This is a genomic window from Gemmatimonas sp. (assembly GCF_046594945.1).
In the GTDB taxonomy this organism is placed as follows: Bacteria; Gemmatimonadota; Gemmatimonadetes; order Gemmatimonadales; family Gemmatimonadaceae; genus Gemmatimonas.
Genome location: NZ_JBKJRB010000173.1, coordinates 1 through 57,671 on the forward strand (window position 1 = coordinate 1; position 57,671 = coordinate 57,671).

The 57,671-nt window shown below is 64.8% G+C and carries 49 protein-coding genes (1 of these 49 running past the window's edge); 29 read left to right on the top strand and 20 right to left on the bottom strand.

The window, feature by feature from the left end; translation table 11 throughout:
* The first annotated feature begins 284 nt into the window (after positions 1–284).
* Genes murQ through ACLL97_RS21020 form a run of 3 tightly spaced genes read left to right on the top strand, consistent with a single transcriptional unit; the run spans position 285 to position 3,875 of the window.
* On the top strand, positions 285–1,208 hold the full coding sequence (gene murQ / locus ACLL97_RS21010; RefSeq protein WP_411282439.1) for an N-acetylmuramic acid 6-phosphate etherase: 924 nt from the start codon (positions 285–287) through the stop codon (positions 1,206–1,208).
* 3 nt (positions 1,209–1,211) lie between these two features.
* Entirely contained in the window at positions 1,212–2,387 is a 1,176-nt protein-coding gene (locus ACLL97_RS21015; RefSeq protein WP_411282440.1) for an anhydro-N-acetylmuramic acid kinase, read from the top strand.
* Positions 2,388–2,393: 6 nt separating this feature from the next.
* Positions 2,394–3,875, top strand: a complete 1,482-nt coding sequence (locus tag ACLL97_RS21020; RefSeq protein ID WP_411282441.1) for a glycoside hydrolase family 3 protein — start codon at positions 2,394–2,396, stop codon at positions 3,873–3,875.
* Between the two features lie 10 nt (positions 3,876–3,885).
* Here the strand turns inward: ACLL97_RS21020 and ACLL97_RS21025 are convergent, their stop codons facing one another.
* Complete coding sequence (locus tag ACLL97_RS21025) at positions 3,886–5,070, bottom strand: PP2C family protein-serine/threonine phosphatase (protein WP_411282442.1); 1,185 nt, start codon at positions 5,068–5,070, stop codon at positions 3,886–3,888.
* Between the two features lie 255 nt (positions 5,071–5,325).
* Between ACLL97_RS21025 and ACLL97_RS21030 the strand changes: the two genes are divergently transcribed.
* The 5 genes from ACLL97_RS21030 (at position 5,326) to ACLL97_RS21050 (ending at position 15,267) form a co-directional block, all read left to right on the top strand.
* Complete coding sequence (locus tag ACLL97_RS21030; RefSeq protein WP_411282443.1) at positions 5,326–7,302, top strand: N-acetylmuramoyl-L-alanine amidase; 1,977 nt, start codon at positions 5,326–5,328, stop codon at positions 7,300–7,302.
* Complete coding sequence (locus ACLL97_RS21035; RefSeq protein ID WP_411282444.1) at positions 7,299–10,337, top strand: hypothetical protein; 3,039 nt, start codon at positions 7,299–7,301, stop codon at positions 10,335–10,337. Before ACLL97_RS21030 ends, ACLL97_RS21035 begins: the two co-directional genes overlap by 4 nt.
* A 227-nt stretch (positions 10,338–10,564) precedes the next feature.
* Positions 10,565–11,056 carry a gamma carbonic anhydrase family protein gene (locus tag ACLL97_RS21040; protein ID WP_411282445.1) on the top strand — a complete coding sequence of 164 codons (492 nt, stop codon included), beginning with the start codon at positions 10,565–10,567 and terminating at the stop codon, positions 11,054–11,056.
* Between the two features lie 470 nt (positions 11,057–11,526).
* Complete coding sequence (locus ACLL97_RS21045) at positions 11,527–14,118, top strand: vitamin B12-dependent ribonucleotide reductase (protein WP_411282446.1); 2,592 nt, start codon at positions 11,527–11,529, stop codon at positions 14,116–14,118.
* A 561-nt stretch (positions 14,119–14,679) separates the two neighbouring features.
* Entirely contained in the window at positions 14,680–15,267 is a 588-nt protein-coding gene (locus ACLL97_RS21050) for a hypothetical protein (protein ID WP_411282447.1), read from the top strand.
* 46 nt (positions 15,268–15,313) lie between these two features.
* Here the strand turns inward: ACLL97_RS21050 and ACLL97_RS21055 are convergent, their stop codons facing one another.
* Positions 15,314–17,611, bottom strand: a complete 2,298-nt coding sequence (locus tag ACLL97_RS21055) for a protein-disulfide reductase DsbD family protein (RefSeq protein ID WP_411282448.1) — start codon at positions 17,609–17,611, stop codon at positions 15,314–15,316.
* A 266-nt stretch (positions 17,612–17,877) separates the two neighbouring features.
* On the opposite strand from ACLL97_RS21055, the gene ACLL97_RS21060 reads away from it, so the two are divergent.
* Genes ACLL97_RS21060 through ACLL97_RS21070 form a run of 3 tightly spaced genes read left to right on the top strand, consistent with a single transcriptional unit; the run spans position 17,878 to position 19,561 of the window.
* Positions 17,878–18,516 carry a peroxiredoxin family protein gene (locus ACLL97_RS21060; protein ID WP_411282449.1) on the top strand — a complete coding sequence of 213 codons (639 nt, stop codon included), beginning with the start codon at positions 17,878–17,880 and terminating at the stop codon, positions 18,514–18,516.
* A 30-nt stretch (positions 18,517–18,546) separates the two neighbouring features.
* The gene (locus ACLL97_RS21065; RefSeq protein ID WP_411282450.1) at positions 18,547–19,068 is read left to right on the top strand and encodes a redoxin domain-containing protein; all 522 of its coding nucleotides are present in this window, start codon (positions 18,547–18,549) and stop codon (positions 19,066–19,068) included.
* A 40-nt stretch (positions 19,069–19,108) separates the two neighbouring features.
* A complete protein-coding gene (locus ACLL97_RS21070; protein WP_411282451.1) occupies positions 19,109–19,561 on the top strand; it encodes a DM13 domain-containing protein in 453 nt (150 codons plus the stop codon).
* Positions 19,562–19,577: 16 nt separating this feature from the next.
* Here ACLL97_RS21070 and ACLL97_RS21075 read toward each other — a convergent pair whose 3' ends face one another.
* The gene (locus tag ACLL97_RS21075; RefSeq protein ID WP_411282452.1) at positions 19,578–20,039 is read right to left on the bottom strand and encodes a hypothetical protein; all 462 of its coding nucleotides are present in this window, start codon (positions 20,037–20,039) and stop codon (positions 19,578–19,580) included.
* Positions 20,040–20,045: 6 nt separating this feature from the next.
* Positions 20,046–20,438 (bottom strand): VF530 family DNA-binding protein, encoded by a 393-nt coding sequence (locus tag ACLL97_RS21080; protein WP_411282453.1) that lies wholly within the window; start codon positions 20,436–20,438, stop codon positions 20,046–20,048.
* A gap of 67 nt (positions 20,439–20,505) precedes the next feature.
* Between ACLL97_RS21080 and ACLL97_RS21085 the strand changes: the two genes are divergently transcribed.
* Positions 20,506–20,754 carry a hypothetical protein gene (locus ACLL97_RS21085; protein WP_411282454.1) on the top strand — a complete coding sequence of 83 codons (249 nt, stop codon included), beginning with the start codon at positions 20,506–20,508 and terminating at the stop codon, positions 20,752–20,754.
* A gap of 48 nt (positions 20,755–20,802) precedes the next feature.
* Here the strand turns inward: ACLL97_RS21085 and ACLL97_RS21090 are convergent, their stop codons facing one another.
* Positions 20,803–21,468, bottom strand: a complete 666-nt coding sequence (locus ACLL97_RS21090) for a DUF3047 domain-containing protein (RefSeq protein ID WP_411282455.1) — start codon at positions 21,466–21,468, stop codon at positions 20,803–20,805.
* Positions 21,469–21,617: 149 nt separating this feature from the next.
* Here ACLL97_RS21090 and ACLL97_RS21095 point away from each other — a divergent pair, with 149 nt between their 5' ends.
* The 6 genes from ACLL97_RS21095 (at position 21,618) to ACLL97_RS21120 (ending at position 27,455) form a co-directional block, all read left to right on the top strand.
* The gene (locus ACLL97_RS21095) at positions 21,618–22,937 is read left to right on the top strand and encodes a hypothetical protein (protein WP_411282456.1); all 1,320 of its coding nucleotides are present in this window, start codon (positions 21,618–21,620) and stop codon (positions 22,935–22,937) included.
* A 102-nt stretch (positions 22,938–23,039) separates the two neighbouring features.
* Positions 23,040–23,588, top strand: a complete 549-nt coding sequence (locus tag ACLL97_RS21100; RefSeq protein ID WP_411282457.1) for a VOC family protein — start codon at positions 23,040–23,042, stop codon at positions 23,586–23,588.
* A 135-nt stretch (positions 23,589–23,723) separates the two neighbouring features.
* Positions 23,724–25,682: an LVIVD repeat-containing protein gene (locus tag ACLL97_RS21105; RefSeq protein WP_411282458.1), complete on the top strand. Its 1,959-nt coding sequence runs from the start codon at positions 23,724–23,726 to the stop codon at positions 25,680–25,682.
* 72 nt (positions 25,683–25,754) lie between these two features.
* A complete protein-coding gene (locus tag ACLL97_RS21110) occupies positions 25,755–26,765 on the top strand; it encodes a proline iminopeptidase-family hydrolase (protein ID WP_411282459.1) in 1,011 nt (336 codons plus the stop codon).
* Between the two features lie 64 nt (positions 26,766–26,829).
* The gene (locus tag ACLL97_RS21115) at positions 26,830–27,126 is read left to right on the top strand and encodes a hypothetical protein (RefSeq protein WP_411282460.1); all 297 of its coding nucleotides are present in this window, start codon (positions 26,830–26,832) and stop codon (positions 27,124–27,126) included.
* A gap of 5 nt (positions 27,127–27,131) precedes the next feature.
* Complete coding sequence (locus ACLL97_RS21120; protein ID WP_411282461.1) at positions 27,132–27,455, top strand: hypothetical protein; 324 nt, start codon at positions 27,132–27,134, stop codon at positions 27,453–27,455.
* A 30-nt stretch (positions 27,456–27,485) separates the two neighbouring features.
* Here the strand turns inward: ACLL97_RS21120 and ACLL97_RS21125 are convergent, their stop codons facing one another.
* Positions 27,486–27,794, bottom strand: a complete 309-nt coding sequence (locus ACLL97_RS21125) for a hypothetical protein (protein ID WP_411282462.1) — start codon at positions 27,792–27,794, stop codon at positions 27,486–27,488.
* A 585-nt stretch (positions 27,795–28,379) separates the two neighbouring features.
* Here ACLL97_RS21125 and ACLL97_RS21130 point away from each other — a divergent pair.
* Together ACLL97_RS21130 and ACLL97_RS21135 are read left to right on the top strand one after the other, a co-directional pair.
* Positions 28,380–29,327 carry an alpha/beta fold hydrolase gene (locus ACLL97_RS21130; protein ID WP_411282463.1) on the top strand — a complete coding sequence of 316 codons (948 nt, stop codon included), beginning with the start codon at positions 28,380–28,382 and terminating at the stop codon, positions 29,325–29,327.
* A gap of 33 nt (positions 29,328–29,360) precedes the next feature.
* On the top strand, positions 29,361–32,363 hold the full coding sequence (locus ACLL97_RS21135; protein WP_411282464.1) for a WD40/YVTN/BNR-like repeat-containing protein: 3,003 nt from the start codon (positions 29,361–29,363) through the stop codon (positions 32,361–32,363).
* On the opposite strand, the gene ACLL97_RS21140 is transcribed toward ACLL97_RS21135, so the two are convergent.
* From ACLL97_RS21140 to ACLL97_RS21165, 6 genes are read right to left on the bottom strand one after another with little or no spacing between them, the layout of a single operon-like run.
* Positions 32,338–32,910: a hypothetical protein gene (locus ACLL97_RS21140; RefSeq protein ID WP_411282465.1), complete on the bottom strand. Its 573-nt coding sequence runs from the start codon at positions 32,908–32,910 to the stop codon at positions 32,338–32,340. The genes ACLL97_RS21135 and ACLL97_RS21140 overlap by 26 nt on opposite strands.
* Positions 32,911–32,932: 22 nt before the next feature.
* Complete coding sequence (locus ACLL97_RS21145) at positions 32,933–33,415, bottom strand: hypothetical protein (RefSeq protein ID WP_411282466.1); 483 nt, start codon at positions 33,413–33,415, stop codon at positions 32,933–32,935.
* A complete protein-coding gene (locus ACLL97_RS21150) occupies positions 33,412–34,995 on the bottom strand; it encodes an amidase (protein ID WP_411282467.1) in 1,584 nt (527 codons plus the stop codon). Before ACLL97_RS21150 ends, ACLL97_RS21145 begins: the two co-directional genes overlap by 4 nt.
* Before the next feature lie 8 nt (positions 34,996–35,003).
* Positions 35,004–35,393 carry a YccF domain-containing protein gene (locus ACLL97_RS21155; RefSeq protein ID WP_411282468.1) on the bottom strand — a complete coding sequence of 130 codons (390 nt, stop codon included), beginning with the start codon at positions 35,391–35,393 and terminating at the stop codon, positions 35,004–35,006.
* Positions 35,390–37,525, bottom strand: coding sequence for a PAS domain-containing protein (locus ACLL97_RS21160; protein WP_411282469.1), 2,136 nt, complete (start codon positions 37,523–37,525; stop codon positions 35,390–35,392). The genes ACLL97_RS21155 and ACLL97_RS21160 overlap by 4 nt, the downstream gene beginning before the upstream one ends.
* On the bottom strand, positions 37,522–38,460 hold the full coding sequence (locus tag ACLL97_RS21165) for an NAD(P)H-binding protein (RefSeq protein ID WP_411282502.1): 939 nt from the start codon (positions 38,458–38,460) through the stop codon (positions 37,522–37,524). The genes ACLL97_RS21160 and ACLL97_RS21165 overlap by 4 nt, the downstream gene beginning before the upstream one ends.
* A gap of 188 nt (positions 38,461–38,648) precedes the next feature.
* Between ACLL97_RS21165 and ACLL97_RS21170 the strand changes: the two genes are divergently transcribed.
* Positions 38,649–39,191 (top strand): DUF2911 domain-containing protein, encoded by a 543-nt coding sequence (locus tag ACLL97_RS21170; protein ID WP_411282470.1) that lies wholly within the window; start codon positions 38,649–38,651, stop codon positions 39,189–39,191.
* Positions 39,192–39,196: 5 nt separating this feature from the next.
* Here ACLL97_RS21170 and ACLL97_RS21175 read toward each other — a convergent pair whose 3' ends face one another.
* Genes ACLL97_RS21175 through ACLL97_RS21190 form a run of 4 tightly spaced genes read right to left on the bottom strand, consistent with a single transcriptional unit; the run spans position 39,197 to position 43,932 of the window.
* A complete protein-coding gene (locus ACLL97_RS21175) occupies positions 39,197–39,682 on the bottom strand; it encodes a c-type cytochrome (RefSeq protein WP_411282471.1) in 486 nt (161 codons plus the stop codon).
* A complete protein-coding gene (locus tag ACLL97_RS21180) occupies positions 39,679–41,673 on the bottom strand; it encodes a PQQ-binding-like beta-propeller repeat protein (protein WP_411282472.1) in 1,995 nt (664 codons plus the stop codon). Before ACLL97_RS21180 ends, ACLL97_RS21175 begins: the two co-directional genes overlap by 4 nt.
* 4 nt (positions 41,674–41,677) lie before the next feature.
* Entirely contained in the window at positions 41,678–43,087 is a 1,410-nt protein-coding gene (locus ACLL97_RS21185; RefSeq protein WP_411282473.1) for a c-type cytochrome, read from the bottom strand.
* On the bottom strand, positions 43,084–43,932 hold the full coding sequence (locus ACLL97_RS21190) for a hypothetical protein (RefSeq protein WP_411282474.1): 849 nt from the start codon (positions 43,930–43,932) through the stop codon (positions 43,084–43,086). Before ACLL97_RS21190 ends, ACLL97_RS21185 begins: the two co-directional genes overlap by 4 nt.
* A gap of 87 nt (positions 43,933–44,019) precedes the next feature.
* Between ACLL97_RS21190 and ACLL97_RS21195 the strand changes: the two genes are divergently transcribed.
* Complete coding sequence (locus tag ACLL97_RS21195) at positions 44,020–44,178, top strand: hypothetical protein (protein ID WP_411282475.1); 159 nt, start codon at positions 44,020–44,022, stop codon at positions 44,176–44,178.
* 22 nt (positions 44,179–44,200) lie between these two features.
* A complete protein-coding gene (locus ACLL97_RS21200) occupies positions 44,201–44,812 on the top strand; it encodes a PH domain-containing protein (protein WP_411282476.1) in 612 nt (203 codons plus the stop codon).
* Positions 44,813–44,833: 21 nt separating this feature from the next.
* Here ACLL97_RS21200 and ACLL97_RS21205 read toward each other — a convergent pair whose 3' ends face one another.
* The 3 genes from ACLL97_RS21205 to ACLL97_RS21215 all read right to left on the bottom strand — a co-directional run bounded on the left by ACLL97_RS21205 (position 44,834) and on the right by ACLL97_RS21215 (position 47,922).
* Entirely contained in the window at positions 44,834–46,435 is a 1,602-nt protein-coding gene (locus ACLL97_RS21205; RefSeq protein ID WP_411282477.1) for an amidase family protein, read from the bottom strand.
* A 13-nt stretch (positions 46,436–46,448) separates the two neighbouring features.
* Positions 46,449–46,877 carry a CBS domain-containing protein gene (locus ACLL97_RS21210; protein ID WP_411282478.1) on the bottom strand — a complete coding sequence of 143 codons (429 nt, stop codon included), beginning with the start codon at positions 46,875–46,877 and terminating at the stop codon, positions 46,449–46,451.
* A gap of 85 nt (positions 46,878–46,962) precedes the next feature.
* Positions 46,963–47,922: an MBL fold metallo-hydrolase gene (locus ACLL97_RS21215; RefSeq protein WP_411282479.1), complete on the bottom strand. Its 960-nt coding sequence runs from the start codon at positions 47,920–47,922 to the stop codon at positions 46,963–46,965.
* 102 nt (positions 47,923–48,024) lie between these two features.
* Between ACLL97_RS21215 and ACLL97_RS21220 the strand changes: the two genes are divergently transcribed.
* Positions 48,025–50,043, top strand: coding sequence for an FG-GAP-like repeat-containing protein (locus ACLL97_RS21220; protein WP_411282480.1), 2,019 nt, complete (start codon positions 48,025–48,027; stop codon positions 50,041–50,043).
* Here ACLL97_RS21220 and ACLL97_RS21225 read toward each other — a convergent pair.
* Complete coding sequence (locus tag ACLL97_RS21225) at positions 50,033–50,461, bottom strand: hypothetical protein (protein WP_411282481.1); 429 nt, start codon at positions 50,459–50,461, stop codon at positions 50,033–50,035. The two genes, ACLL97_RS21220 and ACLL97_RS21225, sit on opposite strands and share 11 nt — an antisense overlap.
* 131 nt (positions 50,462–50,592) lie before the next feature.
* On the opposite strand from ACLL97_RS21225, the gene ACLL97_RS21230 reads away from it, so the two are divergent.
* The 5 genes from ACLL97_RS21230 to ACLL97_RS21250 all read left to right on the top strand — a co-directional run.
* On the top strand, positions 50,593–51,060 hold the full coding sequence (locus ACLL97_RS21230; RefSeq protein WP_411282482.1) for a (2Fe-2S)-binding protein: 468 nt from the start codon (positions 50,593–50,595) through the stop codon (positions 51,058–51,060).
* Positions 51,057–53,429, top strand: coding sequence for a molybdopterin cofactor-binding domain-containing protein (locus tag ACLL97_RS21235; protein ID WP_411282483.1), 2,373 nt, complete (start codon positions 51,057–51,059; stop codon positions 53,427–53,429). The genes ACLL97_RS21230 and ACLL97_RS21235 overlap by 4 nt, the downstream gene beginning before the upstream one ends.
* A gap of 17 nt (positions 53,430–53,446) precedes the next feature.
* A complete protein-coding gene (locus tag ACLL97_RS21240) occupies positions 53,447–55,024 on the top strand; it encodes a M28 family peptidase (protein ID WP_411282484.1) in 1,578 nt (525 codons plus the stop codon).
* A 764-nt stretch (positions 55,025–55,788) separates the two neighbouring features.
* Positions 55,789–57,120: a M20 metallopeptidase family protein gene (locus ACLL97_RS21245; RefSeq protein ID WP_411282485.1), complete on the top strand. Its 1,332-nt coding sequence runs from the start codon at positions 55,789–55,791 to the stop codon at positions 57,118–57,120.
* Positions 57,117–57,671, top strand: the 5' portion of a protein-coding gene (locus ACLL97_RS21250; RefSeq protein WP_411282486.1) for a cytochrome P450. 435 nt of this gene lie beyond the right edge of the window; only the first 555 of its 990 coding nucleotides appear in the window; it begins with the start codon at positions 57,117–57,119; its stop codon lies off the right edge, out of view. The genes ACLL97_RS21245 and ACLL97_RS21250 overlap by 4 nt, the downstream gene beginning before the upstream one ends.

Below are 57,671 nucleotides of genomic sequence, written 5' to 3' on the forward strand. Positions count from 1 at the left end.
CCATCGTGCCGTGCACCATCGTGCCGTGCACCATCGTGCCGTGCACCATCGTGCCGTGCACCATCGTGCCGTGCACCGGCTCGGGCGTCGGGATAAAGCGCCGCATGACTCGGCGACCCGGGTTGCGATTCGCGCATGGCGACTCCTAAGTTTGACAAGCGCGACGCAGGCGAGGTCTCGCCGTCGCTCGTGCTGCCAACCCCCTCGGCAGCATTTACTGGAACATAACCCCGCGCAGCGAGCACAAGACAGCCGCGCGCGTGGTGTCCCCTGAACCCGCTCCCGTGCCCGCACCGACACACGATTCACGTGTCACGGAACGTCGCAACCCGCGCACCGTCGACATCGACCTCGCGTCGCCGCTCGCCATTGTAGATCTCCTCAACGCGGACGATCAGGGAGTGGCCGATGCGGTGGCCACCCAGCGGGAGCCGATCGCCGAGTCGATCGCGCTGATCGAAGCGGCGTTTCGCATCGGCCGCCGCCTGTTGTACGTGGGAGCCGGTACGTCGGGACGGTTGGGCGTGCTCGATGCCAGCGAGTGTCCGCCCACGTTCGGGACCGACCCGGCGATGGTGGTCGGAATCATCGCCGGTGGTGATCGCGCCCTGCGCAATCCGATCGAGGGTGCGGAAGACGATCCCGCTGCTGGTGCTGCGGTTATGGACGCGCACACCGTACAGGTCGGCGATGTGGTCTGCGGAATCGCCGCCTCGGGTACGACGCCGTTCGTGCGTGGTGCGCTCACGCGTGCCCGCGAACTCGGCGCCCGTACGTTGCTCATTGCGTGTACCGAGCCGCCCGCGGCCATGCGCGCGGTGGTCGATATCTGCCTACTGCCTGTCGTGGGGCCAGAAGTGCTCACTGGCTCCACGCGACTCAAGGCCGGCACCGCCACCAAGCTCGTGTGCAACATGCTCACCACTGGCGCGATGATTCGCATCGGCAAGAGCTACGGCAACCTGATGGTCGATCTGCGTGCGACGAATGTGAAGCTGCAGGATCGCGCCGAACGGATCGTCATGGAGGTCACCGAACTTTCACGTGACGCCGCGCGCGCGCTGCTCGTGCGCGCCGATGGTCGTGTGAAACTGGCGCTGGTGATGCACGCGCTGAACGTCGATCCGGAGACCGCGCGGCGGCGTCTCGAAGAGGGGCAGGGCGTTGTGCGCCGCGTGGTGCCGAACGCGCCGCCACCGGTCGTTTAGCCAATGCCCGACAGCATGAACGCACAGGGACGTGTTCTGGTCGGGCTGATGTCGGGCACGTCGCTCGACGGCATCAGCGCGGCCGTGGCACGGTTTCGCGACGGACTGAACGGTGGTGTGCACTGTGAGTTGCTGGGATTCACCCATCGGGCCTATCGCGACGATGAGCGCGCGCGGCTCGAACGAGCGATGCAGCAGGGCACGGCGCGCGAATACTGTCTGGTGCAGGCCGATGTCGGCGATTGGATGGCCGATGCCGCGATTTCCGCGATGGCCGACGCCGGCGTGATCGCGCGTGACGTCGCCGCCGTTGCATCACACGGACAGACGCTGTGGCACGAGCCGGGCCATAGCACATGGCAGGTCGGTGATGCGGCGCGTCTCGCTGAACGCACCGGGTGTGACGTCGTGTCGGATTTTCGCTCGCGTGATGTGGCCGCAGGCGGCCAGGGCGCACCATTGGTTACAATCGCTGACTATCTGCTCTTTGCGCACGACACCCAGTGGCGCGCACTGCAGAATATCGGCGGCATCGGCAACGTGAGCGTGGTGCCACCCGCCAGTACCCACGATCGCGGCGGTATGCAGGCAGTCCGTGCCTTCGATACCGGTCCCGGCGTCGTGATCATCGACGGCGTCGTGCGGGCGCTGTACGACGGCCTACCATACGACCGCGATGGGCTGATCGCGGCGGGCGGTCGCGTCGTCGAATCGGTCGTGTCAGAGGCCTTGCGGCATCCGTATTTCGGCGAGGCGCCGCCCAAGAGCACCGGGCGCGAGCTTTTTTCGCGAGCCTATGTGGCGGACTTCATTCGCGCGTGTCAGGACGTAGGGGCGGCACCAGCTGACATCGTCGCGACCGCGACGGCACTCACGGCGCGGTCGCTGGCTGACCAGTATCGCCGGTTTATCCCCGAGCCCGTTCGGGATGTGGTGCTTTCTGGTGGTGGCGCCCACAATCCGACGCTCGTCCGTATGATCGAAGCGGCGGTGGACGATGGAAAAGGGCCGCAGGTGTGTATGTTTGACCAATTGTACTTCGATGGAGAAGCGAAAGAAGCGGTGGCATTCGCACTGCTGGGCTATCTCCACATTTCGGGCCGCGCCGGCAATGTGCCCAGCGCAACGGGAGCGCGAGGTCCGCGTCCCCTCGGTTCGCTCACTCCAGCCGTCCGTTAGTCGCTCATGAGCGAACAGTCCCGTCGTGAACTTGCGCAGTTGCTCATCCCTGTGCTCCGCTGGTCTCCGTCCGGCGGCTTTGCCGATACGCGTCCGCTCATCGAGCAGTCGCTCGCCCTCGGTGTGGGCGGCTTTCAGCTGGTCGGTGGGGAGCAGGACGGCGTGCGGGCGCTCGCGAAAGAGTTGCAGCTCAAGTCGCGTCATCCGCTGCTGATCGCGGCCGATCTGGAACGTGGAGCCGGACAGCAATTCGCGGGCGCTACCGGTTTGCCGCCACTCGCCGCGATCACCTCGCTCGACGACATCGAAGCGCTGCGTCGGGCAGCGCGACTGACCGCTCGTGAAGCGCGCACGATGGGCGTGAACTGGAATCTCTCGCCGGTGTGCGATCTCGATCTCTTGCTGGAGAATCCGATCGTCGGAACGCGCGCGATGGGCACGGATGCGCGCAAAGTGGCGCAACTGGTGACCGCGTGGATCGAGGCCTGTCAGGCGGAAGGGGTGCTCGCGTGCGCGAAGCATTTCCCCGGCATGGGGCGCGTGACGCGCGATCCGAATCTTGAACTGCCGGTGGTAGAAACGCCCGCCGATCAGCTCAAAGAGCAGGATCTGCAGCCGTTCCGCGCCGCGATCGCCGGAGGGGTTGCCAGTGTGATGACGTCGCATGTGGTATATCCGGCGCTCGACTCGAGCCGTGTGCCCGCCACGCTGTCGCGCGAAATTCTGCAGTGGTTGCTCCGTCAGCAGCTCAAGTTCGACAATCTCATTGTCGCCGATACGATGACGATGGCTGCCGCGGTCGAGGGACGCACGGCGGCAGAAGCGGCGGTGCTCGCGGTGCGTGGTGGCTGCGATGTACTCATGGCGCCCGGCGATCTTGACGAGGCGCTCAGCGCGCTTGAACGCGCGTACGATGACGGAACGCTCGAGCCGGAGCGCGTGAAGCATTCCGTGCGTCGTCGTCTCAAGTGGGCGCAGTGGGCGTCACCGCCGAACGATTGGCGTCGGCCCAGTGGTGCCGACACGGCGTGGGGCGCACTGCTCGCCGATAAAGTAATCCGCGTGGAGCACAGTCCGCTGCCGCCGGTCGGTACGATCACAGAAATGGCGATCGTGGACGACGACCATCATGCCGATGGACCGGCGGTCGAGCGCACTGGTATTGCTGAGGCCATGCGTCTTGGTGGCAACGACGCGCGTCTAGTCGATGCGCCCACGCCGGCCAGTGGCGGCCCCTTCGTGATTGCGTTGTTCGCGGACTACGTGGCCGGCAAGGGACGTACGACCCTGCTGCCGGAAACCATCGCGCAGGTACACGCTTTGGTGGCGCAGGCCGAGGCGCTGCAGCGCTCGGTGATTCTGATCGGACTGGGCGATCCCCGCTGGGTTGCGCAGCTGGGCATGACGCACCCCACCGTACTGGCGTGGGGTGGAGATCGCGTGATGCAGCAAGCGGCCGGACGCGGCCTGTTGCGCAACAAGAAGTAGCGGTCGGCGCCTAGCCGAACAGTTCGAACAGGAACCAGATGATGGCGATCAACGCGATGACGCCGAGCACCAGAAACACCGGCTGCACGGCCCGTCGTCGTTCTTCAACCACCGGCTCGGGGGCACCGAGTACGGCGTGATCCTCACTCGCCCGCGCGCGCTCGAACTCTTCCTCGAGAATCGCGCGTGACGGCACCGGCGTTCCGAACCTGGGCGTCGGATCACTTTTGAGTGTCGACCGCGTTTCGCGCGTCGTCGGCAGTGGTTCGCGCGCGTCATCATTCAACGTGCCCGCGAGTGGGAACGTGTTGTATCCGAACGAATCGCCGTTCCCCGAAGCCCGCAGCGCGTCGCCGTCGAACCGGGCCGCGATCACGGTAATGTTGTCCGGGCCACCCAGCTGATTCGCACGATCTACCAAGCGCGTGCAGATCGAACGCACGTCCTGCTCCTCGTTCGCCGTGCGGGCAATTTCCGGCGCGCGCACCAAACCGGACAATCCGTCGCTGCAGAGAATCAACGTGTCACCGCGGCGGACCTGCTGATGCGTGAGATCGATCGTCACGTGCGCTTCAGGGCCGAGCGCCTGCAGAATGATATTGCGACGCTCGCTGACTTCAGCTTCCTCGGCGGTGAGCTCACCGGCTTCCACGAGCCGTTGCATAAGCGACTGATCTTTGGTGAGCTGCTGCACGTCGCCCGCGCGTACCATGTAGGCTCGGCTGTCGCCCACCTGCACCATGAACAGGCGATCGCCCAGAAGACCGGCGATGGTGGCGGTGGTGCCCATGCCGCGGTGCTCAGGGTTTTCGCGGGCGTGCTGATGAATGCGGGCGTTGGCTAGCACCGTGGCGTCGCGGAGCGCTTCGGCGAACGCCTCGGGTGACGGGTCGGCGGTCTTCCAAGTGTGACGCAGCGCCTCGAGCACCAGTGCGCCGGCCATGCTGCTGGCGAGCTCGCCTGAGGCGGCGCCGCCCATCCCGTCGGCCACCAGGAACAGCAGCCCATGAGGGTCGGCCGTGATCTCGTGGTATCCGTAGGTGAAATCGAGCGGGGTGCCGGATTCGAGATCGGCCACGAGGAACGTATCCTCGTTGTGCTCCCGAGTACGTCCCACGTCGGTGAGCGCGAAGACACGCGTGACCACACGAGGGTCACCGGGCAGTCGTTCAGTATGTGAGGCGGGAGCGGTCACAGCATCATTGAGCAGGCCGGTGCGCACAGGGGGACAGGTGTTCGTACGGACGGGAACGCCGGGAGTTGCAGCCCGACGTGCCCTTCCAGTATTTCAGCGCCAGGGTCGGCATCGACCATGTTTCCGGACGCTGATCCGTAGACGGTAATAAAATGGGGTTCGTTTCACCGGTGGGTCAAATCTTTCTGGGAAGTCCGTTCGGTCCGCCCCATTTTCAGAGCCTTCGGTCCCAGTTTACATAAAAATGTCCGCAGCATGCGACCGTTCGACGGCTGGACGCCTGTCCCCCCTCCCGTCAGCTTCGACAAGATGATGAATTTCCCCGGACTGAAGAAAAGGCTGAGCTCGCTCTCGCTGGTCGGCGCCGGGCTCGTCGTGAGTGCCTGCACTCAGCCGTCGCCGGCCGTATCGCCGCCGAGGCCGATGGTGGCGCCGCCCGTGAGCGAGACGGGCCTGCCGACTGTTCCGTCGGTGCGTGATGCGCCGATCGACGTACGGGTACGCTATCCGGCCGAGAACCAGTTGCTGTCAAGCCGCGACTCCAACTTTGTACTCGGGAGCCTTGGTTCGGGCGACGTGTCATTGGCGATCAATGGGCAGTCGGTGCCAGTTGCTCCGAACGGGGCGTTTCTGGCGTGGCTGCCCAATCCCGCCGCCAGCGCTCTGCGTTATGACCTTGTGGTGGCGCGGGGCGCGGACACCCTGCGTCGCACCGTGCGCGTGCGCGTGCCGGTGCGTACGCCGCTGGCCGGCACGGCCACGCTTCGGGTGGACAGCGGGTCGGTGCTGCCCGCGCGTGGCATGTGGGCCAAGCGCGATGACTATGTGCGGGTGAGCCTCCGCGCGCCGGCCAACGCGACGGTAATGGTGCAGGGCAGCGACAGCGTGATGCGGCCACTGACGCCCCCGCTATCGCGCGGGAATGGCGTGGTTGCGGCCACGACCGACGCCAAGGGCGACGACGTCACATCGGTGTTCGCGATCGACATGGCGGCGCACCTGTTGGCCGACAGCGCCCGCGCGCCGCGGCTGATGGCGATTCGCGGCAGTGACACGGTGCGGTTGAACGTGCCGCTCGTGCGTGTGTTGCCGGTGGACACGCGCATGCTGGCGATGCTGCGGAGTCGGTCGACGGTCGGTAGTGACACCGACCGGGTGGTGAACGCGCGCCCGATCGTGGATGGCACCTATAAGTGGATGTTGTTGAACGGCACGATCGTAGAGGTCACTGGACGAAGCCAAGGCTACACGCGCATCCGTCTCGATGGCACGCTCGATGTGTGGGTAGACAGCGACGACCTCGTGGTGCTTCCCGAAGGCACCGCGATGCCGCGCCGTGTGACCGGCGGATTTCGCGTGACGCCTGGTGCGGAGTGGGTCGATGTGGCGATCTCCACCGGCGATCGCCCAGCCCACCAGGTCGAGCCCGACGGACGCACGCTGGTGCTCACGCTGTACGGAGTGCAGGCGAATCCTGAGATCTCGCCGATCTTCGGCAATGACACGTTGGTGCGCCGCATCAGCTGGGAACAGGTCACGAGCGATCGCGTGCGCGTCACGCTCACGCTCTCGCAGCCGGTGTTCGGATGGCAGTCCATCTGGGACGAGAGTCGTCGATTGTTCGTGCTGCGCGTGCGTCGCCCTCCGCTGGTCGATGCGGCGAATCCGCTTCGTGGGCTCACGATCGCCGTCGATCCCGGACATCCGCCAGCCGGTGCGACGGGACCCACCGGGCTCTACGAAGGCGACGCCGTCTTTCCAGTCGGTGAGCAAGTGGCGGCGCTGTTGCGCGCGCGCGGCGCGACCGTGGTCATGACGCGGACGTCGCTGGCGCCGGTGGGACTTGCCGAGCGCGGTGTCACGGCACGTCGCGCGAATGCCCATGCGTTTATCTCCATCCACCTGAACGCACTGCCCGATGGGGTGAATCCGTTCACCGCCAATGGCACCAGTACGCTGTTCTACCATCAGCACAGTGAGCCGCTCGCCCGTGTGGTGCAGGAAGAGCTCGTGAAGCGCTTCGGGTTGCGCGATCTCGGCGTGCACTATCAGAACCTCGCGGTGGCGCGGCCCACGTGGTATCCGTCGGCGCTGGCCGAGGGGCTGTTCCTCATGCTGCCGGAGCAGGAGTCGGCGATGCGTGACCCGGCCTTTCAGCGGAAGTACGCGGAGGGCCTCGTGGTGGGGCTCGAGCGATACTTCCGCCTGTTGGCGCCCGTGCTAGCGCCGTGATGCTGAACCCGCTGTCGTGTATGAAGGCGTTGGTGCGTGCCGGCCTTCTGATGGCGGCGGCGCTGTGCCTGCTGCCCGCCGTCGCGCCATCGGCGTCGGCACAGGTGGACCCGCGTGGCGCGATGCGGACGATTGCGTTGCCGCATTTTCGTGTACACTTCCGTCCCGATCAGGAAGTGCTGGCCCGTCGCGCGGCGTTCCTTGCGGAATCGGCATACGCGCAGCTGTCGCGAGAGCTGGCACCGCCCGCCGGACCGGTGGATTTGCTTATTGCCGACAACGTGGACGCCAGCAACGGCTACGCACAGGTGTTCCCTACCAATCGCGTCGTGATCTACGCGGTGCCGCCGATTGCGCTGCGCGAGTTGCGCTTTCATGACGAGTGGCTGCGCCTGGTGATCACGCATGAGATGGCGCACATCTTTCACCTCGATCGCGCGCGCGGTGCGTGGGCCGTTGGGCGCGCGCTGTTCGGTCGGAATCCGTTGTTCTTTCCGAATGCGTTCACGCCGAGCTGGGTGAAAGAAGGGCTGGCGGTTCACTACGAATCGACGCTCACCGGCAGCGGGCGTGGCGTCAGTACGGAGTTTCCGATGGTTGCGCGTACTGCCGTGCGCGATGCGTTCGTGCCGGGACCGCAGCGGTGGAGCTTGTCGACGTCGCAGTTTCCCGGCGGACAAACGGCGTACGCGTGGGGCTCGTTGCTGATGCAGCAGGCGGCCACGCAGCGGGCGGGAAGTATGGGGCGCTATGTAGACATCACGGCGGCCAACGTGGTACCGTTTCTGTTGAGTCGCAACAGCCGCCGGGCGTTCGGTGTGTCCTTCGACCGTCTGTTTGCGCGCCTGACCGATTCGCTCACACGCGTGATCACGGCGCTTCCCGGCGACAGCACATGGCGTATCGTGAGCGCGAATGGATGGTATGCCTCGTCGCCGCGATGGGTGGGCAACGATTCGATCGCGTGGAGCGCCAGTAACGGCCGCGACGTGACCGGCCTGTACATTGCACCGGCCGCCGTGACTCCCGCGACCGCGCCACGACGGCTCGCGTGGCGCAACACGCTCGATGTGAACGCGCCGATACCGGGCGACAGCACCGGTGCAATGGTGTTCGCGCAATTGGAGCGTCTCGACCCGTATGTCGTGCGCTCAGATCTGTATCGTTCGCGCGGCGCTGATCGCGACCTCGAAACACGCCTCACCACCGGCGCCCGCTTGACGCAGCCAGATGTGCGCGCCGACGGCGGCATTGTGGCGGTCCAACTCGGCGCCGACCGCACGCGTCTGGTGCGCGTGAGCACAACAGGCGAGAGTGTGGTGCCGATCACCCCGGACATTGCGTGGGAACGATGGGCCGAACCTCGCTGGTCTCCCGACGGACAACGCATTGCCGCCGTGCAGCTGCTCCCCACCGGCGAGCAGCGGGTCGTGGTCATGGATGTGAGTGGCGACCTCCAGCTTGCGGTAGCCGGTGCCCGCGGAGTGTTCGCCAGTCCAAGTTTCACGCCAGACGGCAAGCGACTGGTGTGGGTGAGCGATCGGAGTGGACGCTCGCAGTTGGAGACCGCGCCCATCGTGGCGCTCGGCGCACCGGTAGATACGACGCGGTGGCGTGAGGAACGCGACGACGTGCGCGTGGTGTCATCAGTCAGCAGCGGGCTGTTCGATCCTACCGTGTCACCCGATGGCACGCGGGTGGTTGCTCTGTTCTACCGCGCCGATGGCTACCACGTGTCGTGGGCACCGTTGGATACCGCCGGGGCGGTTGCACGGTCTGCGTGGTATCCTCCGAAAAATGGCATCGACCTGTCGGTGCCTAACGTCGCGGACTTGGGCGGCCGCGCCGAGTCTACGCCGGCCACGCGCTATGCGCCGCTGCGTCAACTGATACCGCGCTACTGGATGCCGCTGATCGGCGAGGGGCGCAATGGTGGCGCGACGTACGGCGCAACCACCAGCGCGATCGACATTCTCGGGCGGCACTCGTGGAGCGCCAGCGCGCTGATTCAGCCGCAGCTCCGCGAAACGGATGCCTATGCGTCGTATCGCTACGCGGGTCTCGGCGTGCAGCTGCTGGATCTGTCGGCGTGGCAGGAGTGGGACGGCACGTTCCGCTCAGTGAGTGACTCGGGCGCTACCCTGGGCTTCATCGCGCGGCGTCGACGTTTCGTGACCGGTTCCAGCACGTGGCGCGTGCCGCGCGTGCGTCGTTCCGTGAGCGCCACGCTTGGAGCGCAGTACGAACTGCGCGATTTCGCCAGTGACGTGGACTCGGCCCTCGGGGCGCCGAACTCGCTGTTACGCACGGGCACGCGCTACGGTTCATTCTTTGCCAGCAGTAGTGTGAGCACGGCGCGACTGGGTGCGCGCGGTGTGTCGGTGGAAGAAGGCTTCACGCTCAGTGGCAGCACCGCCTATCGCTGGCGCGAGGACGACGCGGTCGGCTCGGGCACGTGGCGTGCGATTGCGGGCGGGCGACACTATCGGCCGCTCAATCTGCCGGGTTTCTCGCGGCATGTGATTGCCACGCGCGCCACGCTTGGGGTGGCGCAGGTGAAGTCGACGACCGAGTTCAGTGTGGGTGGTACGAGTGGGCAGTCGGCCGAACTGCTGCCGGGTGTAGTGGTGGGCGATCCGTCACGCACCTTCTCATTGCGTGGTGTGGCGCCGGGCACCCAGCGTGGCATTCGTGCGTTGGCGGGTGGTGTGGAGTATCGCGCACCGCTGGTGCTGTTCCGTCGGTTGCCAAGTCCGTTCACGCTGTTCGTGGATCGCCTGTCGGTCACGGTGTTCAGCGATGCGGCACGGGCGTGGTGCCCTAGTGCGTTGGCCCGCACGGCGAACGTGGTGTGCGAGCGGCCTGGTGAGCGAGACGGTTGGCTGGCGTCGGCAGGTGCCGAATTGGTGGTGGATCTGGCGGTGCAATACGACGTGCCGTATCGCGTGCGGATCGGCGCGGCGGCTCCGTATGTGGCGCCGCGGGATGTGGCGCGCGGCGGTGCATTCTACGTGACGCTGGGTGGGTATTTCTGACGTGCGCTGGTGGCTGGTGTGCGGGTGGCTGGCTGCTGGGCGGGTGGGCTTACGGCGAGTGGGATGCCGGCGGACGGTCCGTTGGTTCACGCGAAGCTCGCGGAGGGCGCGGAGGGCGCGAAGAGACGCCAAGGGCGCGAACTGCTACGATTTTGAAACAGCGAACAGCGATTACTCGGTACCCCTTACCCCTTACTCCTTACTCCTTACTCCGTACTGTTTGTCCTATGGCGAGCTTTTGGATTCATGAGTCGGCCATCGTGATCGGTCGAGTGGAGCTGGGCGATGACGTGAGTGTGTGGCCGACGGCAGTGATTCGCGGCGACGTGGAGCGCATCGTGATCGGGGCGCGCAGCAACGTACAGGATGGGGCGGTGATTCACGCCGATCCGGGGATGCCGACCATCGTGGGGGAGGATTGTGTGATCGGGCATCGGGCGGTGGTGCATGGTACCATCCTCGAAGACGGCGTGCTGGTGGGGATGGGGGCGATTCTCCTGAACAATGTGCGGGTTGGCCGTGGGAGCATCATCGCGGCTGGCGCGGTGGTCACGGCGGGCACACAGGTGCCACCGGGGTCGCTGGTGGTGGGGGTGCCGGGGAAGGTGGTGCGGCAGCTAAGCGCCGAGCAGCAGGCTGGCACGCTGGACAATGCAGCGCGGTATGTGGCGCTCAAGGAAGTGCACCGAAGCGGGTCAATAGGCCAGCACACTTCGTGAGAGCGGGCAATTGCCTGCTTTCGGTGTGAGTGCAAGCAAGCGCGCTCTTGCGGGCGGTGAATGAATGTGATCGGAACGCGGGCAAACTGTCCGCGTGCTGTGTTGATGCTGCCGCGGCCGGTTTGAGCCGCACTTGGTCAACCGACTGGTGTACAACGTGTTGCGCGATGCTGCTCGCACTGTCGAGACAGCTGGGACAACGCGAAACGGCTGTGTTCGCTCTGCCGAGACGGCCGCCATACTGACAATGGCTGGCCTCGGTGGACAACTTCAGTCGCCGCGCACATCCGTGATGTGTCTTGTACAACGCGTTCACCGGGAACGACTTACAACGCTACTTGTGCGGCCTCACGAACGGAGGCACCATACCCGCCCACTCGGCCCCTCCGCCAAGTTCTCGAGGACGCGCTTGAGAACGTCGAGTTTCGGTCATTATGCACCGCCCCACGCCAACTGCAGGAGCCCCACGAATGCCCTTCTCCGCCACGCCACCGGAAGGACTGGTAACGCTGTCCGCGAACGCGCGCACCGTGCTCGACAAGCGATACCTGGTGAAGGACAAGTCCGGTAAGTCGGTTGAGAAGACGGAAGACATGTTCTGGCGGGTGGCGACGGTGGTGGCGGAGGCCGACCGCCGATACGGGGCGAGCGATGGGGCGGTGCAGGCGGTGGCCGAGGAGTTCTACTTCCTGATGACGCAGCGTCGGTTCGAGCCGAACTCGCCGACGCTCATGAATGCCGGACGTCCGCTGGGTCAGCTGTCCGCCTGCTTTGTGCTGCCGGTGGAAGACGCGCTCAGCAACGGCCAGAACGGCATCTACGACACGCTGCGCAGCATGGCGCTGATCCATCAGTCGGGCGGCGGCACGGGCTTTTCGTTCTCGCGTTTGCGCGGCAAGGGCAGCATGGTGCGGAGCACCACCGGCGTGGCCTCGGGGCCGATTTCGTTCATGGAGTTGTACGACGCGAGCACGGACGCGGTGAAGCAGGGCGGCACCCGTCGCGGCGCGAACATGGGCATCCTGCGCGTCGATCATCCCGACGTGCTCGATTTCATCGCGAGCAAGGAAGACCTCACCAAGATCACGAACTTCAATATCTCGGTGGGCATCACGACCAAGTTCATGAATGCCGTGAAGGCGGACGGCAGCTACGACCTGCTGGATCCGTCCACCGGTCAGGTCACCGGTCAGGTGCGCGCGCGCGACGTGTGGGACAAGATGATCTTGGGTGCGTGGCGCACCGGCGAGCCGGGGGTGTTCTTCATCGACGAGGCGAACCGCTATAACCCGGTGCCGCACCTCGGCGCGTACGAGGCCACGAATCCATGTGGCGAGCAGCCGCTTTTGGCGTACGATGTGTGCAACCTTGGTTCGGTGAACGTCGGCCACTACGTCAAGCACGGCGACGTCGACTGGGAAGCGATGCGTCGCGATATCGCGCTCAGCACGCACTTCCTCGACAACATCATCGACGTCAACAAGTACCCACTGCCGGAAATCGATTCACTCTCGAAGCGCATCCGTCGTATCGGCCTCGGCGTGATGGGCTTTGCCGACATGCTTGTGCGTCTGGGCATTCCGTATGACAGTGCGGAAGGCGTGGAGATGGGCCGCAGGGTCATGGAGTTCCTCGACGTCGAAGGCAAGAAGGAGAGCGAGCGACTGGCGAAGGATCGTGGGGCGTTCCCCGAGTGGGCACGGTCCATCTGGGGCCCCGACGAAACGTGCGCGCGCGACGAGCAGGGTGAGCGTATCCGCCCCATGCAGCTGCTGCGCAATTGCAACGTGACCACCGTGGCGCCCACCGGCACGATCTCCATCATCGCCGGTTGCTCGAGCGGACTGGAGCCGTTGTTCGCGGTGGCGTTCATGCGCAATCAGGCCGGTGTGATGATGCCCGACGTGAACGAAGACTTCGTGGCCATCGCCAAGACCGAAGGATGGTACAGCGATGAGCTCATGGAGCGCATCGCCAAGACGGGCACCGTGAAGCACGCTGATGTGCCGGCCAAGTGGCAGGCGGTGTTCAACACGGCGAACAACATCGCGCCCGTATTTCACATTCAGATGCAGGCGGCGTTTCAGCAGCACTGTGACTCGGCGATCTCGAAGACCACCAACTTCGGCTACGCGGCCACGCAGGACGATGTGCGCGCGATCTACGAGATGGCGTATGACATGAAGTGCAAGGGCGTCACGGTGTACCGCGACGGCTCACGCGACAATCAGGTGTTGAGCACCGGTGCCACGCACGCCGCCGCGGCTAAGCGCGACGATGCGAAGGCCGCGGGAACTCCTGATGGCGCGAAGAGCGAGAAGGGCGCGCCCGACGCAACGGTGGCGCTCAAGCGGGAGATCGGTGAACTGCAAGGCACGATGGCCGAGTTGCAGAACGAACTCGATCGTACCAAGAAGGCGCTGTTCAGCGCGGAAGCGGAGAGTGCGAGCCGTCGAGGCAAGCGCTCGCGTCCGGAGGTCATGCGCGGCACGACGATTCGCAAGGAGACACCGCTGGGCGTGATGTTCGTGAACATCACGGAAGACGAGAAGGGACAGCCGTTCGAAGTGTTCCTGAATCTCGGGAAGGCTGGTGGGTCGGCGATGGCCGACGCGGAAGCGATCGGTCGCTTGATCTCGCTGGCGCTACGCAGCGGGATCTCGCTACAGGAAATCCATCGTCAGCTGCGCGGTATTTCGAGCGACCGCGCGGTGGGCCTCGGCCCCAACAAGGTGTTGTCGCTGCCCGATGCGGTGGGTATCGCGCTGGAACAATGGTGGCGAGAAAAGCAGGGCGTGCAGACGGACCTGCTGGCTGGCGGCGCGATGGCTGGTGCGCCGAGTCCGGTGAGCGCTATGATGCCGCCGATGCTCACGCCAGCCGCGGGTGTGCCGATCACGCGTCCGCCAATTTCGAACGGGGCGGAGCAGCTGCAGCCGATCGAATTCGGATCAGGTCACGGCGAAGTGTTCATGGGCACGTGCCCGGACTGCGGGAGTCAGTTGGAGTTCGCAGAAGGGTGTGTGAAGTGCCATGTGTGCGGGTTTAGTGAGTGCGGGTGAGGGGGCCTAGCTGTGTGTCGGGACGGAGAAGTTTCTTGACAGACGGATCAACGGGTATCGGCATGGCGCCGATACCCGTTCGTCGGTGATGATCCTGTTGGTGCGTGCTCGCCTGCGCGCGCATCACTCGGGCGCCGAATGTACGGCGGTACACTCGGCTATATCCGTGGGTGCCGTCTATCGTTTGGCTCGCGATTGAACGAGCACGTGGCACGGTGACGATTGGCATTTCGCGTGCTCCCTACAGCCTAACGCGGAGTTGGCATCCAGCGATGGCATCCAGCGATGGCGGTCCAGCCTATCCTTGTGCGTTAATGGCTTGAAGCTGCAATTTAGCCCTCGGCGAACAATCCGTGAACAATCGGCGGTCGAGCGCATCCGGCCCCAACACCCCGCGCCGTCATCTTCGGAGATCGCTCCACCGGCATGTGGTCAGTGATATCAGTAACGTGCGATCATTCCCGGCTCGATACGCCGAAAGAGTTTGGAACGAATTGGTATGTCACTTTCACCATCAAGTACACGACGGCCTTGATCGGCGGCTTCTCCGAGCCACCGAACATGGAATGGAACGAAGTCATCATGAACGTCGACTTCGAGAAGAAAGAGTATTGGGACTTGTCGGGAGATTTCTACACGCAGAAGCCCGAGAGTCCAACCATGGCCGTGTGGGCGCAGCGGTACTTCCGCGCCTCTCTGCACGCGCACAATCTGCCGTTTCGTAACTCGTTCGGCACACAAAAAGGCCATTCGAAGCTCTTCGACAAAAAGGGCGCGCCGGTCACCGCGAAAATGCTCGGTACCCACGTGGGCGAGCCGGCGCAGAACAAAGCCGTTCAAGACTATCTAAAAAAGCACGATGGGATTCTGGAGATTCAGGTGCACGACATCCCGAACATTCTGAAGGCTGGGCCTGGCAAGCAGAAAAACCTCGAGCGCGTGCTGATTTTTGACTGTGGTGTGACGGGTATTGGTCCACGCGTCAAGGCATTTCAGCACATCAAGATGGACTCGACGAAGCCGCCGCAGACGTGGACTTATACGTTTCAGACGACGGGACTCGCGCCCGGCGTGAAGACGTCGGGGATGAAGAAGGTGGCGGATCCCACGCCGAAGGGTGACTTGCTGCCGACCGGCGGTATCTGGTAGTCTGTGGCGGTCGATGCGACGCCATGAGGTCTTGGAGGCCGTCGCGTTATCTCGGTGATGCCGCCACGGCAACCGTCGCTCCACTCGCCGCTCGCGTGACCGCGTCGATGACCATACCTGGCGTCAGTACGGCAGGCAGAATCTCCGGCGCGCGCGTGTTGCCCGACGGATACACCACGTACAGCGGCACGCCACTGCGACCCAACGAGGCAAGCACCGCGGTGATCTCGGCGTCGCGTGAGGTCCAGTCTGCGCGCAGCAGCACCGCGTTTGCATCTACGAAGGCACGCTCCACCGCGTCGGTGTGCAGCGCCACGCGTTCGTTGATCTGACAGCTCAGACACCACGCCGCCGTAAAGTCCACGAACACCACGCGACCCGAATCCCGTGCCGACGCCACGCGGGCAGCAGACCACGTCTCCCACCCCGCTGGCGCCGCCGCGGCGCCTACCGGTGTCGAGGGTTGCGATGCAATCGCCACGCCTCCGGCGGCGATCGTGCCGACCAGCAACACCAATCCCATCAGACTGCCGCGAGCACGACCGGCATACTGCGCACGTCCAGCCATCCAACCGGTGAGTGACACGCCAACGGCAAACAGCAGCGCCAACGCCACCTGGTCGGAGCCGGCCTGACGGCCCAACACCCACAACAACCAGACCACGGTTGCATAGAGCGGAAACGCCAGCAGCTGCTTCAGTGTCTCGAGCCACGGACCGGGACGCGGCAGCTTGCGCAGCAGCGCCGGGCTGCTGGCAAACAGGATGTACGGTGCGGCGAGGCCGAGTCCGAGAGACGTGAACACCGCCATCCCGATGGCGGCGTGTTGTGTGAGTGCGTAACCCAGTGCGGCACCCATGAACGGCGCCGTGCAGGGCGTTGCCACCACCACGGCCAACAGACCGGTCAGGAATGAATCGCTGTATCGCTCGCCCGCGCCTACCGCACCCAGTCGCGTGAGGCTCATTCCCATCGTGAAAACACCGCTCAGATTCAGCGCAAGGGCGAACACGACCAGCGCCATCACGGTGACAACAGCCGGCGACTGCAGTTGAAAGCCCCAGCCAAGCTGTGCGCCGCCAGCGCGCAGCGCCAACAGCACGCCCGCGAGTGCCCAGAACGTGGTCAGCACGCCGGCGGTGAACACCATGGCGTGACGACGTCCAATCGCGCCACCGTCGTTGTCACCGCCGCGTTCCACGAACGCGAGAATCTTGATCGACAGTACGGGAAACACACACGGCATCAGGTTGAGGACCAACCCGCCCACAAACGCGAGCAACAGCGCAAGCGCCACACCCATATCGGCCCCGGCAGCTACGTCGGTCTGTGTTGCGGCGCTGGTGCGCGCCCGTGTCGACGCTGCCATGATGGCACCGCCACTCGTTATGGCACCGGATGCATCGACCAGCGCCAGCAGGCGCGACGCGATCGCCGGTGGCTTTCGCTGTAGTGGTAGTGTGAGTTGCACACCACTGGTCGGCGCGTTTACATCATTCAGCAGCACACCGGTGAATGCGGTCACCGAGTCACTCAAGTGTTTATCGGCTGTGAGCGACAGCACCACGGTGTCGCCTATCCACGCAACGCGTTGCACCGCTTCGTGCGCGAGCACCCCCGTGGAGTCGGGGATCAGGTACGGCTTGGGCAGCCCGCGCTTGGCACTCGCGATGGTACTGATTGCCCCGCCACTCACGGAAGCCGTTGGCCCGGTGGCCGAACCCGGCGCGTAGGCCCACACGACGATGCGTGCACCATCGCGCCACGCCGACGTAGTCCACCCACGTCCATCCTGAACCAGCCGCGCGCGTGTGTTCGCGATCGCCGACGCAAACGTGGACGGCACCGGCTGTGCCAGCGATTGCGCTTTCCATTCAACGTGTCCGCTGGCCGGAAGACACACATCTGCACACACCAGAAAGTCGACGTCGGCCGCCACCGTCAGTGCCGTCCCAACCGGAACGGCGGCGGAGACGGAGACATCGGCCAGTACGTACAGTTCCCCTTCGTAGCCGTAGCTCATGAGCGGCGGCTGCGGCAGCACGTGGGGGGCGGGGAACCGTAGCGCCGATACCGTTACACCCGCCGGCAACGTCCACTGGGCGGCGAGCGGCAAGCCCGCGTCGCCCGGATTGGTCCAGTACGTGTGCCATCCCTTCTCCATCGTGATACGCAGCGCGACCGTGGTCGTGGCACCGGGACGAAGCCCGGTCGACTCGGCCAGCAGGCTCAGCTCGCTGTTGGGAGTCAGGTCCTGTTTCTGCACTGACTGGGAGCGCAGCGATGCGGGTCGCGACAGCGCCACGAGCGACAGCACGCCAAGTACGAGAGAGCGACGGAGCATAGGATTCCAGTAACCTGGGACGGTAGGGCGATGTGGTGCGAGGCGCGGCAATAGACCCGCCAGTCTTGCCACATGTAGTCTACTCAGTGCTCCACAGTTCCCGGCCACGCCAGCTCCAGAAGCGCGCGTCATACCACCTCCGCCTCACGCCCTCCGACTGGTGGAACTAACGCGGAGCGTCGTGTCTATCTCGACAAGTTGGGGAGCGGTCATTCATGACGATGCCGCCCTCGCTGGCAACTCGTCACCTTCTACTCCCTCCGTTCATGATCCGCAGCTCGTGGTCCACCCGTGCCCTGCGTTGGACCGTCGTCCCGCTCGCGATAGCCGTCGCTACTCCAGTCGTGTCAACCGTCGCGCACGCCCAGTCACCGTCTGTGCTCGGCCCCGTCGACGGCAAAGCGATGGAGCCCACCGACATCGAGCGCGTCGCCGTCGGGGGTATGGCACCAGACTTCACGCTCGCCAAGTTCGGCGGCGGCACCACCACGCTTTCATCGATGCGCAGCAAAAAGAACGTCGTGTTGGTGTTCTACCGTGGCTATTGGTGTCCGTACTGCATCACGCAGCTCAAGGAAATGCGTGCGCTGTTGTCCGACGAATTGAAGAAGGACACCGAGATGTTGGTCGTATCGATCGACGACGACAAAGGGACGCAGGCGGCGGTGACACGGATCGGTGCCGACGGGATGCCACCGGACTTTACGTTTTTGTCCGATCCGGATCACACGGTCATCGGACGATACGGGGTGATGAATCCCGCCGGCAGCCGTCGCGGCATTCCGCATCCAGCCACGTACGTGATCGACAAGAAGGGTGTCGTGCGGTGGCGCGATGTCCAGACCGATTACAAGATCCGCCCCACCAACGCGGCCGTACTGAACGCGGTCAAAGCGATCCACTAACCAGCATTCCCTCAGGCGAAGGCGAATCAGATGCGATGGGCTCTGGCCGTCGTGGTATCCAGCATGGTGGGCGGCGCGCTCGCGCTTGACACGTACCGTCCGGCGCCCGACTGGAAGAACATAAGCTGGCTGAATGCGCCCGGCCCGGTCACCCTGGCGTCGCTGAAAGGACGGGTGGTGCTGCTGAACTTCTGGGTGTTCACCTGCTACAACTGCACCAACACCATTCCCTCGCTGCGCGCGCTGGACGGCGCGTATCGCGAACGGGGGCTCACGATCATTGGCATTCACACCCCTGAGTTCCCGCCGTACGCGGGAGAACACGATCGCCACAACGTGGCGAAGGCGCTCGCGAAGTACAAAGTGACATGGCCGATCGCGCAGGACAACGATCGGGCAAGCTGGAATCTGTATGCCATTCAATACTGGCCCAGCTTCGTGCTGATCGACAAACAGGGTCGCGTACGATACGAAGGGTACGGCGAATTTCACGAGGGCGATCGATGGCACGCCGAATGGGATCGGCGAATCAGGACCCTGTTGGCTGAGTGATGCTGCGTCGACCTTCAAACCGTTTTCTGGAGCCTTCGTGATGCGAAATCGTAGCGTGCTGATGTCGGCGGTGTTGGTGTTGGCGGTGTTGATGTCGGCCTGCAACAGCGCCGAGCCTCCGATGGCTCCGAATGCACAGGAAGTCGGTTCCGATATGGCGCCGCCCGCGGGACCGACAACCAACGGCACGTGGCGCCGGACGGGTTACAGTGTGACCGGCACGGTCGCATTGACCACCGCGAACGGAACGGCGCAACTTTCGTTCTCCTCCGATTTTTCCATTGCGCAAACGCCGGGCCCGGTCGTGTACCTCAATACCACCAACAATCCCAATACCGGTCAGCCGCTACGCATTGGGGCATTACGCTCGCGCACGGGAGCACAGACGTACACGTTTCAGATTCCACCCGGTGTGCGGTATACGTGGGTGATCGTCTGGTGCGACCCGTTCAATGTCGCCATGGCCGAAGCCCCGATCGCGCCGACGCCGTAGGCGCGAGTCGTGCGCGTCAATCGGTGCGACGCTTCATGCGCGAGAAGGGATAGCTGTTGCAGCCCGAGCGCGGCGATGCACGGACGGCGGTCGGTGCTGATTCCGCGGCCGCTCGCGATGGAGCATCGTAGGCGGTGAAACAGAATGCCCACGTGTACGGCGACATGTTGGCGAGTGGCATCCAATCAATTCGCGTCCATCGCATTGGCGCAGTTGGATTGCCGGGCGCGTTGCGAGCGACGACGTATTGTGAGTCGGCATGCCAGGCCACGATGTCGTACGCCGCGGTTGCCCCATGGCGCCATGTTTCGGTGGTGATCTGATACACACCGCCGTAATCATCTTCAAACGCGCCGAGTATATCGCCGGGCGGCATACCGGTTGGCGCCGCGTTGAACGTTGCGCGCGCCGTCACGCACCCGGACGCACTGATGATCAATGCCAGGGCGATCGCGGTAGGTGGAACATGGTGTGACATGGGATGCTACTGGTCTGCGGGCGGCTTTGGGGCTTTACGGGGATGCGCCGCCGAGTGGAGATACAGCGACTCGACTTTCGCGCGCGCCCAAGGCGTCTTGCGCAAGAACTTGAGCGACGAGTTCACGCTCGGATCATGCGTAAAGCTTCGGATCTCGATGCGCTCGCCGAGTCCGTCCCACCCGTAGCGCTCGACGAGATGCTCGACCATCGCCTTGAGGGTGACGCCGTGCAGGGGATCGACGGGGCGCGGCTCAGTCATCGGCGTGGGCGGCGGAGGGAGGTCGAGGATCGCATGACGGGGCAATCTAGTCGAGCAACGCGCGCGCGGATGCATGGCGATGCCGACGTCATCGGGCGTGCCGACGCCGAAGCGCTCCCCACGGATATTGGGGGACATCGCGATTCCGTCCAGTGAGCGTCTGGAGACGATGCCGAAATTCACGGCCGACCAGTGACTTGACGAAATGCGTGGGCTCGACGGCATTGACGTGCGCGACCGCCGACATCATTTGCGTCGCTATCCGCACGGTATGGTGGCGGCCGATGTGGTCACGCCTATGTATTCTTTCGCTTCGTGGTATCCGAGAACGCAGGCGGCGGCCACGGGCGTGGCGAGGGGGGTAGCCACGGTGTTGATGCGGCGCGGGGACGTGGTGCACGTGTTCGACGAACGTCCCGTCGAACCGACGGGGGAGCTGTGTCGCTTGCGGTGATGTGTCCTTCGCGCGGCACGACGCTCGCGGTCGTCGTGATTGTGTGAACTACGGCCGTGGCGTCCACGCGAGCCCACGCACGTCGGCCATGGCCGTGCTGCCCGTTTGCTCGGTATCCTGCATCAGACCTACGGCAACGACGGCGCGCGGCTTTCCGCCCCAGATTCGCTGATAGTCACTGAACGGATCGAGTTCGGTCTCCATCCACAACGACGAAGAGACGTCCGACGCAAGGCGGATCACATGCAGCGCGCGCGACTGAAAGCTGGGCCGGTGGTAGCCCGACGGTTCCGCCGCACCGGACGAGTAAAACAGTGTGCGCGGCGTCCGCTCGAACGGCCCCTGCATGGCGAACACGACAAACACCCGCAGCGCGGCATCGTCCGTAGCGGCCGCCCGCAGATCGGCGCCCCGGGGAGCGACCAGCACGCGCCACGAGACGGCGAGTCGCGTGGCCGATGGCGCGACCGGGGCGGCAAGCCGGTTGACGAACCATCCCGCCCGCCCCGTTCCGGCGAGCCGCACGAACCGTGTGTCGGCCGAATCGAGCACCGTGGCCACCGGGGAACGCTGACGCCGCACCGGAATCGCGGTCCACGCCGGCGGCAGCCCGCCCCCAACCTGGACGGCGCGAAGGCCAAGCAGGTCGACCGGTTCCACCATGATCATGGCGGCGAGGAGGAGTGAGCACCCACCGATCGATGGTCGATTCATGCGTTGGCGTGGGTTCGAAGGGTCGTGCTGGCGATCGTGGTGTGCGCACGGTAACACATCGGTGAAGCCCGATTGTGCAATGCTTGACGGGTGCGGCGTCGTACCGGTAGCGTAGGCAAAGACGATTGTCACCTCAATGAGACGCATCGATGAAGACACGATCGGCCTGGGCGCTTCGCGGCGCTGCAATTTCTTCGCTCCTCATCGCGATCGCGCACACGGCCGAAGCGTGTTCGCTGGCGGCACCGTGGGGAATCAACGACCCGCTCATGATCGCGTTCCTCGGGTCGCCGTTGGCCGACACGGTAGTCGCGGGCAACGGACTGCGTACCCCGGTCGTCGCGATGGGGCATTCGGGATCGGGGGCGCCCCGTACGGCTTTCGGACAGCGCGTGCGCGTTGACCGTCTGGGCGATCGCGCACGGAGGGCCTTGCCGCGTGACACGCGTGAGGTGGTGCTCGTGCCATGGGACTATGCCGCTGACTGTCGGCCGGTGGCATGGGGACGGAGCGCACGCTGGCTGCCGGATTCGCTCCGAGGCCTGTTCCGTGCACGGTTGCGTCCGCAGGCACAGTGGGCGCAGGGCGTTCCCACCTTCGATGTCACTGGCACCCAGTTCCAACCGTACCGCGATATCGCCGAGGGTACGAACACCGTTGACGGTGTGTATTCGCGAGCGCCTCGGCTTAGCGCGCGGTCGCTGTTGCTCTTCTACGACGGGTTGCCGCCGCAGGCTCGCGACCCCGATACGCTCGCGGCGATGCAGTGGATGGCGCGTGTGAAGGCCGACACCACGCTCGCCGGCCGCTACCCGGTCACCGAGTTTGTCTACCTCGCGCGTACGCAGTTCGCAACGGCACGGGCACGGGCGGTGCGCGTCCCGGTCGCTGGCACCTTTCGCCTGAACGTCACGCTCGACACGTTGCCACCGCGCACGCTGTTTCTCCGCGTGGCGGCCACCGTGTCGTCGATGCAGGGTTCGATGCGAGGCATCCCCGATACGGCACGGGTTCCTCGCGTTCCCGAGGGGTACTATGTGAGCGCGACGGCCGCCGTCACGCTCGAGGGGCTCGCGGCCACGTGTCATATGTTCGATCGGGCGACGATTGCCTATGTCGACCTCGATTGGCACGGGCCGATGCCGGCCGACGGCATCGGTGAATGGAAGGGTGGCATCGATGCACGCTTGTTCAACGCGCTCTTCTCGGCCGATGAACTCGACCGTTGGCAAGCACGACGGCGCGCCGCGTCGGCCGAGAGAGCCGATTCCCTGCGCGCGTTGCCGGATTCCATTCGCGCCCGCGTCCGTGATGCACCGTTCATATTTATTCCGAATCGGCCGCTACGCGTGATTCAGGAGGCAGGACGGCCGATGCGCATTGAGGGGGCGATGATTCTCCCGCTGATGGGCGAACTGCAGATTCGTGGTGAGCGATTCTCACGAGACTCGTTGCCCTGCTTCGACTGAACGCGCCGGCGGCACCTGACCTATTGCTCGGCTCGCTCTGCTCGCGGTCTCTGATTCACGTCCCGGCTTTCCGCCCACGTCCGCCGTCTCGATGGAGTGAGTATGCAGCGTATTCAGGTTCAGGGTGTCCACCACATCACCGTCGTGGGCTCGACACGTCAGTCCGCCATCGACTTCTGGCAGGGCGTGCTGGGGATGCCCTTCATCTTCGAGCAGCCCAATCTTGGGCTTGAGGCCGAAAATCATCTGTACTTCGATCCGGGCGACGGACGCCTGATTACGGTGTTCACGAACGACTCGCACGCCGACGCGGGACGCGCGGCCCCGCGCGAAGTCGGGTGCGTGGAGCACCTCGCGTTCAACGTGTCACGTGCCACGTTTCAACAGGCGCCGGCGCGGCTCGAGCAACGCGGTATCTCGTTCATTCAGCGGGATCGCGGCTTCATGGATTCCATCTATCTGCGGGATCCGAACGGACTGAAAGTCGAGCTCGCATGCTACAAGTTCGAAACGCCACCTGGCTTTCGCGACGCCGACGTGCTGATGGCCGCGTATCGGCTTCGGCTTGCACGAGGGGATCATCACATCGATGCGGGGCACGTGGCGGACGCGATCGAGCAGTTGCTGGCCACGCGCGACCGGCTGGAGTGACACCGCCAGGCGAAGCGAAACGATCCGCCCGCCACGCCGTACGATCCTTATAGCCCTGCCGAACCGACTGGGCGGTGATAGACTTTCTGTATCGTTGAACCGCACGTTCTCTCCACCCGACACCCGCGAATCCGCATGCACGCTCTTCCCATCCGCGCCGTGCTGGCCGTGGCCGCCGCCTCGGCCTTTGCCGCCTGCGCCCCACGAACGCCAGTCACCGCGCCGTCGCCCGCGCGCGATCCTCGTAACAACCTGAAGGCCGGTCTGTTCGACGCGGCTGAATACACGTCGAATCTCAAGATCGTGGCCAAGGCCGTGTCGCCGAAGGGGTTCCTCGGCGAAACCAACTCCGACCTGGCGTTCACCGGCAACTACGTTATTCAGGGCAATTACAACGGCCCCGTGGTGTGGGACATCAGCAACCCGTCGGCGCCGAAGCTGGTGGTGGCGTACGAGTGCCCGGCGTCGCAGAACGATGTGAGCGTGTACAAGAATCTGATGTTCATGTCGGCCGAAGCCATGAACGGCCGCATCGACTGCAAGCCCGGTGGTGTGAAGGATGTCGTGAGCAAGGATCGCATCCGTGGCGTGCGCATCTTCGACATCACGAACATCCGTGAGCCGAAGCTGGTGGCCAATGTGCAGACGTGCCGCGGTTCACACACGCACACCGTGCTCGAAGATCCGAAGGACAAGAACAACGTGTACATCTATGTATCGGGTTCGTCGGGTATCCGTCCGGCCGGTGAGATGGCGGAGTGCGTCGCGGCGCCGAGCGGCGAGGCGAACTCGTCGCGGTTGCGGATCGAAATCATCAAGGTGCCGCTCGCCAACCCGGCCGCGGCGGCGGTAGTCGGTCGCGCAAACATCTTCGCCGGCCTGGGCGCGGCGAAGAGCCACGGTGCATCGGCGGCCGACAAGGCCGACATGGATGCGGCCAAGGCAAAGGGCGCGTTTACGATCATGATTCCGGCCATGAAGGAAGAAGTCGTTCTGCCAAATCAGTTCGTGAAGCCGGTGCTGGACAGCATCATGAAAGCGCGTGGTGCGACGGTGGCGACGGCGGCGGATACCGCGGCAGCGCGCCCGGTGGTCAACGCCTTCGTGACGCGTATGCTCGCCGCGCAGGGGATGGACAAGCCGCCGGCGGCGGCGACGTCGGTGAACGAAGGCTCGCAGTGCCACGACATCACGGTGTACCCAGCGCTCGGACTGGCGGGTGGCGCTTGCGAAGGGCACGGCCTCCTGCTTGACATCAGCAACCCGGTGGCGCCCGTACGTCTGGACGCGGTCGCCGACTCAAACTTCGCCTACTGGCACTCGGCCACGTTCAACAACGACGGCACGAAGATGCTGTTCAGCGACGAGTGGGGTGGTGGTGGTTCGCCCAAGTGCCGTGCGCTCGACAAGCCGGAGTGGGGCGCCAACGCGATCTTCGCGATCGTGAACAAGAAGCTCGTGTTCCAAAGCTATTACAAGATTCCCACGTACCAGACCAAGAACGAAAACTGCGTCGCGCACAACGGCTCACTGATTCCGATCCCCGGTCGTGACGTGATGGTGCAGTCGTGGTATCAAGGTGGCATCTCGGTGTTCGACTGGACCGATGGCGCACACCCGAAGGAGATCGCGAGCTTCGACCGCGGTCCAGTGGACAGCACGCGCATGGAGATGGGTGGTTCGTGGTCCGTGTACTGGTACAACGGCAACATTGTAAGCTCGGAAATCGCGCGCGGTATGGACGTGGCACAGTTGGTGCCGAGTGAGTTCATCTCGCAGAACGAGATCGATGCGGCCAACACGGTGAAATGGGATTACCTGAACGCGCAGGGACAGCCGAAGATCTCGTGGCCGCCCAGCTTTGCGCTGGCGAAGGCGTACACCGATCAGCTGGAGCGAAAGGGGTGTGTCGCGCCAGCCAAGATCAGTGACATCCGGTCGCAGATCGCGAACGCCGAGAAGTCGAACGGCGCGGCGCGGAACGGCGCGCTGAGCAAGCTCGTGACCGATGTAGAAGGCAGCCGAAGCTGCGATCAGGCGAAGGTGGACCTGTTGAAGAAGGCGCTGCAGGATCTGCAGGCTCTGGCGATGTAATCGCTGGTATTGCTGGACCACGGTGGCCGCTGCTTGCTCGACAAGCGGCGGCCACCGTCGCATGTTCGAGCCATGAATTCTCCTTGTCTCGTATCCCGCGTGGTCGTCGCCAGTGCGCTTGCTGCCACGTGTGGACTCGCCGCCTGCTCTCCAAAGGCCGACGCCGCGACCGACAGCGCTCTCGTGGCGGCCGCTTCGGATACCTTTCCGTCGCAGGAAGGCCTGATCGATGTGCCCGGTGGCAAGGTGTGGTATCGCAAGATCGGCAACGGTCCCGGCATCCCGCTGCTGGCGATGCACGGTGGTCCCGGTGGCACATCCTGTAGCTTCGAGGTGCTGGCGCCACTGGCCAGCGAGCGGCCGATCATCTTTTACGATCAGTTGGGCTCCGGCCGATCCGAGCATCCGACCGACACGACGCTCTGGAACTTTCCGCGCTTCGTGCAGGAAGTGGACGCCGTACGCCGCGCGCTCAAGCTCGACAGCATCCACCTGCTTGGTCACTCGTGGGGCGGTTCGCTGGCGGCCGAATACATGATTGCCACCAAGCCTACTGGGGTGAAGTCGGTGATCTTCAGCAGTCCGCTCATCTCGACGCCGCGGTGGATCGCCGACGCCGACAGTCTGCGCGACCAGCTCCCGGAATCGATTCAGAAGGTGCTCGACGAAAACGAAAAGGCGGGCACGCTGAATTCACCGGCGTATGCCGCGGCCACGGATTCGTTCTACGCGCGACACGTGAAGCGGCTGCCGACGGCGGCGCTCGCTCGCTGTTCTGGCGTGAGGGGGAACGACACGATCTACCGTCAGATGTGGGGACCCACCGAGTTCCTGTCGAATGGCTCGCTGAAGTCATGGACGCGCTCAGCGGATATGGACGAGATTACCGCGCCGACGTTATTCATCGCGGGCGAGTTCGATGAAGCGCGCCCGACCACACTCGAGGAATTCCGCAAGACGATGCGTGACGCCCGGCTGGTGGTGATTCCGGGCGGAGCGCACGCGGCCATGCGTGAGAAGCCGGCGGAGTACGTCGCGGCAGTGCGAGCGTTCCTGGCCGAGGTCGAGAAGCCGAAGCGATAGCCTCTTGCCGGCCGCGTGTGTCGGCGTTTCGCGCACGGTTGCCTTACACCCCCTCGGAGCACGCATGCGCCTGATGTTTGGTCTCACGGCCGCCGTGGCCCTCGCCGGTTCCGGCGGCGTTGCCGGACGGGCCCGACCGGTCGCCGTCGCTTCTCCTGTGGCGACAGTGGCACCGGTCGCCGATGAGCACGCCAATCACGAGACGTCGTCGATGCTCGTCGGCGTGGGCTCCATGATGCCGGGAACAACATTTGCGCAGCAGCCCGGAGGGATCTCGGCATCGGCCGCCGCCGCGGGCGTCCGATCAGGATCGCGGCGGCGATCGGACAGGTTACGCCGGCGATTGGCACGCGCATTCTGAACGCGGTGTCGAAGTGCGGTAGTCTGTCACTGCCGTCGGCCGTGCCGAAGTACGGCATCGTGGGCTTCGGCTGGGGTTGTGGACGGTCGTCCTGGCACGCGACCATGGGGCCGGTAGTGGGCTTGCACGGTGGCAACGCCGCGCGCATGAATGCGACCATTCCAACCGCCGACTCGACGCTGAACTCCCTCGGCAAGTCGTACGAGACGCCCATTCTCGAAGGCGCGGGGCAGGGCTGTCTTCGCGGGCAGGACGGCAGTACGCCGAACACCGCCGCCGCGGTGTGGCCGAGAACGGTCGCGTTCTTCCGCGCGAAGTTGGGGCGGTAGTTCGCGTGGAATGTGCGCTCGTGATTTGTGCTAGCGGCCATGCTGTCCAGCGATCATGACGAGCGCCGTGACCAGAACTTTAAGGGCCGGTGTCGGACGACGACGTGGATGGCGGCTCGGGTCGCGCGTGCGTGGGCGGCGGCGGCGATCACCGAAATTCGCAGCGCCTGTGCGTGTGCCGGCGCCTGTGGTGGTGGCGTACGCGTTAGTCCCTCTCTCCATCGTCCATGTACCGGCGCGTGTGGCCGCGATGCGGCTGGTAAACGTGAGCGTCGCGCTGCCGCGCACGGTGCGGGTGCCCTGTTCGCCAGTCAGTGTGCACACGTAGGTGAGCGGCACCGGCGATTGTGTGAGTGGTCCACCGAAGGTGAGCGCTTCATCGGACGCGCCACCCCCGCGTTAATCGAACAGGATCACGCGTGCGACGCGTCCCACCTGCTCGAAAAACGCGACGTACTCGGGCGGCTCTCACGCGAGCTCGAGGTGCGAGACGAGGCCGTGCCTGAACAGCAGGCGTGACCGCACCGTTGCCAACGACCAAATCCGCAATGTGTAGGCCGGCATTGTATGCATATCGGAGCTCCGACCGCACGACTGGCACGGTTGTTGTTTGCTGAACCGGCGCGTCCAGCAGGTCGCGCGTCATCGCCACGCAAATCGCTTCGGCGCGCGACGAGACGGCAAGCCCGCGATACCGCTACCTGACGGACCGCCGCACGGTGTCGGCCGAGAGCGACCGCCGCTGCGCGACCGCTGAGAGCGAACACCGGGGCGGAAAGGTCCTCGACGAGCAACGTCAGCACCTGGCGTTCACGCAGTTTGAGGGTTTGCGGCATCTGCCAAGATGCCATCGCGATGGACGGTGCCCCCCGCGGGCGCGATATTCCCGAATCTGCTCTCGCTCCTCTCTCAGCCCAGCACACTATGATCCGTTTCGTTCGCTTCGCTCTCGTGGCACTCGTGCTGCTGGCCGTCGGATTGATGGGCTATGGAGCCATGAAGAACCCCGAGCAGGGGCCGCTGAATGCTGCCGCGCGCACCGGCGTACCAGGTCAGTTCGTGGCACTCTCGGGCGGTGTGACGCACTACGACATTTCCGGTCCGGACACGGGGCGCGTGGTAGTGCTGGTGCACGGCTTTTCGGTGCCATCCTACATCTGGGATTCCACGTCGACGGCGCTCAGCGCGGCCGGCTATCGCGTGATCCGCTACGATCTGTTCGGTCGCGGGTGGTCCGACCGTCCGGATGCGGCGTACGACGGCGCGATGTACGACGCGCAGCTCGGTGAACTGTTGGACTCGCTGCGCATCACGCAACCGATCGACTTGGTTGGGCTCTCGTTCGGCGGCTTCGTGACGTCGCACTACGTGGTCGGACATGCGGCACGCGTGCGCACGCTCACGATGATCGATCCGGCAAGTTCGGCGCGGGTGCTGCCCGGCTTTCTGTCGTGGCCGATGGTGGGCCCGTGGATCTGGCAGACCACGCAGGTGCCGGGTATGGCCGAGGGGCAGGCATCGGACTTTCTACATCCGGAGCAGTTCCCCACGTGGGCCGAGCAGTACCGGCCGCAGATGCGGTACGACGGATTCGGTCGGGCGCTGCTGCGCAGTGCGGTTACGATGAGCCGCACGGATTTCGGCGCGCTGTTTGCCGCGGCGGGGAAGACGGGCGTCCCCGCGTTGCTGGTGTGGGGCAAGCAGGATCAGACGGTGCCGATCGCGCTGTCCGAGGTGGCACGAAAGAACATGCCGTCGCTTGAGTTCTTTGCGGTGGACTCGGCGGGACATCTGCCGCACATCGAACAGTCGGCGTTGGTACATGCGAAGCTGCAGGAGTTCTTTCGCGCGCACCCGCGTGCCCTTCCGTGATCCCTGCTGATCCTTTCTGTTTCTTCTTCCGAGATGCTCGTGCTCCGCTTCCGTCGGCTCACCCACTCCGCGCTTCTGCTTGCTGCCGCTGTTCCGATGCTGGCGCTCTCACGCGTGGTGGTGGCCCAAGCCACGTTTCCGGGCGGCGCCGTGCAGGGACCGCGCTGGCGTCATATTGGACCGTTCCGCGCGGGCCGCACCAAGAGCGCCGTGGGGGTGCCGTCACAGCCGAATGTGTTCTACATGGCCCCCACCAATGGCGGCGTGTGGAAGAGCAACGACGCCGGACGCACGTGGAATCCCATTTTCGACGGCCAGAACACCGGATCGATTGGCGCGGTGGAAGTGGCGCCGTCCAATCCGAACGTCCTGTACGTGGGCAGCGGAGAAGGGCTGCAGCGGCCCGATCTGAGTACGGGTAATGGCGTGTATCGCTCGAACGACGCTGGTCGCTCCTGGACGCATCTGGGGCTCCGGGACGGCCAGCAGATTCCGCGCATCGCGATCGACCCCGCCAACCCCGAGCGGCTGTTCGTGGCGGTGTTGGGTCACCCATACGGCCCGAACACGGAGCGCGGTATCTATCGTTCGGTGAACGGCGGGCAGTCGTTCGAGCGTGTGCTCTACAAAGACGAGAACACCGGTGGCGCCGATGTCGTGCTGTCGCCGACCGATCCGAACACGGTGTACGCCGTGCTCTGGGAAGCACGGCAAGGGCCCTGGGAGAACGCGGCGTGGAGCGGACCGAACTCGGGGCTGTTCAAGAGCACCGACGGTGGCGCCACGTGGACCCAACTCGCGGGCGGATTACCCACCACCGCCGACGGGCTCGGACGATTCGGCATCGGTATCAGCCCCACGAACCCGCGGCGCATCTACGTGACGGCCACGGCCGGCGCCACGAGCGGTCTCTATCGGAGCGACGACGCCGGTGCGACTTGGACGCGGACCACGTCGGATAATCGTATTTTCGGACGCGGTGATGACTTCGCCGCCGTGACGGTAGACCCCCGCGATCCGAACACGCTGTACTCGATGAACGTGGTCGCGTGGAAGAGCACGGACGCGGGCGTGACCTGGAGCGCGTTCCGAGGAGCACCGGGGGGCGACGACTATCAGCGCCTGTGGATCAATCCGCTGGTGCCGACCACGATGCTGCTGGTGGCCGATCAGGGTGCGGTGGTTACGGTGAATGACGGCGAGACATGGAGCTCGTGGTACAATCAGGGCACAGCGCAGTTCTATCACGTGACCACCGACAACGCGTGGCCGTACCGCGTGTGCGGTGGGCAGCAGGAATCGGGCTCGGCCTGCGTGAGCAGTCGCGGCGACGACGGCAGTATCACCTCTCGTGATTGGCGCCCCGTTGGCGCGAGCGAGTACAGCTACGTGGCGCCCGACCCGCTCAATCCCGACATCGTGTATGGCGGCACCGTTTCGCGCTTCGATCGTCGTACGGGTCAGACGCAGAATGTGAGTCCGGCGATTGGGCGCGCGCGCGGTGCGGCCGGCAGCGGACCGGACTATTTCCGTGGCATCCGCACCATGCCGATTCTGTTTTCGCCGATCAATCCGCGGAAGCTGTATTACGGCACCAACGTGGTGTGGAGCACCGTGAACGGCGGCACCACGTGGAAGCGGCTCAGCGACGATCTCTCACGCGACACCTGGAGCGTGCCCGCCAGCGTGGGCAAGTATGCACGCACGCCGACCGCCACGCCCACGCAACGTGGTGTGGTGTATACGATCGCGCCAAGTTACGTCGACTCGAACACGCTGTGGGTCGGCACCGACGATGGCCTGATTCACCTCACGCGCAACGGTGGCGCCTCGTGGCGCAACGTGACCCCGTCGCAGATCAGTGCATGGTGGAAGGTGTCGATCATGGACGCGTCGCACTTCAGTGCCACCACGGCGTACGCGGCGGTGAATACGCTACGCCTCGATGATCTGCGGCCGCATATCTACCGCACGCGCGACGGTGGTAGCACGTGGACGGAGATCGTGAGCGGCATCGCGACGGATGCCCCGATCAACGTGGTGCGCGAGGATCCGAAGCGTCGTGGCCTGCTGTATGCTGGTAGCGAAACACAGGTATGGTTCTCGCTCGATGACGGCGATCATTGGCACTCGCTGCGCGCGAACATGCCGGCCATCTCGATCCGGGATCTTGTCATCAAGGACGATGACATTGCGGTAGGGACGCACGGTCGTGGTTTTTGGATGCTCGACAACGCGACGGCACTACGGCAATGGAATGAGAACACCGCCACGTCACCGGCGACGCTGTTCGCGCCGCCGGTCGCGACGCGCGTGCGCTACTCGATGTATACCGACACACCGGTGCCGCCCGATGAACCGCGAGCCGAGAATCCGCCTGATGGTGCGATGATCGACTACTACCTGTCGCGCGATGCGCAGTCGGTGTCGCTCGAGATTCTGAATGCGGCGGGCCGCGTCCTGCGCACGTTCGCCAGCACTGATCCCACGCCGCCGCCCGCCGACGCTGGCAACTGGCCGCGTTACTGGTTCCGACCCGCCACGGCACCGAGTACGAAGGCCGGGTTGCAGCGCGTCACCTGGGACTTGCACTACGCGCGACCGAGCGCCGAATGCTCTCTGCCGATCTCGGCAACGCCGTTCAACACGAAGTGCGAGCCCGAGGGGCCGTGGGTGATGCCGGGTGTGTATACCGCCCGCGTCACGGTCGATGGTGCCGTGCAGTCCCACAAATTCACCGTGCGTATGGACCCGCGGGTGAAGACGTCGCCTGCCGCGCTCAGGCAGCAGCACGATCTGTCGCTGGCGCTGTACGACGCGATGCGCGAAGCCGAGACGCTGGCCACCGAGGCTCGCTCGAGTGGACGTACCACGTTCGCCAGGCAGGATGCATTCGGCGGAGTGGGCGCGTCACATCAGGCCGTGATAGACGCCCTGCAGGAAAGCGACGCGCCGGCCACCGCGGTGATGGTGCAAATGGCGACGGCGCGATTGGCGGCCTATGCCGCGCTCAAGGCGCGGTGGGTGGCGAAGTAGCGGCGGCGCGTCCCGACGTTTTCGGCGGGGCGTATCCCGGCGGCGGTCCGTCGGGATGCATCCGGCACGCCGGCGGCTGCTCAACCGTGTACGTGAAGTTCGCAATGCGCCACGTGGACCCCACCTGTACGAGCGTGAGCAGATCGATACCGCAGTGCGACCACTTACCTTCGGCCCAGAGGTCGTAGGGCATCCACACGCTCGCGATCGTGCCGGCGACGCGCACGGTTGGATCGTAGCCGCGCTCGATGATCGGCGCGCGCTTGCCCGCGGCGCGCTGCGCCGCCACGGTGCGCACCGTGTAGGTCCCACCGCGACCGGTCTGTTCGCGAGCGGGGAAGAACTGGGCCTCGGGGAGCATGAGATCGGAAAGTGCGATCAGGTCGCCGCTGTTGATGTGACCGAGTGCCGAGTCGACGACGGCCATGACGATGGCGCGCCGGGCGTCGGTACGGGGTAGGTCGACGTTTGGCACGCGCGTGCGCGAGGTCGATGCGCAGCCGCTGAGCGTCAACGCCAACAGCAGTGTGGTAAAACGTGTACGCATGATCCGATAGGTAAAGGTGAGCCTAGCGGCGCGCGGCGCTTACGCCCGGCAGGCGACAGATGGGACAGTTCTGGAGGCGCGGCTCGACCTGGTAGGTCACCGTTACCGGCCCGCGAACGACGGTCATTTTCGCGATCGTGTCCGTGACCGTCACGGTGATGGTCAGTTTCGCCCCGGACACGCGACCGACGAACTGGGCCGGCATCGTCGGCCCGACCGCGACCGGAGACGCACGCAGTCGGAAGCTACCCGCGGCCGTGAATCGACCCTCGGAGTCCAGTGGCACGCGACCGGGGATATCGCCGAAGGTACAGCCGATATGCACGTGCGCGATCGTGTCGTTCACGAGCACGCCGGCGCTGTCGGCACCCCACGTGCCCGTCGCGAGACGCCCTTCCGACGGCGGCCCATTGCTGACGTCACCGCGACAGCCGGCGGCCACGATGAGCATCACCGGCAGTACCGAGATGATGGCGCGCGTTCGCACCACTACACGCGGCATCATCCCGGAGTCGGCGGCGCCACGAACCGCTGCGAACGCTGTTCATAGGCATGCGCCAACGCGAGCAGGCGCGCATCACTGCCAGGGAGTCCGACGAACGAGACATTGCCCGCCGGCAGGCCGTTCGCGCCGTAGCCGGCCGGCACCGAGACCTCGGGAAGCCCGAGCCAATTTCCGTAGCCGAGCGCCGTGCGCACGTCGGGCCACGGATCGGTCGCGGCTGGCGCTCCGAATGGCATCGTGGGGTACACCATGGCGTCGATTCGCTGCGCGGCGAATGAAGCCGCCAGCTGCGCAACGGCCTGCTCGCGCGAGCGCGCGAACGACTTGCTCGCGGCATCCTCCTCGTACGGCTGCACGATGAGCTGCTGCATGGCATCCCAGTCGGTGGGCAGCACGTCATAAAACGCACGGAAGGCCTCGAAGCCACGCTGCACGTTACGCGCAGCGTCCCCGCCTTGTCGGGCGAAGTAGCGCAGGAGTGCGTTGGCCGTGGGGGCCGGTGCGTTGTGGTTGGGCGCGACGTCGCCGCGAGCTTTGGCCAGGGTGGCGAACAGGTCGCGTACATTCGCACGATCCACGGTCGGCTCGAATGCTTGTACAACGGCACCGGCGCGGGTACAATCGTCGATCGCGCGGTCGAACACCGTGATACACTCAGCGGTCATCTGCACGCGGGGCATGTGCAATTCCACGTATCCGAGTCGGGCGCCACTGAGGGCGTCATCGCGTAGCGCACCGAGCCGTCCGCGGGTGTACGACGAGCGATCGGCGAGGCCATCGGACACATCGGGTCCCGCTATCGCCTCGAGCATGAGCGCGGCATCGGCGACGGTGCGCGCCAGTGGGCCGTGTGTATCGAGATACGGCCACGTGGGAATCACGCCAGTGCGTGGCACGAGCCCGAACGACGGCTTCATGCCCACCACGCCGGTGAACTGGGCGGGAATGCGATTCGATCCGCCATCGTCGGTGCCGAGGGCGGCGAACGCCATGCCGCAAGCCACGACCACGGCCGATCCCGCGCTGGATCCACCGGGTGTCCGCAATCCGGCGCGGTCGTGCGGGTTGCGCACCTGGCCCGTGAGTGAGCTGGTGCCATTGCCGCGATAAGCAAAATCGTCGGCAGCCGTTTTGCCGAGCAACACGGCACCGGCCGCGCGAAGCCGCTGCACTTCAAGCGCGTCGCGAGTAGCCGGCAGGGGGAAGAGGCGCGCCCACTCGGCACTCGATGCCGTCGTAGGCAGTCCTTTCATGTCGTAGATCGACTTGGCGAACATCGGAACGCCGTCGAGGGGGCTGAGCAATTCGCCACGTGGTGCGCGGGCATCGGAGGCGCGCGCTTCGGCGAGAGCGGTATCGGCCAGCTGATCGATCGCGCGTACCGCACCATTCCAGGCGCGACACCGTCTGAGCGCCTCCGTGGTCACCGCTACCGCGGAGAAATCACCACGAAGGCGTCCCGCCTGATACTGCATGATAGTGCCAGAAAGTGGATCGCTGACGCGCGCGGGCCAGCCAATCAGTGGCATCGCGAGCAAGGCGCTGAGTTGCGCGAGGGCTTCGCGGCGAGTGGGTGACATCGTGGACGTTACGGGAGGTCAACCGCGCGTTTGCCGAGCGGCGCAAACGACACGGCGGCCAGCCGAAAGTGCGCGAAGCCAAACGGAATGCCGATGATCGTGACGCAGTAGGCGATACCAGCAAGGACGTGCGAGATCCAGAGCCAGATACCGGCGAAGATGACCCAAAGGACGTTGGCCAGGCTTGTGCCCACGATCGGCGTTTCGCCCTGCGTCCGTGCGTCGACCAGCGTGCGGCCGAATGGCCACGCGGCGAAGCCGGCGATGCGGAAGGCTGCGACGGCGAACGGTATGCCGACTACGGTGATCGCGAGCAGCAGTCCAACCAGCACCCACGCGATACCGGCCACGAGGCCGCCGCCAACGAAGAACCAGAGGATGTTCAGCAGCAGAGTCATGGAATGGCTCGGAGTGAATGCTCATCGAGTACCGTACGAACTTTCCGCGCCAACGTCGATGCCGTGAAGGGTTTCTGCAGGAAGTCGACTTCTGCGTGCTGCACGCCGTGCCGAAGGACGGCGTCGTCCGTATACCCGCTCATGTACAGCACCGCAATCTGCGGCAATTGCTCCCGCAGCGCTTCGACCAGTGCCGGGCCGCTCAAGTGCGGCATAACGACATCGGTCACGAGCAACGCGATGTGTTTGTCGGTCGACGCCACGACCTCCAGCGCATCGACGCCGTCGCGTGCCGTCAGCACGTCGTATCCCAGCGCCTGCAATGCGCGCAACGCGAGGGCGCGGACACCGTGGTCGTCTTCGACCAGCAGAATCACTTCCGTGCCGCCGCGCACGCTGTCGCTGCCTACCTTGGCGATGGTGGACGTGGTGGTGGACACGGCTGGAAGATAGATCCCGAACGTCGAACCGTGGCCCACTTCACTGTACACGTGAATGCCACCACCACTCTGCTGCACGATGCCGAACACCATCGATAGACCAAGGCCCGTGCCTTTCCCTACGCCCTTGGTGGTGAAGAACGGCTCGAAGATGCGCGAGCGTACATCGGGCATCATGCCGGTTCCACTGTCGGTGATCCGCAGCATCACATACGGTCCGGGTGTCACACCCAACTGCATCCGACTGAACGTGTGATCTACCTCCACGTTCCCGGTCTCGATGCTGAGCATTCCCCCCGTCGGCATCGCGTCACGCGCATTCAGCGCGAGGTTCATGAGGATCTGATTCAATTGACTGGGGTCAGCGCGTACGGCCGCGACCTGCGAGTCGAGTATGGTTGACAGTGAGATATCTTCGCCGATCAGGCGACGCAGGAGTTTGGACGTTTCAAGCACGACCGCATTGACGTCGATCACCTCCGGCTGCAGCAGTGCTTGACGGCTGAAGGCGAGCAGCTGGCGCGTGAGGTCGGCGGCGCGATCGGCCGCATCGGAGATCTCCTGCACCGATTCCTGCACGTCCCGTGAGATATTGGGCAGCGATAGCAGCAGCCCGCTGTGACCGGTGATGATCGTGAGCAGATTGTTGAAGTCGTGCGCGATACCTCCAGCGAGCTGTCCGACCGCTTCCATCTTCTGCGACTGCTGCAGCTCCTGCTGCAGTTTATCCCGCTGCACCTCGGCCAGTTTACGGTCGGTGATGTCACGACTGATGCCCACCAGCCCCGTGATCTCACCCTGTGCATTGCGCAACGGCACCTTGATCACCAGAAACCACCGCGTACTGCCATCGGCGCGGACGCGGAATCCTTCTGAATTGAGCAGCGGGTTCCCGGCCAGCACCTGTGCGTCTTCGGCAGCACGTTGAGCCGCGAACTCCGCCGGCCAAATATCGGACGCCGAGAGGCCGATGATCTGGTCTTCGCTGTCCTTGCCGAACTGTTCACAGGCGGCTCGATTGGCGAGCCCAAACCGCCCGTCGCGATCTTTGGTGATGACGACGTCGGGCATGGCGTCGATCAGCGTACGCAAAACCGCCTGTTGTCGCTCGAACGACGCGCGGGCAAGAATCTCTTGCTGTAGTGCGGTTTCCATCGCCGAAATGACGACGCCGATGGCCAGAATGAGCAGCGTATTGAGCAGTGCGAAATTCAGCGTGACGGTGATCCAGCCGCTCAGGCTTTGTGGTTGCGCAACCGTGAGCATTTCCGCCGCGACAAGTCCGAAGGTACCGACGAGCAGGAGCGTGACGGTGCTCAATACGGTTGCCAGCAATCCGGCGCGCGTTCCTAGCAGTAACGCCGTCAAAATCGAAAACCCAAGCAGGTAGATCTGGCTCCTTGGGCCGACCGAGACCAGCAGTCCCGTACCGAGTACATACATGATCAGGCAGAACACTGTGGCGCGCACCTTGAAGGGCAGCTGCTTCAACCCGACGAGCGCCGCGAGCAACACCACCGCCAGCACATCGATCACCACGACACCCAGTAGCCCGGCGCGCAGCGCCACGATGACGCTGGGCACGCACACCAGTACACCAAGGATCAGCCCGGTACGCATGATGATCGTGAGCAACGATGTCCGCCACTCGGGGGCTTCTGGCACGACCGCGCCAGCGTGCGGGCTGTTCATTTGAAGACCGTGTGCGCGCCGCGGTCGTCGGCCGCTTCGCCCTGCAGTCGCTTGGCAAAGAAATCCACCAGGGTGTCCTGTCCGGTGGACGGCGTGGCCGCGGCGTCGTATCGATGCGCGGCCGGATCCCAGACGAGCATGGATTCCGTGGCGTAGTAGCGACCGATACGTGCCAGTTGCGCCTTGTCGGCAAGTGGCGGTAACGCACGACCGAGCACGCTCAACACACCGATAATCGTGTCGAGCAGTGACACCGGCACCTGCTTGAAACGGGGTTTACGTCCGAGCAACGCGAACAGCTGCTCGCCCTGTTCGCGGGGCGTCTGTGCGTCGCCCGGACCGCCAATGGGCAATACGCAATTCTGCCGCGCCGGATCGGTGAGGCAGCCCGCAAGGAACTCGGCCAGATCGTCGTCGCTGATCGGCTTGCACGCCGTGAGTGTGCCGTCGCCGAACACCAGGAACGGCTTCCCACGTTTCACACGGTCCACTTGTCCGGACAGTGACTTGAAGAACGCTGTGGGACGAACGATCGACCAGGTGAGACCGGAGTGCATGAGGGCCTGTTCGAATGCCAGCTTGGCCTCTTGAAAGGCCAGCTTCGGCTTTTGTACGCAGATCGCTGACAGCAGCACCATGTGCGGGACGCCCACCGTCTGTGCGGCGCGAAGCACGTGCAGATGTGCCTGATGGTCGATGGCCCAGGCATCGCGCGGCACGCCGCTCCTCGAGGCCATGCAGGACACGACGGCGTCGAAGGGCTCATGCTTAAAGCCATCGCGGGCGATCGACCTGGGGTCGGTGACATCACCCTTGCGGACGGTCACGCCGGGGGCGGCGGTGGCGCCTGTACGACCGAAGCACACCACCTCGTGGCCATGGCGAACCAGCGCGCGCACCATGGCGCGACCGATGGTGCCGGTAGCGCCGAGCATGAACACGCGGAGCGGACGGTGGATCATCTCGGAAAGATGGTGCGGGCGCCCGCCGCTGGGAATACAGCGGCGTAACGCGTAGCGTGGGCTGGATCTCGCTGAACCGATCACACAGAGGGCAAGAGCGCAGGAGAAAAAGAGTTGTCATTCCAAGATTCGCCGAACCGCCACGCCGCTAGTTTTCCCATATGACGATGAGACGATTTTTCGTGCCCGTGCTCGCACTGGTGTTCGTGACCTCCACTCCGCTGATGGCGCAGGGCTATCCGCCGAGTCAGCGCGGCACGGTGGCCCAGCGCGTGGCGTTTACCAATATTTCGATCGAGTACGGTCGTCCCACCGCGCGCGGGCGTGTGCTGTTCGGTGCGCTAGTGCCGTGGGACAGCATTTGGCATCCGGGGGCTGATGTCGCCACGCAGATCACGTTCAGCCGCGCCATCATGCTGGATGGGGCGCCGGTGGCGAAGGGCACGTACACCGCGTGGCTCATTCCGCGCGCGACGGGAGCATGGACGTTCATTCTGAATCGCCAGAAGAACATTCAGCACACGCCGTATCCGGGCACCGCCTCTGACGCGCTGCGGCTCGAGGTCGCTCCAGATCAGGCGACGTCGGTGGAAACGCTCACCTACCAGTTCCCGATGGTGTTGCGTGACGAAGCGACGCTCCGGCTGCAGTGGGGCACGACGGGCATCTCGATGAAGATCAAGGCCCCCTACCGACCGGAGTAGTCGACTCAGGGCCTCGCCGTCTCGAAGCGAATGGTTTTGAGGGCGTCGTTCGTGTGCGTGAGCTCGACCGATCCTGCCGGGAACCCGTTGAAACGCAGCATGTAGGCGACCACGTCGGTGACCTGTTGGCTGGTATACACACCGGGCGTGTCGGTCGGCATGCTGGTGCGAATGCGTTCGTGCAACTCGGCGAGCGTTTGCCCGTTCCAACTGCTCATGAACGCGCTGCCGGTGAGTTCACCAGCCTCATCGCCTCCGGCGAGTGTCTCCATGTGGCAGCGTGCGCACAGTTGCTTGTACGTGGTTTCTCCACGGCCTGCCTGGGCCGCGGAGAAGACGCTATCCCACGTGGTGCGATCGGTCGGTGTCCGATGCGTGGTCGAGCTACGGCTGGGCGTGGCCGCCAGACCGGCCCAGAGCGGCATCACGATGAGTGCGCCGAGGAGGGCCGCGATGCGTACGCGGCGGCGAGTGGACTCGCGTCGCCTCACCGCGCCCCCCCGGCCGGAAGCCGAAAGGCAATGTACTCACCGGAGTACGGGCCGCCGCTCACGGCGACCACCAAATACTGCTTGCCGCCGACGGTGTAGGTCATCGGTGAGCCGCTCTGCGGGGCCGGCAGGTTCACGCCGCCCACTTCTTTGCCGGTGGCTTTGTCGTAGGCGCGCAGCACGGCACCGCGTGGGCGCGGTGCCAGCGTGGTGACCTCGGGATCACCGGCGATCACGAGTGTCTTGGTGACCAGCGTGCCCACCGAGCCCGCCTGTCCCGTGCGCGGAATCGTGAGGCCCTTGAGTGCGTCATGATTGCGCACAGCATCGGGGGTTTCGCCGTGTGGCACCTGCCACACGATGTCGCCCTTGTCGAGATTGATCGCGGTGATCGTGCCGTAGGGAGGCTTGAGCAGCGGCAATCCCTGCACGGAAAAGCCGCCGCGCGCTGCCCCGGGGGCGAAGCCACGAATGTAATCCATGTCGGACACGCCTTTGGCCGGCACCACGAGTCCAAGCGCCGATGGGGACGCGTTGGTGGCCGACAGGTACACCATGTGGGTCTCGGGATCGTACGAACCACCCGGCCAGTTACTCCCGCCGTTGGTGGGACCATTGGAGAAGGTGGCGAGTGGACCTTCGGCCTTGCTCACGATTGGCGGGGTGAAGATCGGACCGAGTTTGAAGCGGGATGCGGCGGCGAGGCCGGCTTCCTTGAGGGCTGGCGTAAAGTCGATGAGATCGGTGGGCAGCACGCCGTTGCGAGCATACGACAAGGGCTTGGTGGGTATTGGTTGCGTGGGTGCGTACCACTCGCCCGGCACGTTGCCCTTTTCGACGGCGCGCTCTTCGAAGGGCCAGATCGGTTTGCCGGTGACACGATCGAACATGTAGAGAATGCCCTGCTTGGTGGGGAGCGCCACGCTCTTGACGGCCTTCCCGCCGACTGTGATATCGGCCAGGATCGGCGCTGCCGCGAGATCGAAGTCCCAGATGGGATGGCGGACCAGCTGGAAGTGCCACTTGCGCACGCCGGTGAGCAGATCGACGCAGACGAGGCTCTCGCCGTACAGGTTGTCACCCGGTCGATGACCGCCGTAGTAGTCGCCGGTGGGCGATTCAATCGGCAGATACACGAGGCCGAGTTCCTCGTCGGCGGTGATCTGCGTCCAGACACCGGTGTTGCCGGCATTCTCCGCTGAACCGTTCAACCAGCTGTCGTAGCCGAACTCGCCTTTTCGTGGAATCGTGTGGAACGTCCACAGTCGCTTGCCGGTGCGAACATCAAAGCCGCGAATGTCGCCCTTGTTGTTGCGATATGACTTGGGTGAGCCGCCTTCGCGAAAGGCAGCCCCGATGATGACGACGTTGCGCGCTACCGTGGGCGCGCCCTGATAGCCGATCTCGCCCGTCTCGAGGTCGGGCAAGACTGGTGAATCCATGTCGCGCTTGAGATCCACGGCGCCACTATCGCCGAAGCTGCGGATGCGTGCCCCGGACGTCGCATCGAGTGCGACGAGTCGATAGCCCGGCGTGACATACAGAATGCGTGCACGCTTGCCGTCGGTCCAATACGCCAATCCGCGTCCGGAGAGTGGGCGCGGCGCCGCGGCGCCACGTGCCCCTTCGTTCTCGCTGTGCATCCAGAGCAGTTCCCCCGTCACGGCGTCGAGGGCGACGACCGCGCGGCGCGTGCCCGCCGTGGTGTAGAGTACGTTGCCGATCATCAGCGGCGTACCTTCCAGTTTGAACTCGGGGCGCGGGCCCAGCTGATCGGTCTTGAATCGCCACGCGACTTCGAGCGTGCTGAAATTCTCGGCGGTGATCTGGTCGAGCGGCGAATAGCGTGTGCCGCGCGTATCGCCGGTGTGACTGGGCCACTCGCCCGTGGCGGTGGTGAACGGCGCGCGGCGCGGTGCCTGCGTGCGCGCCCTCGTGGGTGATACCAAGAGCAGGCACAGACAGGCGGCGCTGGAACGAAAGAGCGTCATCGCGCTAGGGTACGGGTTTTCTGACGGCCTTCGCCTTGCGCGCGGCCACGAGTGTATCGAACTCCGCCTGCTCGAGATAGGTCACATCGATCCAGTTGTGCGCCATCTCGTCGACCGTGCGATCGCCCCAGCCGACCCACTGTGACGGGTCGGGATTGTTGGTATTGGCGGCGGTGTTGTCGTGCCACGCCGTGAAGACCAACGTGGTGCCTTTGGGCAGCAACGGCGCCGCATCGGTGGCGTAGACGTAGTTGATGTGCCAGTTCCACTGGAAGTTGTTCACCGCGCTGATCACTTCCCGACGACCATCAGGGAACACGGCCTCGAGCGACATCGCTTTGCCGCGCAGATGCATGTGCGGCTGAAAGTTCTCGAGCCGTCCCGGGGCGGGCATCACATAGAAGTTCTGGGTGACGGTCTTCTCGTTGGGCGGGATGTCGAGATCCCGGTCGCGCGACAGGTCAAACATCTTCAGCACCGTGCGGTGCGGCGGCACGAAGCCTTTCGGATAGAAGTACACGGCCATCTCGACCTGACTGTCCTTGATCTCTTCGCCGATGGCGTGCATGTGCACTTCCCAGCGAATCTGCGATCCCGGCAGCATCAGCTTTCCCGCGTCGTCGGGAAAGATCTGGCCCGTCTTGCCGACGGCCCACTCCATGAACAGGCCGGCGTTCATCTGGTGATCGTGCGCCGAGCTGGCCAGCCCGGTGACACCCTGCTCAGGCTGCAGGAGATAGGCGAGTACATGATGCACAATCTTGCGATCATTCGCGCGCACCGGCTTCACCTCGATCGCACGTACCCAGCGCGGTTCGGTGAGTCCCGTTTCGACAACGGGACGGAACCACTTGTCCTGCGTCTTCGGCGCCAACGTGTACGGCTTCGAACGAATCACGAGATCCGGCTGGACGCCCAACTGCTCTGTGAGTTGCCACCGGTCCGGATCGGGAAAGGTGATCGCGGGCGGCATGTCTTTCGGATCACCCAGCGGCGTACCGGCGTCCACCCAATCCACGATCGCGGCGATTTGTTCGTCGCTGAGCCCACCGTCGTTCTTGAACTGCTGCACGCCGATCGTGCGATCAATGTGCCATGGCGGCATGAGTCGCGCGGCCACCTTCGTGCGGATGCGTCGCGAGTACTTCTTCGCGTCGTCGTACGTGAGTAACGACATCGGCGCGATCGAGCCGGGTTGATGGCAGGACTGACACTTCTGCTGCAATATGGGCGCGACGTCTTTGGCGAATGTCACCGCGCGTCGTCGTGCAGTCGACGTGGCCGGCGCGTCCGTCGAAGCAACGGCCAGCGCACGGCGCACCGCGAAGGGATTCTGCGCCGTGAGTACGCTCGTTGGACGGAGCAGCAGGAGTGTGCACGTCAGAAAGCCAAGTGTCGTCGTCCGCGCGTTCATGGCAACACCGTCACAGGAATGAATCCGTTGGTCCAGCAGCACTGCGCATGCCCGGCGGTCATGGCCGACAGATCATTGGCGCGCACTCGCACGAGATACTCGCCGGCGCGACTGAACGTGGCGGTCGTGGTGCCCGTACCGCCGGTCGGTGTGAGTCGGCTGGTTGGGGCGGAGAAGGACACCGTGCCGGGGCCTTGATGCTTGAACCAGGTGAGATCGACGGGCGCTTTGGTCTTGGCGTCGTCGGTAACGGTCACACTGAGCGCGAGCGGCGTGCCGACGCGTATGCGGAGCGGACTACTCGTGACGCCCAACGGCCCGCGTCCCTCCGTGCCCCTATCGGCGAAACGCAGACTGGGCGGGGTATTGTTGCTGCTCGCCTCGCCTTCCACGGCGTCGATTTCCCAATCGGGCTTCAGGCTGCCGGGGATCGCAAACGTCTGTCCGCGATCTTTCACCGTCCAGACGACCTGCTGGCTGCCAAAGTCGGCCGGTACGACCACTGCGAACACCCCCCAGTGGCGACGTGGCGAAAACGACGATGGCTGGCCCTGATTGGCGGCACCCGGTGCGACGAAATTGTCGTTGCCGATCGGCACGTCCATCTGTTCGGCGGTGTTCCGATTGTAGTAGCCGAACGACAGGCTGTAGCTCCCGTCTTTGTTGTGATACCACCCTTCGAAAACCGGCGTGACCGATTGTCCACTCGGACTCGACGGTGCGAGCGAGCCCTGGGCGTGAGCGACGGCCGTCGGCGCGACGGCCAACGGGACGACCGCCAGTGGCGTGACGGCCAGCAGCCACGGCACGATGCGGGACCGTCGTTGAGCATCCGGGTAGCGCACAGTGCCTCCTGAGGGGGAACGATCTATGATGGCGCAATTGCTCGGCGGGGTTGGGGCTCACGTCGCGCCGCGAGAATCTCGCGCCCCATGATCGCCCACGCAAATACCACGGTTGGACGGACGAACACCGGCTATCTTCGAGGCACTATCGTCGGTTATCCTGTCGGTGGCTTCACTGACCTCGGGCCCGGTGCCGAACTGGGCAACACCGTGAGCACTGGCCAGCGACTGATTCTGGTTCGTTGACGTTCTGTCATTAGGAGATCCCATGTTCAAGAAGTTCGCTGCCGAGGCCTTCGGCCTCAGCGACATCGGTGTCATCGTCGAGTCAAAAGACTTCGACAAGGTCGATGCCGACGACTATCTGTTTCACGAAGATCAGGAAAAGATCTACTTCCTGATCAAATCGCGGAAAGACGAGTACTGCTTCACGAACCTCGCGCTCATCCATGTGGATGGCGAGTCCGCCATCTCGGCCAAGCGCGTGATTCGTCGTTATGACTACGCGCAACATGCCGTCGCGAATGTGTCGATCGAAACCGCGGGTACGGTGGATCTCGACATCGAGCTCAAGTTCACGATCGGTGACAAGCTGTTCAGCATCGACGTGCGCAAAAGTCATCTGGAGGCGCTAAAGGACATGTACAAGGCGCTCCACTCCATCGGCAAACTGCAGAAGCGTGACGAAGTCGGTCGTTCGCACGCCATGGCGGCGGCGTCGGTGCTGGGTTCCATGATGAAGCTCAACAACACGGTCACTGATCCGGCGTCAGTCGTGAGCCACTACCGCGCCGTACTCGACGCCCTGAACGATGCGGTGCGTGACGATCACACGCGCAAGGATTTCAGCGCGGTGTTCGAGAAGTACATCCACGCCTGAGGCATGGTGTGGGTGTGACCGCTACTTGTGACTTACCGCCTCGCCGGGCAGTGTCGGCGTGGTCACCGGCCGCCGGCGAGCGCGAGTGAGTTGCTCGAAGCTGTAGCCCAGCGCGATGAGCTTGGGCTCGCTCCACGCGCCGCCCAGAAATGAAATGCCGATGGGTAACCGGTTGTCGCTGAATCCGGCCGGCACGATCAGGTCGGGGAAGCCGGTGAGGTTGGCGATGTTCATGGCGTCGGGTGCCGCGCTGTTCCCCGCGTTGTCGATGCGCGCCGGTTTCACCGACTGCGTTGGGTACACGATCGCATCGAGCTGATTCACCGCCAGCACACCATTCACCACGTCGCGCATCATGGGCAGCGCATGATCGCGCACCGAGCGATAGCGGTAGTCGTCGGTGCTGCCGCTGGCGAGTTCGTTCACGAACTTCGCCCACCGCGACGCATTCGGCGACGCACCGTTCGCACCGAGCGATGGCAGGCTTCGGGTACGCTCGATCATCTCGGCGAGTGACTTCGGATAGCCAACCGGCGTGTTCCGCAAGTAATCGGCGAGCTGCGGCGCGAACTCCGGAAAGCGCACGGCAGTGTACCACGCGTCCTTCGCGTCGAGCATCCATTTCGGAAAACGCACCTCGACGATGGTGGCGCCGGCCTTGCGCATCGCGTCGAGCGACGACTCCATGATCCAATCGACCTCGGCATCGAAGCCGGTGAAGTCGCGCGCGATGCCGATGCGTGCACCGTGCAATGCGTTCGCCTGCAGGTACTTGGTGTAATCGCGCTCCGCGTGTCCTTCGCTACGGCGAGTGGCCGTGTCGGCCGCGTCGTGGCCTGTCATGACACCGAGTGCGATCGCCACGTCGGTGACACTGCGTGCCATCGGGCCACCGGTATCGAACGATAGTGCTAGTGGAATGATGCCGGTGCGACTGAGCAGGCCGTGCGTCGGTTTGAGCGCCGCAATGCCGTTGACCGAAGCTGGCCCTCGAATGCTGCCGCCGGTATCCGTGCCGAGTCCGAACTGGGCAAAAGCGGCGGCCACGGCGGCTCCAGTGCCGCCCGACGACCCCCCAGGCGAATACGCGACATCATGCGGATTTCTGGTTTGGCCGCCGAGCGAACTGTACGCACCCGATGAGGCAAACTCCGACATGTTCACTTTCGCCAGTACAATCGCACCAGCATCGCGCAATTTCTGAACGAGGACCGCGTCCCGCGCCGGGACGTATCCCTCAAGTAGCACCGACCCGCCCGTGGTGGGCATATCGCGCGTGTCGTAGTTGTCCTTGAGCACGAACGGAATGCCGTGCAGCAACGAGCGCTTGCCGTTGGCCTTGCGCTCGGCATCGAGTGCCCGGGCCGTCTCGAGCGCCCTCGGATTGAGCGTGACGACGGCATGAATCGCCGCCCCCTGCCGGTCGTACGCCGCAATGCGCGCGAGGTAGCGCGAAACCAACTGCACCGCCGACAGCGTGCCCGCATCGAAAGCGGCGTTGAGCTCGGTGATCGTGGCGGCGTCGAGATCGATAGCACGTTGCGCGCGGGCCGTCGACGCCATCGAGAGCAGCAGCGCCGTTGCCAAGGCCAGTGCGGCCGTGCCGCGTGTCAGAGTGCGCAACGGGGGAACTCGGCTACGAATGGATATAGCTGTGGAGCGTGGCGATCGTGCTCTCGTGATCGGAGATGATATCGTCCATGATGTCGCGAATGGAGATCATCCCGAGCACTCGGTCGCCGTCGAGCACAGGGAGGTGGCGAATCTTCTTGGCGCTCATGAGCGCCATGCAGTCGCGGGTGCGGGTGCTCGCGTTCACCGTGAACACGTCGGACGTCATGATTTCTGAGACGCGCGTTTCTTTCGAATTCCGACCCTGCAGCGTGATCTTGCGCGTGTAGTCACGCTCTGAGAACACTCCCGCCAGGCGGTCGCCGTCCATCACGAGCAGGGCACCCGCGCCGTAGTGGGCCAGCTTCTCAACCGCCTCGTACACGGTGACGTCGGGCGTCACGTGCCAAAGCGTCCCGTCGTGCTTCTTGAGGAGTTCGCCGACAGCTTTCATGACACGGTACCGGGTAGGGGTGACAGGAGACCCCTAGGGTACTGTCTGGCAGGCGAGGACGCTAGAAGCCCGGTGCCACGGCTTATCAGCGTTTGGCGCGTACCGCCTTCGCCGCGACGAGGATCGAGAATCCTTTGAACGGCACCAGCCGTTGACCCGGTTTCGGAACCGTGCCGCGCGCCCGCCCGGTGCGCACGTCGCGAATGGCCTTGGGAACCCGCGCCAGTACCGCCGGCGCCACGGACACCACATTGTGAGCGGGAAGCACGCGACGCAGCGACGGAACGAGTGCCGCCAATCGGTCCATCGAGCGCTGGTAGGCGTCAAGGTCGGTTTCCGGCATGAATAGCCAGATCGGACCAGCGTAGAAGCTGTCACCGGTCCACAGCAGGCCATTGGCACGGTCCAACAGCGAGATCGCGTCGGGCGTGTGCCCGGGTGTGGCGATGACCTCCAGCGATCGTGCGCCGAGATCGAAGCGCGTGCCATCGACGATCCGCTCCGCCGCGCTCCATGGTCGAGAGCGGAACGACGTCGTGTCGAGCCCGGCGGGGCGGTTACCACAGAGCGCGGCCGGACTCACTTCACTGGCCACATCAGCGTGCGAATAGCCGGCCATGCGCGCGTTGGTGAACGGCGTCGACATCGCGCGCACGTCAGCAAAGTCGGCGTTCCCGCCCACGTGATCGAAGTGCGTGTGTGAGTTGATGACCGTGACCGGCAACGACGTGAGTTGCATGACCACCGGTTTGATCGGCATCATGCCCAGTCCGCTGTCAAACAGCAACGCGCGCTGCGAGCCGACAATCAGCCAGGAGATCACTTCTTCGAACTGGTATGGTTCGATGATCGCATACACGCCAGGCTCGACCAAGCGCACGTGAAACCACGCCGTGCTGGCGGCCTGCAGCGGATAGCGTACATTCGCCGCGGTATGCGCGCGGTCGCAGACTTTAAGCGCCGGCGCCGGCGCGCGCTGCGCCGGCAGGTTCATCGTGAGCAGCAGCCCTACCGCGAGTAGGGTGCGCGGGAGAAATAGAGACATGCGAGGGTCGGTGAGATGGAGCGAATGAGGATCGCGCGAAGTGTACATGCAATCGCCGCGCCCGACAGGACGTGGGCGGGCAGGCGTATCGGACTTGCCGTCGTGCTGTCGATCGCGCTGGCGACGACGCTCTCGGCGCAGCGTGGGCGCCCCCGGTTCGTGCCGCTGCAGCCCGAGCTGTTTGCGGAGGGGGGAACACTGGCGAACGCTTTCGCCGACATCGACCTGGATGGCGACCTCGATTTGTTCGTGGGCTTCAACGGCACACCGAACCGCCTGTACCTCAATACGGCCGGTCGGTTTCGCGATATCGCGGTCGAGGCAGGCGTGGCCGACGCACGGCCCACACGTGCCGCCGCCTGGAGCGACGTTGATGCCGACGGCGACCCCGACCTGTTGCTCGGTTTCACTCCGGGCGCAGGTCCGGTGCTGCGCCTGTATCGCAATGACGGAGGGCGCTTCACCAATATCACCGTTGCCAGCGGACTCACGGTGGAGACCGGCGCGGTACGGCAGCCGGTGTTCATCGACGTTGATGGCGATGGCGATCTCGACCTGTTCGTGGCGTTCCGCGATCGTGCGAACATGCTGTATCGCAACAGCGGCGGCGTGTTTACCGACGTGGCAGCCAGCGTCGGACTCGCCGATACGCGGAAGAGCGTGGGGGCGGTGTGGTTCGACTATCAACAGGACGGCGACTTCGATCTGTATGTCGCCAATCAAGACGGAGACGCGAATGGCTTCTTCCGCAACGACGGCGGAACCTTCACCGACGTGGCCGAGCAAATCGGACTCGCCTGGGGCGGACGTGGTGTGAAGGTGGCCACGCAGGGCACGGTTCGTCCCTGTGTCGCCGACGTGAACAACGATGGCGTGGCGGATATCATCTCCGCGAACTACGGACCCAATGGGCTCTTTCTCGGTGCCGCCAACGGCTCTTTTCGCGACGTGAGCACCTCGTGGGGCGTGGCGATCGACGGACGGTACGACAGCTGTGCGCTGGCCGACATCGATCACGACGGACTGCTGGATCTGTACGTCAACGGGACCGTGTCGGCCACCGAGAGCTTCCGGGACTACCTGTTCGTACGCGCGGCGAGCACGAAGCGCACGGCGTTTGTCGACGTGACGCCGGATAATCTGCTGGCGCTTACCGCCAGTCACGGCGTGCAGTGGGCCGACGTTGATGGCGACGGGGCACTCGATCTGGCGCTGGCGGGCTCTCGCGCTGAGGCGTCGCATCCGATAATGCGCAATGTGCTGCCGCCGGCGATTGGCCGCCGCTCGCTGCAGGTGCGCGTGCTCGATGCGAGTGGAAACGCCACGCTGGCCGGTGCAGAGGTGCGCGTGTATTCCGCCGGCACGCGAAAGCTGCTCGCGACGCGGTTTGTCGATGCGGGCTCGGGCTATGATGCGCAGAGCGATATGCCCGTGCATGTCGGGCTCACTTCGATGAAACCAGTGGACGTCGAAGTGACCGCGCTCATGGCTGGTGCCCGCGTCACGTCGACGGTGCGTCGGGTCTTACCGGCCGAGTACGCCAAGCGTGCGCTGGTGGTGCGGGTCGCGGCACCGAGATCCGGTCGTATACCCGTTGTGATTGAAACGACACGCGGCGCGATCACGGTGCTGGTAGACAGTGCGCGTGCGCCGATCAGGGCGACGAACTTTCTGCGCTACGTCGATTCACTCGCCTACGATGGCGGTCGCGTTCATCGTGCGGTGACCAGGCAGCATCAGCCGTCGGATACGGTGTTGATCGAGGTGATTCAGGGTGGCCCGAAGGCGTCGAGGGTTCGCGCCCGCCTGGCGTCGATCTCGCTTGAGCGCACTCGCGACACAGGACTGCGTCATCGCGACGGCACGCTGTCGATGGCCCGCGACGGTCCTGACAGCGCCACGTGGGACTTCTTCATCTGCATTGGCGATCAACCCGCCCTCGACTTTGGTGGTCATCGGACTCTTGACGGACAGGGCTTTGCCGCATTCGGCAGCGTGACCAGCGGCATGGACGTTGTTCGCGCTATTCAGCGATCGCCCGTGACGGCGCAAGCGATTACGCCGCCGGTACAGATCATGCGCATCCGGCGCGGGACTCGGTCGGGCGCCCCTACTGCTTGAACGACAGCCAGGCGGTGTAGCGATCCTGCGGCAGCAGCGGTCCCGGCACGCTTGGGTATGGCGTGAGCGAGTCGAAGATGACCCGGACGCCGCCGATCAGCGTGTCCCGTGGCGCGGCGCCCCAGCGAAGTCGCACCGGCACCATTGGTCCCATGCCGAATCGATAGGCGATCACGATCTCCGCCGTGCCCGCTGAGACGCACACCACCGATCGTGGGCACCGGGAATCCTGCTCGACCGAGACCAGGGCGACCCTGAAGGCATCGGTGCCGGTGGGATGTACCTCCCGCCCGAGGCGAACGGCCTGCGATGCACCGTTCAGCACTGGTGTCGCTTCGCTGGGGTTCGCGTGACAGGCCGCCGCGAGGGGGGCGGTGAGAACGGTGGCAACGAGGAGCCATCGGGGCACGGTGCGCATGACAGAAGATACCCGAATATCCCTGCGGAGTTCGCGTTTCTTCGTGTCGCCAGACCCCTAACGCTGCGCGTCCCGGACTGCGAAAATCAGGAGGTACGCGTTCGTCGTCGACCCTACCCCGTGGAGCCAGCGTGAACACCGCCCCCCTCTTTTTCACCGTGAACGGAGCCCGTCGCACGTTCGACGGCGATCCCACGATGCCGTTGCTCTGGTACCTGCGCGACGAACTCGCGCTCACGGGCACAAAATACGGTTGCGGCATCTCGCAGTGCGGCGCCTGCACGGTACACGTGAACGGCGCCCCGGTGCGCGCCTGCCAGCGGCGCATGCAGTCTCTTGCCGACGCGAACGTGACGACCATCGAAGGCTTGCACCCGACGGGCGCACACCCGCTGCAAGTGGCGTGGCGCGAGATCGATGTGCCGCAGTGCGGGTTCTGCCAAAGCGGTCAGATCATGCAGGCCGCGACACTGCTCGCGAAGACGCCGATGCCGACCGACGCTGACATCGATACGGCCATGAACGGTCATATCTGTCGGTGCGGCACGTACCCACGCATTCGGGCGGCGATCAAAGCGGCCGCGGAGGCCACGCGATGAGCGCCAAACACCGACTGCCATGGATCACGGCACACCCCGAGCCGACCGACGACCACGCACGTTCGTCCGCTGCGCTTGAAACACACCGTCGCGATTTTGTGAAACTGCTGGGGATGGGCGGATTGTTGGTTGCCGCCAGCACGCTCGGCGTGCGACGTCTCGGCGCCGCCGATCAGCTGTTTGCACCCAACGCGGAGCCTTGGGAACCCCACGCGTATGTACGTCTGGGTGACGATGGGATCATCACGATCATGTGCCACCGCTCGGAGATGGGGCAGGGCATCCGCACCACGATGCCGATGATCATCGCCGACGAGATGGAAGCTGACTGGGCCACGTGCCGCGTGGAGCAGGCGCTTGGCGACGACAAGAAGTACGGCAACCAGAACACCGACGGCTCCACCAGCATTCGTGATTTCCTTCCCAAGTACCGCGAGGCCGGCGCGACGGTGCGCGCGTTGCTCGAAGACGCGGCCGCCAAGGAGTGGGGCGTCGCCTCCGGGGACGTGCGGGCGACGAACGGCCACGTGGTGCACACGCCGAGTGGACGGACGAAATCGTTTGCGGCATTGGTTGCGACGGCGCGGACGATTCCCATGCCGGCGAAGGAACGCGTACGCATCAAGTCACCGAACGAGCGGCGATGGGAAGGCAAGCGGATGCCGTCGATCGATCTCGTGCCGATGACGACTGGCACAGCGATGTACGGCGCGGATATGACATTGCCCGGCATGAAAGTGGCCGTGATCAGCCGGCCGCCGGTGTGGGGCGGCAAGGTCGTGAGCGTGGACGACAGCGTGGCACTGAAAGTGCCCGGCGTGGAGCAGGTGGTGCGGATTCCCGAGACGCCGGTGCCGAGTGCGTTTTTCCCGCTGGGTGGCGTAGCGGTGATCGCCAAGAACACGTGGGCGGCAATCCGCGGGCGCGACGCGCTGCGGATTACGTGGGACGGTGGTCCGAACGCCACGTACGACAGCACCGCGTACAAGGCGTCGCTGTTGGCGTCGGTGCGCGCGCCCGGCAAGGCGGGGCGCGCGGTAGGCGACGTGCCCGGTGCGCTGGCCGGTGCGGCGAAGCGCGTGACGGCGGAGTACTACATGCCGCATCTGTCGCATGCGCAGATGGAGCCGGTGGCGGCGTTGGCGAATGTGGCGAACGGGAAGGTGGACGTGTGGGCGCCGACGCAATCGCCGCAAGACGCGCGCAACACGGTGGCGCAGTATCTCAAAGTCGACGCGGCTGATGTCGCGGTGCATGTCACGCTGCTTGGTGGAGGCTTCGGTCGGAAGTCGAAGCCGGACTTTTTGTGCGAGGCGGCGTTCCTGTCGCGCGAAGTGGGTGCGCCGGTGCGCGTGCAGTGGACCCGTGAGGACGACTTGCGGAATTCGTACCTGCATTCGGTGGCGGCGCATCGGCTCGAGGCCGGACTCGATGCCAGTGGCAAGGTCACGGCGTGGCTGCACCGGTCGGCGTATCCTGCCATCGGCGCCACGTTCGCGCCGAATGTGCCGGGCGCCGAACCGGATGAACTCACGAACGGCGCGAGCGACATTCCGTTCGACATTCCGAACATGAGCGTCGAGATCTGTCCAGCCGTCGCGCACACGCGCATTGGGTGGTATCGCAGTGTTAATGCGATCCACCACGGCTTCGCGATCGGTTCGTTCGTCGACGAATTGGCGTACGCTGCGAAACAGGACCCAGCGGATTTTCTCCTCACGTTGCTGGGCCCCGATCGCGTGGTTGATCTCTCGAAGGCGGGCTTGGTGGCGCCGGCGAGCAACTACGGGGCCACGTGGGCGGATCATCCGCTCGATAGTGCGCGTGCTCGTCGCGTAGTGGAGTTGGCCGTCGAGCAGAGCGGATGGCGTGGCGCGAAATTGCCGCGCGGGAAGGGACGCGGACTCGCGATCCATCGCAGCTTTCTCACGTATGTGGCGATGGTCGTGGAGGTGGAAGTGCTGCCTGATGGCACCGTGCTCGTGCCCCGGACCACGGTGGCGGTTGATGCCGGGTTCATCGCGAATCCCGATCGCGCGCGAGCGCAGATGGAAGGGGCGTTGATCATGGCGATGAGCAATCTGCTCACCAGTGAAGTCACCTTTGCCGGCGGCAAAGTGGTGCAGTCGAATTATCGCGACTACGGCGTGACCCGCATGCGTGCGGCGCCGCACGTGGTCGATGTGCACTTGGTGGCGAGTGAGGGGTTGCCGGGAGGCATTGGTGAGCCCGGCGTTCCACCAGCCGGCGGCGCGATCGCGAATGCGATTTTCGCGGCTACGGGGGTGCGCGTGCGACAGCTGCCGGTGGCGAAGCAACTCGCGGGCTGGCCGACGCGCGCCGTGGACGGCGTGCGGGGCGGCGGGTGATGAAAGCAGCTGTTCGCATGAGACGTTATACGACGTGTGCCGCCGTGATCACGACGCTCGTGGTGAGTCCGACTTTGCTCGCCGGGCAGCAGCCCGCCGAGGCATGGTGGCGCCATGTGCAGGTGCTGGCGCACGACTCCCTCAAGGGGCGGGACACAGGCAGTCCCGGCCACGAAGCGGCGGCGCGCTACGTCGCGGAACAGTTCAAGTTGGCCGGCCTCACGCCGGCCGGGACTGACGGGTGGTACCAGCCCGTTCGCTTCATCGAAGTCGCGCTGGCCAAGGACGGCGTCACGTTGGCGCTCCGCGAGGGCGACGCGTGGAATCCGCTGGCGGTGGGACGTGATCTGCGCGTCACGGCGCGTCTCTCCACCGACAATGTCGAGGCGCCGCTGGTGTTCGCCGGCTATGGGATCACGCTGCCGCAGGCGGGTATAGACGATCTGAAAGGGCTCGATCTGCGTGGCAAAATCGTGGTGTATGTGAACGCGAACCCCAAGGGACTTTCTGCGCCGTTGCTGGCGCACGGCACGCGCACGCGCTGGGCCGCCATGCGGCAGGCTGGGGCCGTGGGCGTGGTCGCCGTTGGGGCTGGAGGCTCCTGGGTGGATAACGAGAACACCCGTCTGGGCAGCTCCGTGTCGCTGGCCGACACGTCGCTCGACGATCTGGGTGGTCAGCGAATCAACAGTGTGCTCAATCCGGCGCTGATGCCGCGCCTGCTGGCTGGTAGCGGCATCGTGTGGGACAGCATCGTGGCCGTCGCGGCGCGTGGCGAGCCGCTGCCGACCGCCGAACTCACGGTGGCATTGCGTGCGACGCTCCCCACGCTGCGCCGCGACATCTTGTCGCCGAATGTCGTGGGCATGCTGCCGGGTACGGATCCCACACTGCGCGACGAGGTGGTCGTGCTGAGTGCACACCTTGATCATGTCGGCACGTTCAAGGGACCGGCGCTCACCGGCGACAGCATCTTCAACGGCGCCATGGACAACGCGACTGGTGCCGCGACGCTACTCGAAACGGCCAAGACAGTGTCCGCCCGCGGCGGCAACAAGCGCACAGTGCTGTTCGTGGCCGTCACCGCCGAAGAGAAAGGATTGCTGGGCTCGCGCTACTTCGCGGCGCGTCCATCGCTCACGCGCGGCACGATCGTCGCCAACCTCAACACCGACATGTTCCTGCCGCTCTTCCCGCTCAAAGGACTCTTCGTGTACGGCAACGACGAGTCGGATCTGGCCGACGATGTGGACGGCGTCGTGACGGCACGGGGGCTGCGCGTCCTGCCGGATCCGGAGCCACAGGAAATGCGGTTCGTGCGGAGCGATCAGTACAGCTTTATCCGCCGTGGCGTCCCGTCGCTGGCCTTCAAGTTGGGGTACACGTCGGGCACCGCCGACGAGAAGACCTTCACCGGGTGGGTCCGTGAACGGTATCACAAGATGTCGGATGACCTGGCGCAACCGATCGACTTCGAGGCCGCGGCGGGGTTCAATGCGCTGTACGCGGATCTCGCGTTGGGGGTGGCGAACCGGAAGACCCGTCCGACGTGGCGTCCCAACAGCTTCTTCGCGACGCCGGTGATCGTGCCCTGAGAGGTGCGGGCGCCATCGCGGAGTGGCGGCGTACGTCAGTGATGGATCTAGACGTATGCGAAGAGGGCCACACGCACGATCTGTCGGATCTCGGACACGCTCTCCCGCTCATGTGGAGCGCCGGTGCCCCAGAACGGCGTGATGCACGGGCCTTCGCGCCCTTCGCGTGAACTGCGGTGCTTTCCGGGACCTCGGCGCCAACGGACGGCCAGCTAGCGGACCTTTCGCATTTCTTGGCCAGAAACGGTTGCCGTTCCTCTTTGGGAATACCCCCTTCGGCACCGACCTGAAACAACGGGACCCCTTGACCGATCGCTCTCGGAAGGACGGCGCGTTCCTGTCTGCGAGTTTCACGGGGAACACGCGGCGCGACCACGTCGTGCGGGTGCGTCTTCAGCGCGCGTGTCCATCCCGCCACGCGACGATCGGGCGGGCGCCGTTGAACTGATCACACAGAGAAAAAGAGACACAGAGAACAGGAGAACATGGACCGCTGTGATCTCCTTTCCTCTCTGTCTCTTTTTCTCTGTGTGATCAGTTCAGCCGTGCCGCCGAGGCAACCGGTCGCCAACGGGCTGAGGCGGAGCGCGGGAACAGCACGCGCACCACCAACCGCAGATTTGCGAAAGTACCGCTAGCTTACGCAAAGCGCGCGGAGAGACGCGAACAGACGCGAAAGTACCGCTAGCCAAGGCCGATTCGTCCACCATCTTTCGGGAACCTCGGCCGGCTGTTCGTTGTGTTCCCCGCTCCCCAGTGCTGTCATGCGCCCATGGCGTCCGTTGGTCGTTTCGCTGCTCGTTGGTTCGCTAAGCCTCACGCCGTCCCTCCGTGCACAGCAGGTCGTCGCTGACCCCGCGCTGGCGGCCGAGATCGATCGTCGCACCGCGGCGATTGCCGACAAAGTCACCGCCTGGCGGCATGATATTCACCAGCATCCTGAGCTGGGCTACGCCGAAACGCGCACGGCGGCCTTGGTGGCGGCGCATCTCAAGTCGTTGGGGCTCGAAGTGCAGGAGAATGTAGGCGGCATCCCGGGTGTGGTGGGTATCCTGAAGGGTGGCAAGCCCGGTCCCACGGTCGCGCTGCGGGCTGACATGGACGCCTTGCCGGTTACCGAGCTCGTGGACATCCCGTTCAAGTCGACCGTACGCACGGTGTACAACGGTCAGGAAACAGGCGTGATGCACGCCTGCGGGCATGACATGCACACCGCGATGCTGATGGGGACCGCCGAAGTGCTGGCCGGTCTCAAGGATCGAATTCCGGGCACGGTGAAGTTTCTGTTTCAGCCGGCCGAAGAAGTCCCGCCACGCGGTGGTGCGCAGCCGATGATCGATGCCGGTGTGATGAAGGGTGTGGATGGCGTATTCGGTCTCCACGTCGGTCCCGGACCGCTGGGCGCCATCCGCTATCGCGCCGGCGCGATCTCGGCCAGCGCCGACGGCTGGCGTATCGTGGTGCACGGACGACAGGGACATGGCGCGATGCCGTCGAACACGGTCGATCCCATCGTCGTGAGCGCAGAAATCGTGACCGCGCTCCAGACGATCGTGTCGCGTCAGCTCGATCTCTCGAAGGCGCCCGCGGTGGTGACGGTGGGTGCGATTCATGGTGGACTACGCGAGAACATCATTCCCGATTCCGTGTGGATGATCGGCACCATCCGTGCCTTCGATCCGCAAGCGCGCACCACGATTCACGAGCGAATGAAGCGCATCGCGACGAACATCGCGGAGGCGCACGGTGCCACGGCCGACGTGATCGTGGACATCGGCTATCCGAGCTCGGTGAACAGCGACGCGATGGTGGCCAAGTTCTATCCCACATTGAAGCGCGTGGCGGGCGCGGTGGGCGCCACCGAAGGTGACATCACGATGGCCGGCGAAGACTTCTCACGCTTCTCCGCACTGGCACCGGGCTTCTTCTTCAACTTGGGCGTCACGCCGCCTCATCTCGATCCGAAGACGGTGGCCAGCAATCACTCGCCGCTCTTTCAGGGCGATGACCGGGCGTTGGCGGTGGGCGTGCGGGCGATGACGAACATGGCGATGGACTTCCTTCGGTCGAGCGGAGTACCGAAGCTCATTCCGTGACCACCCGCGCCGCGTGGACACTGTACCGCTACGCCGATGTCCACGCCGCGCTCTGCGACGATCGCCTCGTTCCGTACGGCGTGGCCACACGCGGTGATGCTACGCATATCGTGGTGCGCGACGCCGTAGCGAGGGAACTGCCGCCCGCGCTCATGGCACGATGGCGTGCATCGTTCGGTGGTCGGGCCGATCGGATACTGGCGACGTTGTCAATTGGTGAACGTGTTGACCTCATGCGTGACGTAGCGCAGCCGTGGGCGTATGAGGCGGTGGTGCAGGTACTGGCGATTCCGCCGCAGGTGGCTGCGGCCAGCCTTCCGGCCGCAGCCACGCTCTTCGAGGAGTCGGCGATCGCGTGCGGCGGCGCGCCGACGCACGCACTGACACAGGCGGCGGTGCAGCTGGCGGCGCAGCTCGATGCCTACGGCGGCGCTGGTACGGTGCAGAGCTTCGTCGCGATCACGCAGACGGTGCCCGCGCTCGTCGGCGCCGCCATGTTGGCGTTGCTGCAGCATCCTGCGCAACTGGCGTGGCTGCGGGCGCATGGTGAC

Bases quoted from the DNA above. Each gene is read 5' to 3' on its own strand.
- ACLL97_RS21015 (WP_411282440.1), top strand. From the start codon at position 1,212: ATGCCCGACAGCATGAACGCACAGGGACGTGTTCTGGTCGGGCTGATG.
- ACLL97_RS21020 (WP_411282441.1), top strand. From the start codon at position 2,394: ATGAGCGAACAGTCCCGTCGTGAACTTGCGCAGTTGCTCATCCCTGTG.
- ACLL97_RS21030 (WP_411282443.1), top strand. From the start codon at position 5,326: ATGCGACCGTTCGACGGCTGGACGCCTGTCCCCCCTCCCGTCAGCTTC.
- ACLL97_RS21040 (WP_411282445.1), top strand. From the start codon at position 10,565: ATGGCGAGCTTTTGGATTCATGAGTCGGCCATCGTGATCGGTCGAGTG.
- ACLL97_RS21045 (WP_411282446.1), top strand. From the start codon at position 11,527: ATGCCCTTCTCCGCCACGCCACCGGAAGGACTGGTAACGCTGTCCGCG.
- ACLL97_RS21050 (WP_411282447.1), top strand. From the start codon at position 14,680: ATGGAATGGAACGAAGTCATCATGAACGTCGACTTCGAGAAGAAAGAG.
- ACLL97_RS21055 (WP_411282448.1), bottom strand. From the start codon at position 17,611: ATGCTCCGTCGCTCTCTCGTACTTGGCGTGCTGTCGCTCGTGGCGCTG.
- ACLL97_RS21060 (WP_411282449.1), top strand. From the start codon at position 17,878: ATGATCCGCAGCTCGTGGTCCACCCGTGCCCTGCGTTGGACCGTCGTC.
- ACLL97_RS21065 (WP_411282450.1), top strand. From the start codon at position 18,547: ATGCGATGGGCTCTGGCCGTCGTGGTATCCAGCATGGTGGGCGGCGCG.
- ACLL97_RS21070 (WP_411282451.1), top strand. From the start codon at position 19,109: ATGCGAAATCGTAGCGTGCTGATGTCGGCGGTGTTGGTGTTGGCGGTG.
- ACLL97_RS21075 (WP_411282452.1), bottom strand. From the start codon at position 20,039: ATGTCACACCATGTTCCACCTACCGCGATCGCCCTGGCATTGATCATC.
- ACLL97_RS21080 (WP_411282453.1), bottom strand. From the start codon at position 20,438: ATGTCCCCCAATATCCGTGGGGAGCGCTTCGGCGTCGGCACGCCCGAT.
- ACLL97_RS21085 (WP_411282454.1), top strand. From the start codon at position 20,506: ATGCGTGGGCTCGACGGCATTGACGTGCGCGACCGCCGACATCATTTG.
- ACLL97_RS21090 (WP_411282455.1), bottom strand. From the start codon at position 21,468: ATGAATCGACCATCGATCGGTGGGTGCTCACTCCTCCTCGCCGCCATG.
- ACLL97_RS21095 (WP_411282456.1), top strand. From the start codon at position 21,618: ATGAAGACACGATCGGCCTGGGCGCTTCGCGGCGCTGCAATTTCTTCG.
- ACLL97_RS21100 (WP_411282457.1), top strand. From the start codon at position 23,040: ATGCAGCGTATTCAGGTTCAGGGTGTCCACCACATCACCGTCGTGGGC.
- ACLL97_RS21105 (WP_411282458.1), top strand. From the start codon at position 23,724: ATGCACGCTCTTCCCATCCGCGCCGTGCTGGCCGTGGCCGCCGCCTCG.
- ACLL97_RS21110 (WP_411282459.1), top strand. From the start codon at position 25,755: ATGAATTCTCCTTGTCTCGTATCCCGCGTGGTCGTCGCCAGTGCGCTT.
- ACLL97_RS21115 (WP_411282460.1), top strand. From the start codon at position 26,830: ATGCGCCTGATGTTTGGTCTCACGGCCGCCGTGGCCCTCGCCGGTTCC.
- ACLL97_RS21130 (WP_411282463.1), top strand. From the start codon at position 28,380: ATGATCCGTTTCGTTCGCTTCGCTCTCGTGGCACTCGTGCTGCTGGCC.
- ACLL97_RS21135 (WP_411282464.1), top strand. From the start codon at position 29,361: ATGCTCGTGCTCCGCTTCCGTCGGCTCACCCACTCCGCGCTTCTGCTT.
- ACLL97_RS21140 (WP_411282465.1), bottom strand. From the start codon at position 32,910: ATGCGTACACGTTTTACCACACTGCTGTTGGCGTTGACGCTCAGCGGC.
- ACLL97_RS21145 (WP_411282466.1), bottom strand. From the start codon at position 33,415: ATGATGCCGCGTGTAGTGGTGCGAACGCGCGCCATCATCTCGGTACTG.
- ACLL97_RS21150 (WP_411282467.1), bottom strand. From the start codon at position 34,995: ATGTCACCCACTCGCCGCGAAGCCCTCGCGCAACTCAGCGCCTTGCTC.
- ACLL97_RS21155 (WP_411282468.1), bottom strand. From the start codon at position 35,393: ATGACTCTGCTGCTGAACATCCTCTGGTTCTTCGTTGGCGGCGGCCTC.
- ACLL97_RS21160 (WP_411282469.1), bottom strand. From the start codon at position 37,525: ATGAACAGCCCGCACGCTGGCGCGGTCGTGCCAGAAGCCCCCGAGTGG.
- ACLL97_RS21165 (WP_411282502.1), bottom strand. From the start codon at position 38,460: ATGCTCGGCGCTACCGGCACCATCGGTCGCGCCATGGTGCGCGCGCTG.
- ACLL97_RS21170 (WP_411282470.1), top strand. From the start codon at position 38,649: ATGACGATGAGACGATTTTTCGTGCCCGTGCTCGCACTGGTGTTCGTG.
- ACLL97_RS21180 (WP_411282472.1), bottom strand. From the start codon at position 41,673: ATGACGCTCTTTCGTTCCAGCGCCGCCTGTCTGTGCCTGCTCTTGGTA.
- ACLL97_RS21185 (WP_411282473.1), bottom strand. From the start codon at position 43,087: ATGAACGCGCGGACGACGACACTTGGCTTTCTGACGTGCACACTCCTG.
- ACLL97_RS21195 (WP_411282475.1), top strand. From the start codon at position 44,020: ATGATCGCCCACGCAAATACCACGGTTGGACGGACGAACACCGGCTAT.
- ACLL97_RS21200 (WP_411282476.1), top strand. From the start codon at position 44,201: ATGTTCAAGAAGTTCGCTGCCGAGGCCTTCGGCCTCAGCGACATCGGT.
- ACLL97_RS21210 (WP_411282478.1), bottom strand. From the start codon at position 46,877: ATGAAAGCTGTCGGCGAACTCCTCAAGAAGCACGACGGGACGCTTTGG.
- ACLL97_RS21215 (WP_411282479.1), bottom strand. From the start codon at position 47,922: ATGTCTCTATTTCTCCCGCGCACCCTACTCGCGGTAGGGCTGCTGCTC.
- ACLL97_RS21225 (WP_411282481.1), bottom strand. From the start codon at position 50,461: ATGCGCACCGTGCCCCGATGGCTCCTCGTTGCCACCGTTCTCACCGCC.
- ACLL97_RS21235 (WP_411282483.1), top strand. From the start codon at position 51,057: ATGAGCGCCAAACACCGACTGCCATGGATCACGGCACACCCCGAGCCG.
- ACLL97_RS21240 (WP_411282484.1), top strand. From the start codon at position 53,447: ATGAGACGTTATACGACGTGTGCCGCCGTGATCACGACGCTCGTGGTG.
- ACLL97_RS21245 (WP_411282485.1), top strand. From the start codon at position 55,789: ATGCGCCCATGGCGTCCGTTGGTCGTTTCGCTGCTCGTTGGTTCGCTA.